The 49,620-nt window shown below is 69.3% G+C and carries 44 protein-coding genes; 26 read left to right on the forward strand and 18 right to left on the reverse strand.

Translation table 11 applies throughout. The annotated features are described in order from the left end of the window. Nucleotides 1-119 precede the first annotated feature (119 nt). A complete protein-coding gene (locus BQ8420_RS11475; RefSeq protein WP_087098200.1) occupies nt 120-617 on the forward strand; it encodes a TspO/MBR family protein in 498 nt (165 codons plus the stop codon). A gap of 142 nt (nt 618-759) precedes the next feature. On the opposite strand, the gene BQ8420_RS11480 is transcribed toward BQ8420_RS11475, so the two are convergent. Further along, entirely contained in the window at nt 760-1,980 is a 1,221-nt protein-coding gene (locus BQ8420_RS11480; RefSeq protein WP_087098202.1) for an ABC transporter ATP-binding protein, read from the reverse strand. Between the two features lie 610 nt (nt 1,981-2,590). Between BQ8420_RS11480 and lnt the strand changes: the two genes are divergently transcribed. After that, nucleotides 2,591-4,234, forward strand: a complete 1,644-nt coding sequence (gene lnt / locus BQ8420_RS11485) for an apolipoprotein N-acyltransferase (protein WP_087098204.1) — start codon at nt 2,591-2,593, stop codon at nt 4,232-4,234. 113 nt (nt 4,235-4,347) lie between these two features. Continuing rightward, nucleotides 4,348-4,905: an FxsA family protein gene (locus BQ8420_RS11490; RefSeq protein ID WP_087098206.1), complete on the forward strand. Its 558-nt coding sequence runs from the start codon at nt 4,348-4,350 to the stop codon at nt 4,903-4,905. Between the two features lie 182 nt (nt 4,906-5,087). Here BQ8420_RS11490 and BQ8420_RS11495 read toward each other — a convergent pair whose 3' ends face one another. Further along, nucleotides 5,088-5,576: a nucleoside deaminase gene (locus BQ8420_RS11495; RefSeq protein ID WP_087098208.1), complete on the reverse strand. Its 489-nt coding sequence runs from the start codon at nt 5,574-5,576 to the stop codon at nt 5,088-5,090. A 56-nt stretch (nt 5,577-5,632) separates the two neighbouring features. Between BQ8420_RS11495 and BQ8420_RS11500 the strand changes: the two genes are divergently transcribed. Further along, nucleotides 5,633-6,115: a GNAT family N-acetyltransferase gene (locus tag BQ8420_RS11500; protein WP_087098210.1), complete on the forward strand. Its 483-nt coding sequence runs from the start codon at nt 5,633-5,635 to the stop codon at nt 6,113-6,115. Between the two features lie 44 nt (nt 6,116-6,159). Here the strand turns inward: BQ8420_RS11500 and BQ8420_RS11505 are convergent, their stop codons facing one another. Both BQ8420_RS11505 and BQ8420_RS11510 read right to left on the reverse strand, forming a co-directional pair. Further along, entirely contained in the window at nt 6,160-6,732 is a 573-nt protein-coding gene (locus BQ8420_RS11505) for an NUDIX domain-containing protein (protein ID WP_087098212.1), read from the reverse strand. 143 nt (nt 6,733-6,875) lie between these two features. Next, a complete protein-coding gene (locus BQ8420_RS11510; protein WP_087098214.1) occupies nt 6,876-9,437 on the reverse strand; it encodes an HAD-IC family P-type ATPase in 2,562 nt (853 codons plus the stop codon). Nucleotides 9,438-9,707: 270 nt separating this feature from the next. Here BQ8420_RS11510 and BQ8420_RS11515 point away from each other — a divergent pair, with 270 nt between their 5' ends. Continuing rightward, complete coding sequence (locus BQ8420_RS11515; RefSeq protein ID WP_087098216.1) at nt 9,708-10,538, forward strand: NRDE family protein; 831 nt, start codon at nt 9,708-9,710, stop codon at nt 10,536-10,538. 45 nt (nt 10,539-10,583) lie between these two features. On the opposite strand, the gene BQ8420_RS33015 is transcribed toward BQ8420_RS11515, so the two are convergent. Further along, nucleotides 10,584-10,709, reverse strand: coding sequence for a hypothetical protein (locus BQ8420_RS33015; RefSeq protein ID WP_255404864.1), 126 nt, complete (start codon nt 10,707-10,709; stop codon nt 10,584-10,586). 227 nt (nt 10,710-10,936) lie between these two features. Here BQ8420_RS33015 and BQ8420_RS11520 point away from each other — a divergent pair, with 227 nt between their 5' ends. The 3 genes from BQ8420_RS11520 (at nt 10,937) to mshC (ending at nt 12,957) form a co-directional block, all read left to right on the forward strand. Beyond that, nucleotides 10,937-11,251 carry a hypothetical protein gene (locus BQ8420_RS11520; protein WP_087098218.1) on the forward strand — a complete coding sequence of 105 codons (315 nt, stop codon included), beginning with the start codon at nt 10,937-10,939 and terminating at the stop codon, nt 11,249-11,251. 192 nt (nt 11,252-11,443) lie between these two features. Then, nucleotides 11,444-11,635 (forward strand): hypothetical protein, encoded by a 192-nt coding sequence (locus tag BQ8420_RS11525; RefSeq protein ID WP_087098220.1) that lies wholly within the window; start codon nt 11,444-11,446, stop codon nt 11,633-11,635. Nucleotides 11,636-11,733: 98 nt separating this feature from the next. Further along, nucleotides 11,734-12,957 (forward strand): cysteine--1-D-myo-inosityl 2-amino-2-deoxy-alpha-D-glucopyranoside ligase, encoded by a 1,224-nt coding sequence (mshC, locus tag BQ8420_RS11530; RefSeq protein ID WP_087098222.1) that lies wholly within the window; start codon nt 11,734-11,736, stop codon nt 12,955-12,957. A 57-nt stretch (nt 12,958-13,014) separates the two neighbouring features. On the opposite strand, the gene BQ8420_RS11535 is transcribed toward mshC, so the two are convergent. Beyond that, complete coding sequence (locus tag BQ8420_RS11535; protein ID WP_087098224.1) at nt 13,015-13,554, reverse strand: nitroreductase family deazaflavin-dependent oxidoreductase; 540 nt, start codon at nt 13,552-13,554, stop codon at nt 13,015-13,017. A gap of 217 nt (nt 13,555-13,771) precedes the next feature. Here BQ8420_RS11535 and BQ8420_RS11540 point away from each other — a divergent pair, with 217 nt between their 5' ends. Next, entirely contained in the window at nt 13,772-14,197 is a 426-nt protein-coding gene (locus BQ8420_RS11540) for an ABATE domain-containing protein (RefSeq protein WP_087098226.1), read from the forward strand. Nucleotides 14,198-14,580: 383 nt separating this feature from the next. Here BQ8420_RS11540 and BQ8420_RS11545 read toward each other — a convergent pair whose 3' ends face one another. Both BQ8420_RS11545 and BQ8420_RS11550 read right to left on the reverse strand, forming a co-directional pair. Continuing rightward, complete coding sequence (locus BQ8420_RS11545; protein ID WP_087098228.1) at nt 14,581-15,732, reverse strand: glycosyltransferase family 4 protein; 1,152 nt, start codon at nt 15,730-15,732, stop codon at nt 14,581-14,583. A gap of 252 nt (nt 15,733-15,984) precedes the next feature. After that, nucleotides 15,985-16,824, reverse strand: coding sequence for a PAC2 family protein (locus BQ8420_RS11550; protein ID WP_087098230.1), 840 nt, complete (start codon nt 16,822-16,824; stop codon nt 15,985-15,987). A gap of 281 nt (nt 16,825-17,105) precedes the next feature. On the opposite strand from BQ8420_RS11550, the gene metH reads away from it, so the two are divergent. From metH to BQ8420_RS11585, 7 genes are all read left to right on the forward strand, one after another. Further along, complete coding sequence (gene metH, locus BQ8420_RS11555) at nt 17,106-20,579, forward strand: methionine synthase (protein ID WP_087098232.1); 3,474 nt, start codon at nt 17,106-17,108, stop codon at nt 20,577-20,579. Between the two features lie 89 nt (nt 20,580-20,668). Beyond that, entirely contained in the window at nt 20,669-21,385 is a 717-nt protein-coding gene (locus BQ8420_RS11560) for an HAD family phosphatase (RefSeq protein ID WP_200815900.1), read from the forward strand. Between the two features lie 149 nt (nt 21,386-21,534). After that, a complete protein-coding gene (locus BQ8420_RS11565; protein WP_200815901.1) occupies nt 21,535-22,044 on the forward strand; it encodes a cellulose synthase in 510 nt (169 codons plus the stop codon). 606 nt (nt 22,045-22,650) lie between these two features. Continuing rightward, nucleotides 22,651-23,688: an ABC transporter permease gene (locus tag BQ8420_RS11570; RefSeq protein ID WP_087098236.1), complete on the forward strand. Its 1,038-nt coding sequence runs from the start codon at nt 22,651-22,653 to the stop codon at nt 23,686-23,688. Nucleotides 23,689-23,785: 97 nt separating this feature from the next. Next, nucleotides 23,786-25,531 (forward strand): ABC transporter substrate-binding protein, encoded by a 1,746-nt coding sequence (locus BQ8420_RS11575; protein WP_087098238.1) that lies wholly within the window; start codon nt 23,786-23,788, stop codon nt 25,529-25,531. Between the two features lie 95 nt (nt 25,532-25,626). Continuing rightward, a complete protein-coding gene (locus BQ8420_RS11580; RefSeq protein WP_087098239.1) occupies nt 25,627-26,640 on the forward strand; it encodes an ABC transporter permease in 1,014 nt (337 codons plus the stop codon). A 48-nt stretch (nt 26,641-26,688) separates the two neighbouring features. After that, entirely contained in the window at nt 26,689-28,464 is a 1,776-nt protein-coding gene (locus BQ8420_RS11585; RefSeq protein ID WP_087098241.1) for an ABC transporter ATP-binding protein, read from the forward strand. Between the two features lie 85 nt (nt 28,465-28,549). On the opposite strand, the gene BQ8420_RS11590 is transcribed toward BQ8420_RS11585, so the two are convergent. Continuing rightward, a complete protein-coding gene (locus BQ8420_RS11590) occupies nt 28,550-29,212 on the reverse strand; it encodes a response regulator transcription factor (protein ID WP_087098243.1) in 663 nt (220 codons plus the stop codon). Further along, the gene (locus tag BQ8420_RS11595; RefSeq protein WP_235006092.1) at nt 29,194-30,540 is read right to left on the reverse strand and encodes a sensor domain-containing protein; all 1,347 of its coding nucleotides are present in this window, start codon (nt 30,538-30,540) and stop codon (nt 29,194-29,196) included. The genes BQ8420_RS11590 and BQ8420_RS11595 overlap by 19 nt, the downstream gene beginning before the upstream one ends. Before the next feature lie 161 nt (nt 30,541-30,701). Here BQ8420_RS11595 and rpmG point away from each other — a divergent pair, with 161 nt between their 5' ends. The 3 genes from rpmG (at nt 30,702) to BQ8420_RS11610 (ending at nt 33,678) form a co-directional block, all read left to right on the forward strand. Then, entirely contained in the window at nt 30,702-30,866 is a 165-nt protein-coding gene (gene rpmG / locus BQ8420_RS11600; RefSeq protein ID WP_087098247.1) for a 50S ribosomal protein L33, read from the forward strand. A 27-nt stretch (nt 30,867-30,893) separates the two neighbouring features. Next, nucleotides 30,894-31,139: a type B 50S ribosomal protein L31 gene (locus tag BQ8420_RS11605; RefSeq protein WP_087098249.1), complete on the forward strand. Its 246-nt coding sequence runs from the start codon at nt 30,894-30,896 to the stop codon at nt 31,137-31,139. Nucleotides 31,140-31,278: 139 nt separating this feature from the next. Next, nucleotides 31,279-33,678, forward strand: coding sequence for a lysylphosphatidylglycerol synthase transmembrane domain-containing protein (locus BQ8420_RS11610; protein ID WP_087098251.1), 2,400 nt, complete (start codon nt 31,279-31,281; stop codon nt 33,676-33,678). Nucleotides 33,679-33,680: 2 nt separating this feature from the next. Here the strand turns inward: BQ8420_RS11610 and BQ8420_RS11615 are convergent, their stop codons facing one another. Next, nucleotides 33,681-34,829: a serine/threonine-protein kinase gene (locus BQ8420_RS11615; protein ID WP_087098252.1), complete on the reverse strand. Its 1,149-nt coding sequence runs from the start codon at nt 34,827-34,829 to the stop codon at nt 33,681-33,683. 174 nt (nt 34,830-35,003) lie between these two features. On the opposite strand from BQ8420_RS11615, the gene BQ8420_RS11620 reads away from it, so the two are divergent. Continuing rightward, nucleotides 35,004-35,756 (forward strand): MerR family transcriptional regulator, encoded by a 753-nt coding sequence (locus tag BQ8420_RS11620; RefSeq protein WP_087098256.1) that lies wholly within the window; start codon nt 35,004-35,006, stop codon nt 35,754-35,756. A gap of 58 nt (nt 35,757-35,814) precedes the next feature. Here BQ8420_RS11620 and BQ8420_RS11625 read toward each other — a convergent pair whose 3' ends face one another. Continuing rightward, entirely contained in the window at nt 35,815-37,611 is a 1,797-nt protein-coding gene (locus tag BQ8420_RS11625) for an acyl-CoA dehydrogenase (protein WP_087098258.1), read from the reverse strand. Between the two features lie 142 nt (nt 37,612-37,753). Between BQ8420_RS11625 and aroQ the strand changes: the two genes are divergently transcribed. Continuing rightward, nucleotides 37,754-38,209, forward strand: a complete 456-nt coding sequence (gene aroQ, locus BQ8420_RS11630; protein ID WP_087098260.1) for a type II 3-dehydroquinate dehydratase — start codon at nt 37,754-37,756, stop codon at nt 38,207-38,209. Between the two features lie 68 nt (nt 38,210-38,277). On the opposite strand, the gene BQ8420_RS11635 is transcribed toward aroQ, so the two are convergent. Beyond that, on the reverse strand, nt 38,278-38,913 hold the full coding sequence (locus tag BQ8420_RS11635; protein ID WP_087098262.1) for a histidine phosphatase family protein: 636 nt from the start codon (nt 38,911-38,913) through the stop codon (nt 38,278-38,280). A gap of 167 nt (nt 38,914-39,080) precedes the next feature. On the opposite strand from BQ8420_RS11635, the gene BQ8420_RS11640 reads away from it, so the two are divergent. Then, nucleotides 39,081-40,280 carry an aromatic acid exporter family protein gene (locus tag BQ8420_RS11640; protein WP_087098264.1) on the forward strand — a complete coding sequence of 400 codons (1,200 nt, stop codon included), beginning with the start codon at nt 39,081-39,083 and terminating at the stop codon, nt 40,278-40,280. A 35-nt stretch (nt 40,281-40,315) separates the two neighbouring features. On the opposite strand, the gene BQ8420_RS11645 is transcribed toward BQ8420_RS11640, so the two are convergent. Then, nucleotides 40,316-42,601 (reverse strand): FdhF/YdeP family oxidoreductase, encoded by a 2,286-nt coding sequence (locus BQ8420_RS11645; RefSeq protein ID WP_087098266.1) that lies wholly within the window; start codon nt 42,599-42,601, stop codon nt 40,316-40,318. A 151-nt stretch (nt 42,602-42,752) separates the two neighbouring features. Here BQ8420_RS11645 and BQ8420_RS11650 point away from each other — a divergent pair, with 151 nt between their 5' ends. The 3 genes from BQ8420_RS11650 (at nt 42,753) to BQ8420_RS33020 (ending at nt 45,408) form a co-directional block, all read left to right on the forward strand. Next, complete coding sequence (locus tag BQ8420_RS11650; RefSeq protein ID WP_087098268.1) at nt 42,753-43,688, forward strand: LysR family transcriptional regulator; 936 nt, start codon at nt 42,753-42,755, stop codon at nt 43,686-43,688. Between the two features lie 206 nt (nt 43,689-43,894). Beyond that, a complete protein-coding gene (locus BQ8420_RS11655) occupies nt 43,895-45,247 on the forward strand; it encodes an OFA family MFS transporter (protein WP_087098270.1) in 1,353 nt (450 codons plus the stop codon). 29 nt (nt 45,248-45,276) lie between these two features. After that, entirely contained in the window at nt 45,277-45,408 is a 132-nt protein-coding gene (locus BQ8420_RS33020) for a hypothetical protein (protein ID WP_255404865.1), read from the forward strand. 24 nt (nt 45,409-45,432) lie between these two features. Here BQ8420_RS33020 and BQ8420_RS11660 read toward each other — a convergent pair whose 3' ends face one another. Then, nucleotides 45,433-46,011, reverse strand: a complete 579-nt coding sequence (locus BQ8420_RS11660; protein WP_087098272.1) for a hypothetical protein — start codon at nt 46,009-46,011, stop codon at nt 45,433-45,435. Between the two features lie 169 nt (nt 46,012-46,180). Between BQ8420_RS11660 and BQ8420_RS11665 the strand changes: the two genes are divergently transcribed. Beyond that, on the forward strand, nt 46,181-46,648 hold the full coding sequence (locus tag BQ8420_RS11665; protein ID WP_087098274.1) for a hypothetical protein: 468 nt from the start codon (nt 46,181-46,183) through the stop codon (nt 46,646-46,648). Nucleotides 46,649-46,659: 11 nt separating this feature from the next. Here BQ8420_RS11665 and BQ8420_RS11670 read toward each other — a convergent pair whose 3' ends face one another. The 3 genes from BQ8420_RS11670 to BQ8420_RS11680 all read right to left on the reverse strand — a co-directional run bounded on the left by BQ8420_RS11670 (nt 46,660) and on the right by BQ8420_RS11680 (nt 49,271). Further along, the gene (locus tag BQ8420_RS11670) at nt 46,660-47,142 is read right to left on the reverse strand and encodes a YbaK/EbsC family protein (protein WP_087098276.1); all 483 of its coding nucleotides are present in this window, start codon (nt 47,140-47,142) and stop codon (nt 46,660-46,662) included. Nucleotides 47,143-47,213: 71 nt separating this feature from the next. Further along, the gene (locus BQ8420_RS11675) at nt 47,214-47,888 is read right to left on the reverse strand and encodes a YdcF family protein (protein ID WP_087098278.1); all 675 of its coding nucleotides are present in this window, start codon (nt 47,886-47,888) and stop codon (nt 47,214-47,216) included. A 69-nt stretch (nt 47,889-47,957) separates the two neighbouring features. Continuing rightward, nucleotides 47,958-49,271, reverse strand: coding sequence for a YeeE/YedE family protein (locus BQ8420_RS11680; RefSeq protein WP_235006093.1), 1,314 nt, complete (start codon nt 49,269-49,271; stop codon nt 47,958-47,960). Nucleotides 49,272-49,620: the final 349 nt, after the last annotated feature.

The raw sequence follows: 49,620 nt of genomic DNA on the forward strand, positions 1-49,620 counted from the left end.
CCCCCCCCCCCCCCCCCCCCCCCCCCCCCCCCCCCCCCCCCCCCCCCCCCCCCCGACTCCGGGGGAAGTCCACACGAGAATGATCGAGGAAGGTCGCCCCCCGCTTCGGGAAGGAACCCATGGAGCGCAAGACCCCGTCGGAGCCCACCACTACAGGATCCGTGGTGGCAGCCGCCTGTTTCGCCGCCGCGGTGCTGGCCACCGCACTGGTCGGAGGCGCGGCCGCAGCCGAATCCGGTGACATCTACGCCACTCTGGAACTCCCGGCCTGGGCTCCGCCCTCATGGCTGTTCAGCCCGGTGTGGATCGGGCTCTACGTCCTGATCGCCGTCGCGGGTTGGCTGGTGTGGCGGGCGGCCGGCGCCGACGGATCGGCGGTCTTCCTCACCCTGTACGCCACCCAACTGTTGCTGAACGCCGCTTGGACCCCGCTGTTCTTCGGGTTCGGTCTGATCGGCCTGGCACTGGTCGACATCTCGCTGTTGGCTGTGGTGGTGGCCCTCACCGCCTGGGCCGCGCGGCGGCACAGCACGGTGGCGGTGTGGCTGTTCGTCCCCTACCTGGTGTGGGTCCTGTTCGCCGCCGCGCTCACCCTCGCCATCCGACTGCTCAACTAGCGCTGGGTCGGCCCGTCGAGGGCGACGGGTGGGCCGAAGCGCCGGCGGAGGCCCTGAAAAGCACTACGGCCGGTGCCCCCGGAGGATCGGGGCACCGGCCGTGCACTCGTGTCTTCCGTGCCGTTCATCGGCACGGGTGGTCTCAGACGTTGTCGGGGTGCCCGATGGCCAGACCGCTGACCTGGTCGAAGAAGTGCAGCTGGCTGACGTCGACCGACAGGCTGATGACGCTGCCCGGCTTGACCTTGCTGCGCGGGCTCACACGGGCGGTGAACTGCGAGCGGTTGTCGCCCAGGGGCAGGGCGGCCTCGGCGCTGTCCTCGTCGTCGCCGGCGGCGTCCTTGGCCAGGGCGGTGGCGTCCTCGTGGCGCACCGGCGGGGCGTCGATACCGAAGATCACGTTGATCTCGGTGCCCAGCTCCTCGGTGACGTTCGCGGTGACCTCCAGGCGCGGGGCGTCGTTGCTCTCGAACTCGGCATCGCTGAAGTCCGAGGGACGGATGCCCAGGATCAGCGACCGGCCCAGGTACTCCTTCAGGCCCGGGCGGGCCTCCATGAGCGATTCGGAGACGGGCAGCTTGTGGTCGGCGAACACCAGCGCCGCGCCTTCGCCGTCACGCTCGAACTCGGCGTTGACGAAGTTCATCGAGGGGGAACCGATGAAGCCCGCCACGAACAGGTTGACGGGGGAGTCGAACAGACGCTTGGGGGTGTCGACCTGCTGGAGCCGGCCGTCGCGCAGCACCGCGACCCGGTCGCCGAGGGTCATCGCCTCGATCTGGTCGTGGGTGACGTACACGGTGGTGACACCGAGGCGCTCGTGGAGCTGGTTGAGGGAGGCGCGCATCTGCACGCGCAGCTTCGCGTCCAGGTTGGACAGCGGCTCGTCCATGAGGAAGGCGCGCGGCTCGCGCACGATGGCGCGACCCATGGCCACACGCTGGCGCTGACCACCGGAGAGGGCGCCCGGCTTGCGCTTGAGGTAGGGCTCCAGGCCGAGCATCTCGGCGGCGTCGGCGACACGGCGGGCGATCTCGGTCTTGGCGACCTTGCGCAGCTTCAGACCGAAGGCGAGGTTCTGCTCGACGCTCATGTGCGGGTAGAGCGCGTAGTTCTGGAAGACCATCGCGATGTCGCGGTCCTTCGGCGGGCGGTCGTTGACGATCTCGTCGCCGATGACCAGGGTGCCGGCGGAGATCTCCTCCAGGCCGGCGATCATGCGCAGCGCGGTGGACTTACCGCAACCGGAGGGGCCGACGAGCACCATGAACTCGCCGTCCTCGATCCGAAGGTTCAGGTCGTCGACGGCCTTGACGTCGCCGCCGTAGATCTTGTCCATGCCCTCAAGGACGATCTCCGCCATGGCATTCTCCTGCTCGGTGTGGCGTATCCAATGGTGCGGGGATCACGTGGCCGTTGACCCCCCGTGCCGGCCCGATGTTCGAAGTTGATCGAAGCGGGCCCTTTTGTTGATCACATCAGACAGGATCATGATCGGAATGTCTATAGGAAGCGTGGTTTCGATCCGATTGCGGTCATGTTCACACCATCCATGGTCCGCTGGCGTGTCGGCCCCAGGTGCGTTAGCCTGTCCGACGGTTCATCACTTACTCCCCCTCCCGTCACTCGAAACGGCGACCACGACACGGTGGCCGGCTTGAGACAACAGGTCGGGGAGTCTGGGTAACCTAACGACCAGTCCAGCACTGGACGGACCGGTTGTGCGGCCCCCGCTCGTCCGATTGGACGCTGCACCACGCGCCAGGTGCGGTTGGGATCGGATGAGGGCGGTGCATCGCGACCGGGCGGGGGGTTGGACCCGGAAAAGGCCCGAACATCCAGTAGACAACGGTCTTCCGAGCTCGCCGCCGACGGGACGGAGCCGGTCCGAAGGGTGGCTCGGGCCTTTTTCGCGTCCCCCCCAATATGCTGACCGCAGACCCTCGACGGCCAGCGGAAAGCGAGCACCCCACGTGGTTGCCGAGCAAACGGGATCGGGCACCGCCCCGAACCCCGACAGATCCTCACCGGACACCATCGCTCCGGAGAAGAGGACGGAGGCGACCACATGGTCCCCCCTGTCCCCGGGGTACCGCTGGGGACGTCTGGACCCGCTCTGGCGGGCCCTGGCCGCCGGAGGTTCCGGTCTGGCCCAACTCCTGGCGCTCCCGCCCTACGGCCTGTGGTGGCTCGGGCCGCTCAGCGCCGCTCTGCTCCTGCTCGCGGTCGGTGGCACGCGACCTCGTCGCGCCGCCTGGCTGGGACTCCTGGCCGGCGCCACCCTCATGGTCCCGCTGGTGAGCTGGCAGGACATCTTCGGTACCGACGTGTGGCTGGCCATCGCCGGCGCCGAGACCCTCTACTTCCTCCCCATGGCCATCGGTCTGGCCGTCGTCGCCCGACTGCCCTACTGGCCGCTGTGGACCGCCGCCCTGTGGGTGGCCCAGGAGGCCGTACGCGCCCGCTGGCCCCTCGGCGGCTTCCCTTGGGGCAAGCTCGCCTTCGCCCAGCCCGACACACCCTTCGTCGGCTACGCCGCCCTGGGCTCCTCGCCCCTGGTGACCTTCGCCGTCGCCCTCACCGGCGCCATGCTCGTGTGGACCGTCCTGCGCGCCGTGGTGGCTCGCGGCCGTGCCCGTGTCCTGCTGCCCGCCTTGGGGCTGGCCACGAGTGCGGTGATCGTCCTGGGCGGCCTGGTGGCCCCCGCCATCGGCCGTCCCGCTCCCGCCGACACCGTCAACGTCGGAATGGTCCAGGGCAACGTCCCCAATGTCGGTGAGATGTCCATCCTGGGCGAGCGCATGCAGGTACTGCGCAACCACGCCGACGGCGTCCACGAACTCGCCGACTCGGTCCGAGCCGGTGAGTACCCCGAACCCGACATGGTGGTGCTGCCGGAGAACGCCAGCGACATCGACCCCTTCCGCGACCCGGAGGCCGCCGAAATCATCGACGAGGCCGCCACCGACGTCGGCGTCCCCCTGCTGTGGGGCATGAGCCGCTTCAACGACGACGGCACCCGCCACGTGCAGAGCGTGGTGTGGGACGAGGAGACCGGGCCCGGCGAGCACTACGACAAGCGCTACCTCGTCCCGTTCGGCGAGTACGTCCCCTACCGCGACTTCTTCACACAGTTCGTCTCCCGGCTGGATCAGGTGAGCTCCGACGCCGTCCCCGGCGACGAACCCGGCGCCCTGGACATCGCCGGTACGACCCTGGCCGTGGGCATCTGCTTCGACGTGGCCTTCGATCCGCCCGTGCGCGACTCCGTGGCCGCCGGGGGTCAGATCATCGTGATCCCCACCAACAACGCCAACTACAACTTCACCGGCCAGACCGACCAGCAGTTGGCCATAACGCAACTGCGCGCCGTCGAACACGGCCGGCACGCCGTGGTGGTCTCCACCAGCGGTGTCAGCGCCATGATCGCACCGGACGGCACCGTGGACTACCGCTCGCCCGAGGCCGAGCCCGACATCCACGTCGCCGAACTCACCGCCATGGACGGGCCCACCGTCGCCACCCGCCTCGGAGCGCTCCCCGAAGCGCTCCTGTCCGCTCTGGGTCTGGGCGCCGTCATCGCCGCCACGGTGATCGCCCGCCGCGCCCGGTCCTGAACGTCCCACGGTGATGGGGACCCCGATCCGGGGAACCATTCACCCCGGGGGAACGTTCTTCTGGACAGGGAGACCAACGATCCCGGACCACGACCCTTGAGGATGGTTTCGCGATGCCGCTGCTGACGGTGCTGGCGTTGATGGCCCTGCCGTTTCTGGAAGTCTGGCTGATGATCGTCGTCGGTGGCCAGATCGGTGTGCCGTGGACCCTGGCCGCGCTGGTCTCGCTGATGATCCTGGGCGTGGCCGTGCTGCGCCACACCGGTCGCGCCTTCCGCGAGGTCGTCCAACAGGCCGACGAGGCCATGCGCACCGGGGAGCAGCCGCGCAAGGGGCTGCTGGACCCCCTCATGCTCATGGCCGGTGGAATCCTGCTCGTCGTCCCGGGCTTCCTCACCGCCGCCCTGGGCATCCTGATGGTCACCCCGGTGACCCGCCCGGCCCTGCGCTGGGTGTTCGCCGGCTGGGCCAGGCGTCGGATGGCCAAGACACAGGAGCGGATGCAGGAGGAGTTCGCCGCCCGAGGCGTCAACGTCCCCGGGCAGGGCGGCCCCTTCGGTCCGAACTTCACCCCGGGCGGGCCTTCGGGGAGGCCCGACCCGGGCACCGAGCGTCCGGCCCAGGGCGGTCGCGTCATCAAGGGCCACTTCGAGCCCGACGACAAGGACTGAACCCGCCCCACGAACCACCGAGGCCCGCCGCGGAACACCCACGGCGGGCCTCGTCATGTACTTCTTCGCCCTCCCATGGCATCGGTCCGCACCGGAACCGGGCAGCCTCCCCGAAGAGACCACGAGAGGCAGGGAACGGTGCGTCCACCCCACCCGAGAGGAGCGGGGGAGCGCGGCCGTTCTCACTCGGGTCGGATCCGACCGTGGAAGCGGCCCTGTAGGGTGCGGACCCGGTCGGCGAGGGACTCCACGGGACCGTCCACGGGCACTCCCGGGGCGACCTCGGTCACCGGCAGCGGGCGCACCGGACCGATGGGCAGGGCCCACTCCGTCAGCCACCCCGTCAGCTGTGCGGACGAACTCGCGTACACGATCCGGCCCAGCCCCACCCAGGCGTGCGCCGCCGAGCACATCGGGCAGTGCTCCCCGGACGTGTACACGGTCGCCGCCGCGCTCTCCTCGGGGGTCAGGTTCCGTGCCGCCCACCGGGCGATCGCGAACTCCGGGTGCTGCGTTCGGTCGCCCCCGGCGACGTGGTTGTGGTCCTCGAACAACACCTCGCCGGCGGCCGACACCAGGACGGAACCGAAGGGCTCGTCTCCCTTGTCCAGCGCCTCGGCGGCCAGTTCCACCGCGCGCTCCAGATGCCGCAGGTCGGTCTCGTTCACCATGTACGCCCCCGGAAAACCTCGTTGTCGGTGGATGCGAGCGAAGTTAGGTTGCTCGCATGGACATCAGCATCCGACCGTACAGCGCCGACGACCGCGAGGCCGTCGTGGCCCTCTCCCTGCGCGCCTGGGGGCCCGGTCACACCTCCATGGCCCAGGTTCTGGGGGAATCGCTCTACGGCAGACTCGTCGGTGACTGGCGCGCGACCCAGAGCCGGGACGTCCGGGCCGACCTGGACTCCGAGGAGGTCGGCGTGTGGGTGGCCGTGGTCCAGGACCGGGTCGCCGGGTTCGTCACCGTCAAACTCGACCACCAGGAGCGGTCCGGGGAGATCCACATGCTCGGGGTCGACCCCGAGCGGCAGGGCCGGGGCGTGGGGTCGGCCCTGACCGACTTCGCCACCGAGCACATGCGGGGCGAGGGCATGACGGTCGCGATGGTCGAGACCGGTGGCGACCACGGACACGCGGCGGCGCGCGCCACCTACGCCAAGGCCGGTTTCACCCCGTTGCCCATCGTCCGCTACTTCAAGAACATCTGATCGCGGCCGGCGGCCACCCCAGGGTGGCCGCCGGGGCCTCGGGGTCAGACTCCGACGGTCTCGCGGTCGGTGGCCAGGGCCTGGGAGATCTTCGCCGCCAGACGGGCCGAGGGCACATCGGTGTGCGGACGCCAGGCCAGGTCACCGAAGGCGCCCGAACCGGCCGGGACCGTCGCTGCGGTCGCCCGGTACAGGTACCGGAAGGTGAAGTGCCGGTGCCCGGGGCCGACGAGATCGTGAGAGCCCGGCACCGGGTTCAGGTCCAGGTCGAGCGGTAGGACGTCAGAGGCCTCCTCCACCTGATCGGCGGCCAGACCCGTCGCCTCCGCCAACCGTGCCCGCGCGGCCTCGTGCAGGGCCTCGTCGGTCTCGGTGATGGGGCCTCCCGGCAACACCCACGTCCCCCGGGTGTCCTCCCGTACCATCAGCACCCGCCAGCACGGGTCCAGGACCACGGCGCCCGCGGTCACGTGCCCGACACCGAACCCCTGGGGTGAGCCCGTCTCGTGGCCCTCGGCCAGAGATCTCATCAGGGGGGCGGCCGTGTCGACCTCCTTGGGGAAACGCTCCAGATAACCGTCCAGCACGGCGCGGATATGTGTGTTCGGGATGCTCAAAGTCGCTCCAGTCCTTCCATGCGCGTGGCGCGTCCAGGATGGCGGCTGGAGCGGTGGGTGAACAGTTCCCACGCTGATCAAAGGCCAGGTCAGGCATGGAAAAGGGCCCGCGACCGAACGGTCACGGGCCCTCGAAGCGATGGTCAGGAAGCCGGAGTGCGTTCCCGCGCGGCCTCGTCCTCCGCCGCGGCCTTCGCGTCGGCCGCGGCCTGAGACCTCACCATCATCCGATCGTCCACCACCCGGATCACCGTGATCGCCACGATCGCCACCCCGGCCACGGCCAACCCGGTGAGGACCTTGGCGGGGTCGCTCACGTCCAGATCGAAGAACCACCGGCCCCACGGCGTCACCATGGCCAACGTCAACAACCCCACCATGGAGCCGACCAGCGCGACCTTCCACCACACGTAGGGCTTGGCCACCAACAGCAGCACCCACAGCGTCGTCGCGCACAACGTGATCACCACGGCGGTGCGGTCGGAGGGATCGGGCACCGTGCGGCCGCCCAACACCAACAGGTACGTCGTCACCGCCGCGAACCCCGCCACCATCCCCGACGGGATCGCCAGGCGCAGCGTACGCAGCACGAATCCCGGTCGGACGATGTCGGTGTTGGGCGCCAAGGCAAGGAAGAACGAGGGGATACCGAACGTCACCGCGTTGATCAGGGTGGCGTGCCGGGGGAAGAAGGGGTAGGCCACCGCCAACAGACCCACGATGATCGCCAACGTCATCGTGTACACCGTCTTGGTCAGGAACAGGCTCGCCACCCGTTCGATGTTGCCGATCACTCGACGCCCCTCGGCCACCACCTTCGGCAGCACCGCGAACCGGTCGTCCAACAACACCAGTTGGGCCACCGAACGCGACGCCGGGCTGCCCGCGCCCATCGCCACCCCGATGTCGGCCTCCTTGAGCGCGAGCACGTCGTTGACGCCGTCACCGGTCATGGCCACCGTGTGCCCGCGGTCGCGCAGTCCGCGCACCATGTCCCGCTTGCGTTCTGGGCTCACCCGACCGAACGACGAAGCGGCCTCCACCTCGCGCGAGAGCGCCTCGGCGTCCTCGGGAAGGTCCCGCGCGTCCACCGGATGCTCGGCCCCCGGCAAGGAGAGTTCACGGCCAACGGCGCCCACAGAGGCGGCGTGGTCACCGGAGACGATCTTGACGTCCACACCCTGGTCGGCGAAGTAGTCCAGCGTCGGCCCGGCGTCCGCGCGCACCCGCTGATCCAGGATCACGAGAGCCACCGACCGCACGGTGCCCGGGGCGAGGTCGTCGTCGACCCGCACCGAGGCCCGGGCCAGCAGCAGCACCCGAAGTCCCTGGGCGCCCAACCGGGCGGCCTCGGCCGCGGCGGGGGAGGCCGCCGGGGCCAGAACGTCGGCCGCGCCCAGCACCCAGTGCTCCTCCCCGGCGGGGGTGAGCAGGCTCGCGCCGCTCCACTTGCGCGCGGAGGAGAACGGGGCCAGCGCCGTCACGGTCCACCCCGGGGCCGGCCGCCCCTGGGCGGTGAGGCCTTCGGCGATCGCGGCCATGCTGGGGTTGGGATCGGGGTCGGTGTCCGCCAGCGCCGCCAACACGAGGGTGGGAGCCGAACCGGACGGGCCGTCGGCCTCGGGGGCGCCGCCGCCCAGGTCGCGGATCTCGGCCAGCTTCATCCCGACCTCGGTCAACGTGCCCGTCTTGTCGGTGCACACCACGTCGACCCGGGCCAGCCCTTCGACCGCGGGCAGTTCCTGCACCAGACACTTGTGTCGACCCAGCCGGATCACACCGACGGCGAACGCGATGCTGGTGAGCAGGATGAGCCCCTCGGGGATCATGGACACCAACGCCGCCACCATGCTGCGCAGGGCGTCGGCCAGCGGTCCGGAGATCCCACCGCTGACGGGTTCGGCGTCCAGGGTGACGTGACCGCCCATGAACAGCTGGCTGTAGATCAGCAGGGCGCCGATCGGGAACAGCGCGAAGGTGATCCACCGCAGGATCAGGTCGATCCCCGAACGCAGCTCCGAATGCACCAGGGAGAACCGGCTCGCCTCCTCGGCCAGCCGCACGGCGTAGGCGTGGCGCCCCACCTTGGTCGCCCGGAACCGGCCCGTGCCCGCCACCACGAAGCTGCCCGACATCACCGTGTCGCCCGGCTGCTTGAGCACCGGGTCGGCCTCACCGGTCAGCAGCGACTCGTCGACCTCCAGCCCACCGGCCCAGGTCACCTCGCCGTCCACGACGATCTGGTCGCCGACTCCGACCTCCAGGACCTCGTCGAGGACGATCTCCTGGGTGGACACGCGGATCGTCGCCCCGTCGCGGACCACCCGAGGGCGGGCGGCGTTGACGATGGCGAGCTTGTCCAGGGTCCGTTTGGCCCGCAGCTCCTGGACGATGCCGATGAACGTGTTGATCACGATGACCAGGGCGAACAGGCCGTCCTGAACGGGACCGATCACCGCGATGATGGCGAACAGCACCGCGATCATCGCGTTGATGCGGGTGAAGACGTTGCCGCGGATGATCTGGCCGACACTGCGGCCGGCCCGGACCGGAACGTCGTTGGTCCGCCCGGTGGCCACGCGTTCGGCGACCTCCTGACGGGAGAGTCCGGACTCCGGCGGTGGCCCGGTCAGGCCGGGGGAGGGCCCCGGGTCGGTCACCGTGGAGGCCGGGCCCCGGCCGGTCCGGTCTGCTTCTTCGGGCACGCGTGGCTCCTGGTCGGACAAGGAAGGAGGAAGGGACCGCGGCGGCGTCGTCTGGGGCGCCCCCGTCCCAACGGTCCCTCTGTCAACAAGAACAAGCCTGGAAGCACCCAGAGTAGAAGAGTCCGAGTGGGAAAGCGCTAAAGTCGACCACCCGATCCCGGGGGGACGCACTCCACCCGGATGAGGGGATCGCGTGCTACCGGAGCCGCGAGGGGATCACCAACGGAGGTTTCCAGGGCCGTCCTGGAACCGACGACCTCAGGGGGATGGATGTGCACCGTCATCGTCGGGTTCGACCCGGACGCCACCACGCCGTTGGTCGTGGCCGCGTTGCGGGACGAGATGCGGGCGCGCCCTTGGGACGGGCCCGACCACCACTGGCCCGAGCGTCCCACGCTGATCGGCGGTCGTGATCGGCTCGCCGGCGGGACCTGGCTGGCCGTCGATCCCACCGGGCCGCGGACGGCGGCGCTCCTCAACGGGTGGCCCTGGGACGGTCGCATGCCCTGGGAGGGCGCCTACCCGGCGAGCCGAGGCGACCTGCCGTTGCGCGCGCTCGCACGCCAGGCGCGTGACCCGAGGGGCGTGCGTGACCCGTTGGAGGGGGAGGACCCGACCCGGTACGCGCCCTTCCACCTGCTGAACGCCGACGCGCGTCAGGCGACGCTGCGCAGCTGGGACGGGCGTTGTCTGGACACCCGCTTGTTGCCCACGGGGGTGACCACGATCGTCAACACGGGGCTGGATCCGGCCGATCCGCGCGCCGCCCGGCACACGCCGGAGTTCGCTCGGGCCCGCCCCGATCCCGACCTTGCCGCACCCGACACCCCCGTTACGGACACGGGCGGGGAGGCCGTCCGGCGGATCTGGGGGGAATGGCCGGAGCTGATCACCGAGGCCGCCCACGCCAAGCCGAGGACACCCGGTGTGGGGCCGGACCAGGGCGACCCGTCGGGGCTCGTCGCCCACGCGGACCTGGGCGACGGCCAGGTATGGGGGACCGGATCGGTCACCCTGCTGGCCTTGGCCCGGGACGGGGTGCGGTACGCCTTCACCGACGATCCGGCGCGGCCGGAGGCCTGGCGGATGGTCCCGACCTGACATCGGGCACGTCCGCGGCGCGGACCCCGTCGGAGCTCCACCCGGTCAGAGGACCAGGAAGAACCCCGCCACCGTGACGGTCACGGTCACGAAAGCGATGATCGCGAGCAGGGCGTTGGACCGAAAACGCTGGTCATCGCCGGTCTTGAAGGGGGTGAAAGTGTCTTCCATGGCCGTATTATGCCCTATCCCAAGAAGACCGGTCACGTTCCGTCGCGGAACCACAGGTGACGCTTCGCAGGCCCGTGGTGGTCGACCGATCGCGGGACGTCATGCCCGGGTCGACGGGTAGGAGAATCTTTCTCGTAGAAGTTTTCCGAAAGCGCGTCATAGGTGAGGTGCGGGAGAGTCTCCTCTGAGACAGCAGTCAACGCCGATCACTTCTCGAGGAACAAGCCATGATGAGCGCCCGCCCCGTCTCCGCTTCCGCCCTGCGTCCCATGGGCGACCCCGCCGAACTGGTGGGACAGTGGGTTCGGGTGTACGACGACGGCACCGTCGGCCTGCTCCTGGCCGCCGACAACAGCTGCTGGAGCATGCGCACCCCCACCGGGATCCGCTCCGGGACGGGACGTCTGGCCGCCGAGCCGGTGACCGAGCGGTCTCGGGCCAAGCCGGTCCGCAGGCGACTGCGCGTGATGATGGACGACCCCGGGTTCCCGGCCTCGGAGGACCTCGACCTCCTCGACCTGCAACTGGCGGCCCACCCCTAGGGTTTCCAGGGTTTCGCCCCGGCCCGGGACCGCCCCCAGGCCGGCCCTGATTCCGGCCGCCGGGCGCGGGCGGCCGGAGGGGCTGTGAGCCATGACCTAAGGCTCGCGTAAACCGTCGGTGTGGACGAGGCGTCTTTCTGTGAGACGGTCCGAACGGCCGTCGCGGCGCGAGCCGACAGGTTGGGGGTGTCTATGGCCGACCGTGGTGGTCACTATCTGGAGTCGGGTGCGTACTGGTTGCTGTACGTCGTCTCCGTCAGCGGGGCACTGCTGCACTGGCGATTGGGGAACGAGGTCCTCGCCGCGGCCTGCGGCGCCACCGCCGTCCTGAGCGCTCTCCTCATCGGTCGCGGATCCTTTCCCTTCGCCGCCCATCCGCGGTGAGGGCCGAGGTATTCCCCTGTGGTCTGCGGTGATGATCACCCGCGGACCCACCCGATATCGGTGCTTTCGTCGCGGGCACGTGCGGATAGTCTGCCCTCATGCGTTCATGGTCTGTGCCTGACATCGTCCCTCTGCCGGGTACCGGCGGCCCCCTGCGTATCCACGACACCGCGAGCGGGCGGATACGGACGACCGCACCGGGTCCCACCGCGGGTGTGTACGCCTGCGGGATCACCCCCTACGACGCCGCTCATCTGGGCCATGCCTTCACGTACCTGACGTTCGACCTGGTCAACCGGGTCTGGCGGGACGCCGGGCACGACGTGAACTACGTCCAGAACACCACCGACATCGACGATCCGCTCCTGGAGCGCGCCGAGGCCACCGGAATGGACTGGCAGGACCTCGCCCACCGCGAGATCGACGTCTTCCGCGAGGACATGGCCGCTCTGTCGATCATTCCGCCGACCTCCTATGTCGGTGTGGTGGAATCGGTCGACCTCATCAGTGAACTCGCCGTGCGCATCCGGGAGAGCGGCGCCGCCTACGAAATCGACGGCGACCTGTACTTCTCCGTCGCGAAGGCGTCCGAGTTCGGTGAGATCGGCAACCTGGACCGCGCGGAGATGCTGGAGCTGTTCGGGCAGCGCGGCGGTGACCCGCAGCGCTCCGACAAGAAGGACCCCCTCGACTGGTTGCTGTGGAAGGCCGAGCGTCCCGGCGAACCCGCCTGGGACAGCCCGTTGGGCCGCGGCCGACCCGGTTGGCACATCGAGTGCAGCGCCATCGCCCTGGACCGGCTGGGCCCGGGCTTCGACATCAACGGCGGCGGCAACGACCTGATCTTCCCGCACCACGAGATGGGCGCGGCCGAGACCCGCTGCGTCACCGGCGGCCCCAACGCCCACAACCACCTGCACGTGGGCATGGTCGGCCTGAACGGCGAGAAGATGTCCAAGTCGTTGGGCAACCTCGTGTTCGTCTCCAAGCTGCGGAAGCAGGGCGTGGACCCGGCCGTCATCCGCCTGGCCATGCTCGGCCACCACTACCGCGCCGCGTGGGATTGGACCGATGTCGAACTGCCCGTCGCCACCGAACGCGCCGAGCGCTGGCGGTCCGCCTTCGCCCTGAGCGCGGCCCCCGACGCCGCCCCCGTGCTCGCCGCGGTGCGTGCCGCCTTGGCCGAAGACCTGGACTCGCCGTCGGCCCTGGCCGCGGTGGACACCTGGGCCACCGCCGCACTGACCGAGGGAGGCACCGACACCGGCGCCCCCGCTTTGGTGCGCGCCACCGTCGACACCCTCCTGGGCGTCAAGCTCTGATCCGGTCCGTGCCCGCCGCCACGGCGGGCACGGGGACTCGGTCTCGGCCGCTGGACCTCAGGACGCGGAGTCGCTCGGAAAACGTGGCCCCGGGGGCTGCTCGGGCAGCAACCGCACCACCGGGACGCCGTGGTGGTGGTCGGCGCTCAGCCGTTCGTACAGGTGCGGGTCCCCGTCGACGTCGTGCCCCAGGGCCCGCATGAGCGCATCGACCGCCTCCGGGTGCTTCTGCGCCTGGTGCGTCAGCACCCGACCCGACTCCCGTGCCGGCAGCGGCACCGCGGTGCCGCGCCGTCGTTCCCGCCCCACCTGGAACAACACCCGCGGCTCGCGCAGGATGTTGCGGAACCACTGCGCACGGTCCCCGAACCCCGAGGCCACCAGGATCGCCCCGGTCACGGTGTTGGTGTCCAGGACCTCCAAGACCGCCTGCCGGGGTTCGCCGGTGGTCCGGCCCCGGTGGGTGAGCAGGACGAAATGGTCGCCCAACAGGTCGCCCAGCCCGAGCCGGTACAGCCAGATCGGGGTGCGCAGTAGGGACCGCCCCAGAGGGGTGTCGGGTGGTGACGGCTCGTGCGCCGGTAGCGGATGGGTCATGGAACCTCCTGTGCCGGGGGTCGGAACGGCCCGATGGTAGTGAGGCGTGGACGTCGTGGCACGGATGCCACGCCGGCGGCGGGACCTCGCCGACGCTATGACGACAAGGATCCAAGTTCGATATGTGTGGGTCGGTGGTGGTTTGTCGTGTCCACCTGTGGCCACTGCCTGGCCAAAACGCCCCCAAAGGTCGGTCCTGCGTGATGGGATGTCGCGCATGACCACGACCACGACCAGCACCCCCACGCGGCCCAGCGCCGCGGCGGAACTCATCGCGGACTTCGTCTCCACTGGTGGCCGCCTCACCGACCGGGCCGACCTCGCCCGCTTCCTGCGCGAACACCGCCTGGTCACCGAGGGCGCCATCCCCATCACCCTCGCCGACCTGGAAGAGACCCTCACCCTGCGCGACGGGATCCGCGCCCTGCTCGACCGTGACACCACCCCCGACCCGGAGACCCTGGCCCGGGCGCAGAAGGTCCTGGACGGGCTGCGCGTCACCGTTCGCCTCGAACCCACCGAACACTCCGAGTCGCCGCTGGCCCCGGCCGTGGTCGACGAGGTCCGCCGCGGCCTGTCCCGCATCGCGGGGGCCTGGGCCACGGTCCTGGCCACCGACGAGTGGCGCCGCATGCGCCTCTAGACAGAGTTTTTCAGGGCCTCTGCCCACCCGTCGCCCGCCACCACCCTCAACGGGCGGCCTGGCGGCCGACGGTGCTCGCCCTCTTCGTCGCCCGCCACCACCCTCAACGGGCGGCCTGGCGGCCGACGGTGTTCGCCCTCTTCGTCGCCCGCCACCACCCTCAACGGGCGGCCTGGCGGCCGACGGTGTTCGCCCTCTTCGTCGCCCGCCACCACCCTCAACGGGCGGCCTGGCGGCCGACGGTGTTCGCCCTCTTCGTCGCCCGCCACCACCCTCAACGGGCGGCCTGGCGGCCGACGGCGTTCACCCTCTTCGGAGCCGAACGGGCACCGCCCCGTGGTGCGCAAGGCGGTGCCCTTCTGTCCCCGGTCGATGGTGCGGGCTCAGGCGCTGTGGTGTTCCAGGAAGGACTCCCAGCGGGGGATGATCGCGTCCAACTGGTAGCGGGAGGAGGCCTCCAGGGCGTGGGCGCCCATGTAGTGGCGCTCCTTGCGGTCCTCCACCAGGCGCAACAGTGACCGTCCCAACGCCTCGGTGTCCTGCGCCGGGACGAGCAACCCCGTGCGTCCGTGCTCGATGATCTCCCCGGGACCGTGCGGGCAGTCGAAGCTCACCACCGGCAGCCCCACGGAGAAGGCCTCCACGATGGTCATCCCGAAGCCCTCCACCTTGGAGCTGACCCCCAGGATCGACGCCTTGGACAGTTCCGCGGTCAGATCACGGGTCTGCCCCATGAGCGTGACGTTGTCCTGGACCCCGTGTTTGCGGGCGGCCTCCTCGATCTTGGCGGCCCTGTCCCCGCTTCCGTAGATGCGCAGGCTCCACTCGGGGTGCTCGGCGACCACCTGGCTGAACGCCTGGACCAGCTTCGGGTACTGCTTGACCGGGGACAGCCGTCCCGCGGCGGCGATCACGGGCTCATCCAGGGTGGACCGGGCCGGCTCGCCCGGATCCACGGCGTTGGGGATCACGGTGAGGAAGTCGCCGTCGCGCCGCAGTAGCCGACGGTAGGCGTCCCGGTCGGACTCGGTGAGCACGCTCAGCCCGTCCAGGTTCCGGTAGTACCGCTCGATCGCCTTGACCAGGTCTGGTTTGTGCTCGTTCAGGTTGAGGTGTTCCTGCCCGATGAGGCTCAGCCGCTTGGGCGCCCAAGCGGCCATCAGCAGGTTGATACCCGGACGGGTCCCGATCACCACGTCCGCGTCGGTGGTGCGCAGGAAACGGTGCAGACCGGCCACGGCTTCGGGAGTGTAGTTCTGGTTCCGGTTCAGTTCGGACTCGGGAACGACCGAACGCACACGCCGGGTCCAGCGTCGACGGGCGAAGGAACCGAGGGTCGGTTCCTCGGTGGTGTGATCGTGCAGGGGCCACAGCCGTACCCCGTCGGGCAGCGTGAAGAAAGGCGCCCGACGCCTGCGAGCCATGCTGACGATCTCGACCTCGTGCCGCTCGGACAGCCCGCGGGCGAGGTTGTACACGGTCCGTACCGTGCCGCCCATGGCATAGCCGTTGGCGATGACGAAGGCGATTCTCATCTGTGTTGTACCCCCCGTTCCCTCCCCGCGCGGAAGGAAGGGATGATCGGTCCGGCCAACCGGAGGCGGCGCCGTCGGGGCATGGCGGGTGAGGGGACGGTCCGTCGATCCCCCCGGCGCGACGGACACCCCACTCGCGTCACCTCCGGTCCGCGAGCCGTGTCTTCGGAACGTATCGTCTCGGGGCTAAAATATGCGTAACGGTGAGGCCGGGGCCGGCGTGTCGCCGCTCACCATCGGAGCGGGCCGGCCTCAGTCGTCGTCGCGGCGGCGCAGGTAGTGTTCGAACGCCTGAGCGATGGCGTCACCGGAGGCTTCGGGGAGCTCCACGGTGTCCTTCGCTTCCTCCAGGCCGCGCACGTAGGCGGCGATGTCCTCGTCCTCGGAGGTCAGGTCGTCGACCCCGGACTCCCACCTGACCGACTCCTCCGGCAGTTCGCCGAGCGGCACCTGAGCCCCGGTGAACTCCTGCACCCAGCCCAGCAACGCCATGGTCGCCTTCGGGCACGGGGGCTGGGCCACGTAGTGGGGGATGGCCGACCACAGCGACACGGTCTCGATGCCCGCGGTGCTGAAACCCTCGTGCACCACGCCCACGATGCCGGTGGGGCCGGAGTAGGTGGAGGCCTCCATGCCGTGGCGCTCGCCCAGCTGCTGCGGGGAGGACATGCCCGTCACGGGGACGGGGCGGGTGTGCGGGGCGTCGGCCAACAGCGAACCCAACAGCACCGCGCGCCGCACGCCCAGTTCACGGGCGATCGCCAACAGGTCGGCGGCGTAGGAACGCCATCGGACGTTGGGTTCGGGGCCGGTCACCAGGACCACGTCGCGGCGCGAGTCGGGTGGGCGGACCACACTCACCCGGGTGGTGGGCCACTCGACCTCGCTCAGCCGACCGTCGATCATGGACATGCGCGGCCGGGTGACCTGGAAGTCGTAGTAGTCGTCCGGGGCCAGGGCGCACAGTTCGCGGGCGTCCCATTGCTCGGACAGATGTTCCACGGCGAGGCTCGCAGCTTCGCCGGCGTCGTTCCACCCCTCGAACGCCGCCACCATCACAGGCTCGACGAGCTCTCGGTCGAGCTGGATCATGCACGGCCCCTTCCTGAACGTGGACGCGTCCCACCCTATGGGGTGGTGCCAGAACCGGGAAACTGATCCGCGGGCACCACGGGGCGTGCTCAGACGCCTGACTTTGGGACGCCTGTCTCACGTGGCGAAACAGTCGATGGGGTAGCCTCGGCACCAGCGACTGACCAGGACACCGATGTCCCAGGCCGCTTCCACTGTCGTGCGTCGTGGTCCCCGCCGGTGCCGTTCGTCACGAGCGACTCACCAGGGTTCCACGATGCCCCGAGATTAGAGTTGCCGATATGAGAGATCGACGGACATTCCGTGAAGCACTGTCCCAGCGCGTGGTCGTTGCGGACGGGGCGATGGGCACCATGTTGCAGGCGCACGATCTCGACCTCGACCAGTTCGAGGGGCACGAGGGTTGCAATGACATCCTGAACTTCACCCGGCCGGACATCATCCGGGAAACCCACGCCGCCTTCTTCGAGGTCGGGTCCGACTGCGTCGAGACCAACACCTTCTCCGCCAACTACGGCGGACTGATCGAGTACGGGATCCAGGACCGTACCTACGAGGTCGCCGAAGCGGGCGCCCGTATCGCCCGTGAGACCGCCGACGAGTACTCCACCGCCGACCAGCCCCGCTACGTGCTGGGTTCCGTCGGCCCCGGAACACGACTGCCGACCCTGGGACACAACCCCTACGCGCTGCTGCGCGACTACTACGAACAGGCCGGGCGAGGCCTCATCGACGGTGGCGCGGACGCCATCCTCATCGAGACCTGCCAGGACCTGTTGCAGGTCAAGGCCGCGGTGGTGGGCGCCAAACGGGCCCGCAAGGCCCTGGGCAAGGACATCCCGATCATCGCCCAGGTCAGCATCGAGACCAGCGGCACCATGCTCATGGGTTCGGAGATCGGTGCCGCGCTGACCTCACTGGAACCACTGGGCATCGACGTCATCGGGCTCAACTGCTCCACCGGCCCGGCCGAGATGAGCGAGCACCTGCGCTATCTGTCCCACCACTCCGCCATCCCCATCTCCTGCATGCCCAATGCCGGCCTACCGGAGCTGGGGCCCAACGGGGCGGTCTACAACCTCTCGCCGGAGGCGCTGACCGACGCCCACGACACCTTCACCTCCGAGTTCGGTCTCAGCCTGGTCGGTGGCTGCTGCGGTACCACCCCCGAGCACCTGCGCCAGGTAGTGGAGCGGGTCCAGGGCCGCGGTATCAAGAACCGCAAGCCCTTGGTGGAACCCTCGGTCTCCTCGCTCTACCAGAGCGTCCCCTTCCGCCAGGACGCCAGCTACCTGGCCGTGGGCGAGCGCACCAACGCCAACGGTTCCAAGAAGTTCCGCGAGGCCATGCTGGCCGAGGACTGGGACCAGTGCGTGGAGTCGGCCCGCGACCAGATCCGCGACGGCGCCCACATCCTCGACCTCAACATCGACTACGTGGGTCGTGACGGCGTCGCCGACATGCGTGAGCTCGCCTCCCGCTTCGCCACCGCCTCCACCCTGCCGCTCATGCTCGACTCCACCGAGCCGCCGGTCCTGGAGGCAGGGCTGGAGGCTCTGGGCGGTCGCGCGGTGATCAACTCCGTCAACTACGAGGACGGCGAGGGTCCCGGTACCCGTTTCGACCGCATCATGGCGCTGGCCTCCGAGCACGGCGCCGCCGTGGTCGGCCTGTGCATCGACGAGGAGGGTCAGGCCCGCACCTCCGAGCACAAGGTGCGGGTGGCCACGCGCCTCATCGAACAGCTCACCGGCGAGTGGGGGATGCGCACCGGTGACATCGTCATCGACTGCCTCACCTTCCCCATCACCACAGGGCAGGAGGAGACCCGTCGGGACGGGATCGAGACCCTCGACGCCATCCGTGAGCTCAAGCGTCGCTACCCGGATGTGCAGACGACCCTGGGGCTGTCCAACCTGTCCTTCGGCGTCAACCCGGCGGCCCGCATCGTGCTGAACTCGGCGTTCCTGCACGAGGCGGTCCAGGCGGGGCTGGACTCGGCGATCGTGCACGCCTCCAAGATCCTCCCGATCAACCAGATCCCGGAGGACCAGCTCAAGGTCGCCCTCGACATGATCTACGACCGGCGCGAGGGCGACTACGACCCGCTGTCGATCTTCATCGACATGTTCACCGGGGTGGACGCCAAGTCGATGAGGGCCTCCCGGGCCGAGGAGCTGGCCGCGCTGCCGTTGTGGGAGCGCCTGGAACGTCGCATCATCGACGGCGAGCTCACCGGCATCGAGGCCGACCTGGACGAGGCGCTGACCGAGCGTCCCGCCCTCGCCATCGTCAACGACACCCTCCTGTCGGGCATGAAGACCGTCGGTGAGCTGTTCGGCTCCGGCCAGATGCAGCTGCCGTTCGTCCTCAAGTCCGCCGAGGTCATGAAGTCGGCCGTGGCTCACCTCGAACCGCACATGGAGAAGACCGACGACGACGGCAAGGGCCGCATCGTGCTCGCCACCGTCAAGGGCGACGTCCACGACATCGGCAAGAACCTCGTCGACATCATCCTGTCCAACAACGGCTACGAGGTCGTCAACCTCGGCATCAAGCAGCCCGTGACGGCGATCCTGGAGGCCGCCGAGGAGAAGCGGGCCGATGTCATCGGGATGTCGGGTCTGCTCGTCAAGTCCACGGTGGTGATGAAGGAGAACCTGGAGGAAATGAACTCCCGGGGGATGTCGGAGAACTTCCCCGTGCTGCTGGGCGGTGCCGCGCTCACCCGTTCCTACGTCGAGCAGGACCTGGCCGAGATGTTCGGCGGTGAGGTCCGCTACGCCAAGGACGCCTTCGAGGGTCTGCGTCTGATGGACACCATCATGGCGGTCAAGCGTGGGGAGGAGGGTGCCAAGCTCCCCGAACTGCGACAGCGCAGGGTCAAGCGGGGCGCCACCCTCAAGGTGACCGAACCCGAGGACATGCCCGCTCGAAGCGACGTGTCGACCACCAACAGGGTGCCCGAGCCGCCGTTCTGGGGCGACCGCATCAGCAAGGGCATCCCGCTGGCCGACTACGCCTCCTTCGTCGACGAGCGTGCCATCTTCATGGGCCAATGGGGCCTCAAGGCCTCCCGCGGTGGCAACGGCCCCACCTACGAGGAGTTGGTGGAGACCGAGGGCCGGCCGCGCATGCGGATGTGGCTGGACCGCATGCAGACCGAGGGCCTGCTGGAGGCCGCGGTCGTGCACGGGCACTATCCTTGCTACAGCGAGGGTGATGACCTGGTCGTGCTCGACGAGGACGGGGTCACCGAACGCACCCGCTTCACGTTCCCGCGTCAGCGTCGTGACCGGCACCTGTGCCTGTCGGACTTCTTCCGGCCCAAGGAGTCGGGGGAGTTGGACGTGGTGTCCTTCCAGGTGGTGACGGTCGGCTCGGCGATCAGCCGGGCCACCGCGGAGCTGTTCGAGAAGAACGCCTACCGCGACTACCTGGAGCTGCACGGCTTGTCGGTGCAGCTGACCGAGGCGCTGGCCGAGTACTGGCACACCCGGGTCCGCGCGGAGCTGGGCTTCGCGGGGGAGGACCCGGCCGAGCTGGACGCCTTCTTCAAGCTCGGTTACCGGGGCGCCCGGTTCTCCCTGGGTTACGGGGCCTGCCCCTCCCTGGAGGACCGCGCCAAGATCACCAAGCTGCTGGAGCCGGAGCGGGTGGGGGTGACGTTGTCCGAGGAGTACCAGCTTGTTCCCGAACAGGCCACCGACGCGATCGTCATTCATCACCCCGAGGCGACATACTTCAACGTCTGACCGGATCAAGGTGAGGCCCCACCGGCGCTCCGGCGTCGGTGGGGCCTTTTCCCATGCCGGGTCCGACGGCCACGAGTCGAGATGAGTCAATGAGTACTGTGAGTTCCGAACCCTCCGAGACCACCCGTGACGGCTCCGCCCTGGAGTCCGGCCGCCGCCTGCAAGCGGTCCTGCTGGACATGGACGGCACCCTTATCGAGAGCGAACACCTGTGGAACGAGTCGGAGGCGGAGCTCGTCGCCGAACTGGGCGGGGTGTGGACCGAGAAGGACCACCTCGCCAACGTGGGTAACGCGGCCGGCCCGGTGGGGCGCTACATCATCGAGCTGACCGGGGCCGACCTCACCCCGAGACAGGTCGCCGACCGGCTCTACGACCGCTTCCGCGTCAAGCTGGAACAGGGCGCGGAGCTGCGGCCCGGCGCCAAGGAACTGGTGACCATGCTGTCGCGGGCGGGGGTGCCCGTGGCGTTGGTGACCTCCACCGAACGAGAGCTGGTGGCCACCGCCATCGGCGGGATCGGCCTGGAGAGCTTCGACGATTCGGTGGCCGGTGACGAGGTGGAGGCCAACAAGCCGCACCCCGACCCCTACCTCAGGGCGGCACGTCGCCTGGGTGTGGACCCGAGACGTTGCGTGGCCGTGGAGGACTCGGTGGTGGGGATGACCTCGGCGGCCGACGCCGGGTGCGTCACCATCGCGATCCCGAACCACATCGAGATCCCGCCCCGCGAGGGCGTGGTGTTCCGCGACAGTCTGGTCGGGGTCGACCTGGAGTGGCTGGAGTCGTTGGTCGCCGACCGCTGACACTCCCGGGCCGTGGACGCTCGTGGGGCGCCGGGTAGCGTGGGGGTTCGGGGAGAAGTCGTGCCCGTGCACACCGTGCCCCCGGTGGGTGACCCGCCCTAGGGGAAGAGCCGGATGTGTGCTCGGGCGTGGGATGGGAGACTGGTCGTATGCCTGAGACACTGACTTTGACGTCCGGCCTCACCCTGGGAGCCGCCCTCGCCGCGGTGGGCCTGATCATCACGTTCTTCGTGTGGCGACGCAAGGGCCTGGCCTTCGGGTTGCGCGGCCTGGCCTGGTCGATGCTCCCGCTGGTGGCGGCTCTGCTCGGCCTGATGAACGTCCTCATGCAGTTCGTGCTCGGGCTCTTCGGCGTACTGGCCGGTCTGGTGTTCAACCCGATCGTGTGGGCCGGTGTGGCGCTGGTGCCGCTGATGGTGATCCTGTACGTGGCCTCGGGGTTCATGAAGGCGCGGGGGATCGGTGTGAAGCAGCCCGGAGGCAAGGCCGCGGCCCCTGAGGGCGGGGACGCGCCCGCGGAGGGCCAGGGAGCTCCCGCCGCGGGGCCGGCGACGCCCGCGGCCGGTCAGGTCAAGGCGCCCCAGCAGAAGAAGTCCGGCGGCGGCGACGAGAACTTCGACGACATCGAGGCGTTGCTGCGCAAGCACGGCATCGAGTGACGTGTGATCCGGCGCACCCCGGGAGGGGGTGAGCGCCGGTCGTACCGACGTGACGACGGCGGTTTCGCTTCGGCGGGACCGCCGTTGCCCGTTCGTTGTCCCTTACTTTTCGAATCCGCCCGATTACGCGCGGATTCATAGCATCTCGCATAGTACGTCGCTATCAGTTCCCTTCTTCGTGCTCCTCCTCGTATGGTGTGGGGGTTCGCGATGACGCATCGCCCCTGATCAGACCCTGTTGTCTGATGGATCACACTTTGCGTGCTTTAGTCTCTGTGTAGGTTCATTGTTAGGTTTGGTTACGATTGAGCCACATGAGCTTGGTTTGGACGGCGGGCTCGTCGTAGGCGAGTAAATTGGTCGTTGTGTAACATCCAGGGCAAAACGGTCCACTAGGTGTCCAAGATCACGAAGTGATCCAGGACCCGTGGTCCCGCGCCGACGGGGAGGGTCATCCTCCCGCTCCGCCGGGCGCGAAGCCCAACCAGCCAGTGTCGAGAACCGACCGGCCCCACCTTGAGACCTCGCAGGGTCGATCCCCCGTGCGGTTCATGTGTGGGTTCTGTCCTCTCGGTCAGAAGCGCAAGAGTGGAGAGTGGTGGCCCGATGAGTGCGCCCTCGCAAGTCCCTGAGTCGGCAGAAGACGCCGACACCGCGGACGTCGCAGCGGCGGCCACCCAAGGTCGCAGCGACGCCGAAAACCGGTCCCTGAAGCAGATCGCCTGGCAGCGCCTGCGCCGCGACAAGGTCGCCATGATCTCCGGCATCGTCGTGGTGCTGCTCATCCTGGCGGCGATCTTCGCGCCGCTGTTGGCCAAGTGGTTCGGACATCCGCCCACCCAGTTCCACCAGGACCTGATCGAGCCCAGCCGGCGGCTGCCCTACCTCGACCCCGCCGACCCCGACGCGGGCGTGGACCGTTGGGGCGGGATCAGCGGCGACCACCTGCTCGGTGTGGAGCCCACCACCGGCCGCGACCTGTTCAGCCGGATCCTGTACGGCGCCCAGATCTCCCTGCTGGTGGCCTTCCTGGCCACCCTGGTCTGCGTCGCCATCGGCACCATCCTCGGCATCATCGCCGGTTACGTGGGCGGCTGGGTCGACACCCTCATCAGCCGCACCATGGACATCTTCCTGGCCTTCCCGCTGATGCTGTTCGCCATCGCCCTGGTCGGTGTCATCCCCGACGGAGTCCTGGGGCTGACCGGTAACGGGCTCAGGATCGGCGTCATCGTCTTCATCATCGGCTTCTTCAACTGGCCCTACATCGCGCGCATCGTCCGCGGACAGACCCTCGCCCTGCGCGAGCGGGAGTTCGTGGAGGCCGCCAAGAGCCTGGGCGCAGGCAACCGGCACATTCTCCTCAAGGAGATCCTGCCCAACCTGATCACGCCGATCATCGTCTACGCCACGCTCCTGATCCCCACGAACATCCTGTTCGAGGCGGCCCTGAGCTTCCTGGGCGTCGGTATCAACCCGCCCACCCCCAGCTGGGGAAAGATGCTCTCCGAAGCGGTGCCCTTCTTCCGTGAGGCGCCCTACTTCATCGTCTTCCCGGGCCTGGCCATCTTCATCACCGTGCTCGCGTTCAACCTGTTCGGTGACGGCTTGCGCGACGCCTTCGACCCCAAAACCTCGGACTGACCTCGTTCGTGCGGGGCGGCCACCGTCACCCCGCACGGACGTGGATCAACCCGCGGGTCCAACCATCCCCACACCAGGTTCCCAGAGAGGCAGTTCCTTGAGGAAACGCACCTTTGGCTTCGTCGCGCTCGGCGCGGCGGCCACCCTCCTGCTGTCCGCTTGTGGCGGCTCCGCCACCGGCGGCGGCGCCGAGTCGGAGAACGAGTTCGATCAGGGTTCGACCCAGATCGTCAACCCGTCCGACAAGACCGGTGGCACCCTGCGGTACGCCATCGAGGCGGACTTCGACTCCGCCGACCCGGGCAACACCTACTACGGGTGGAGCTGGAACTTCCAGCGTTACTACGCTCGTACGCTGCTCTCCTTCACCCCCGAGCCGGGTGAGGCCGCGACCGAGCTGATGCCCGACCTGGCCAAGGAGATGCCGGAGCCCAACGACGACTTCACCGAGTGGACCGTCGAGATCCAGGAGGGCCTCAAGTACGAGGACGGCTCCGAGATCGTGGCCGAGGACATCAAGTACGCCATCGCGCGCTCCAACTTCAACGGTGGAACGCTCACTCTGGGCCCGCAGTACTTCGCCGAGCACCTGGACCAGGACGACCACAACGTCTATGAGGGCTCGGACCCGCTCGCGGGCTTCGACTCCATCGAGACCCCGGACGACCACACCCTGGTCTTCCACCTCAAGAAGTCCTTCTCCGAGTTCCCGAACGTCCTGACCCAGCTCCAGACCGCCCCCGTGCCGGTCGAGGCCGACCAGGGCGAGCTCTACCAGGAGAACGTGCTCTCCTCGGGCCCGTACAAGTTCGACGGGAAGTACCAGCCCGGCGTCCAGCTGCACCTGGAGCGCAACGAGCACTGGGACCCCGACTCCGACCCGGTGCGCCCGGCCCTGCCGGACCGCGTCGAGCTCGAGATCGGCGTCGCCCAGGACGAGATCGACCAGCGACTGGTCAACGGCGAGGTCGACGTCGACGCTCGCGGCACCGGTGTGGGCCCGGCCATGCGCTCCACCCTGCTCGACGACGAGGCCGTTCAGGGCAACCTGGACAACCCGTACACCGGCGCCCTGCGCTACATGAACATCCACACCCCGATCATCGAGGACGTGGCCTGCCGCCAGGCCATCATGTACGCGGTCGACCGCGACAGCATGTGGCGCGCCTGGGGTGGCGAGCCCGGTGGTGACATCGCCACCAACCTGCTGCCGCCGGCGATCCCGGGTTCCAACCCGGAGTCGAACCTGTACCCGTCCGAGGACGGCAAGGGTGACGTCGAGGCCGCTCAGGCCAAGCTGGACTCCTGCGGCGAGGAGGACGGCTTCAGCACCACGCTCGCCGTCCGTGCCGAGAACGACAACGAGGTGCAGACCGCCGAGTCCGTCAAGGAGGCTCTGGCCCGCGTCAACATCGACGTGAACATCGAGTCCTACCCCACGGCCGACTTCTTCGGTCAGTACGCCGGCTCGCAGGACTTCGTCCGTGAGAACGACATCGGCCTGAGCCTCTCCGGCTGGGGTCCGGACTGGCCCAGCGGTTACGGCTTCGCCTCCAAGATCACCCATGGCAACGCGATCATGGAGACCGGTAACTTCAACACCTCCGAGCTCGACGACCCCGAGGTCAACGGTCTCTGGGACGAGGCCCTCCTCACCGAGGACCCGGAAGAGCGCGCAGCCATCTACGAGCAGATCGACACCCTCGTCATGGAGAACGCCGCCATCCTGCCGGTGGTCTTCGACAAGTCGCTGATCTACCGCTCGGACGAGCTGACCAACGCCTTCTACCAGCCCGCGTTCATGATGTACGACCTGATGCCGTTGGGCGTCGACCGGGACTAGCAGTCCTGACTACCAGCCTGAACTAGTACGAAAAGGCAGGTGAGAGCGGCGGGGCACCCGAGGTGATCCCTGGGGTGCCCCGTCCGCCGACTGCGATGCTGAACTATATTCTTCGCCGCCTTGGGGCGGGTCTTCTGCTTCTTGTCGTCGTTACCGCGGTGACCTTCTGGATCTTCTACGTCCTGCCCAGGTGGGCGGGCGTCACCCCGCAGGGCATGGCGGCGATGTACGTGGGCAAGGCGCCCACCCCGGAGGCCATCCAAGCCACCGTGGACCGCCTTGGCCTCGACCAGCCGATCGCGGTCCAGTTCGTGGAGTTCCTGCGCAATCTGATCTTCGGCCAGGAGTTCACCTTCGGCCGTCAGACCGTCGAGTGCGCGGCCCCCTGCCTGGGCTACTCCTTCAGCACCAACTCTCCGGTGCTGCCCCAGATCCTCGACCGTCTCCCGGTGACCCTGTCCCTGGGCTTGGGCGCGGCGGTCATCTGGGTCGTCGGCGGTGTCTCCGTCGGTGTCCTCTCCGCGGTCAAGAAGGGCAGCATCTTCGACCGTCTGGCCATGGGAACCGCCCTCATCGGCGTCTCCCTGCCCATCTACTTCACCGGTCTGCTGGCCCTGTCCTTCCTGGTCCACCAGTGGGGTCTGTTCCCGGTGTCGCGCTACGTCCCCTTCGGCGAGGACCCCGTCAGCTGGTTCCAGGTCATGATTCTGCCCTGGGTCACCCTGGCGTTCCTGCACGCGGCCCAGTACGCCCGTCAGACCCGCGCGGGCATGCTGGAGACCCTGGGTGAGGACTACATCCGCACCGCGCGGGCCAAGGGGTTGAGCGAGCGCAAGGTGATCTTCAAGCACGCCCTGCGTCCCACCCTGACCCCGATCCTCACCATTCTGGGTCTGGACATCGGAATGGTCCTGGGCGGAGCGATCCTCACCGAGAAGGTGTTCTCGCTGAACGGTGTGGGCGCCTACGCGATCGACTCGATCGTCTCCAAGGACCTGCCCGTGATCCTGGGCGTCACCCTCTTGGGCGCCGTGTTCATCGTCGTGTGCAACCTGATCGTCGACCTCCTGTACCCGGTCATCGACCCGCGGGTGCGGATCACCGCGTGAGACGTGTCAGCGTGAACACCAGATCAGCTCTATCGAAGGAAAAGTGACATGGCCTCGACCGGATCGGCTGCCTCCGACGCAGTCGTGCGCGTGGACGACCTGCGGGTGACGTTCCCGACGATGGACGGCGACGTCCACGCAGTCAAGGGATTGTCCTTCGAGGTCCCGGCCGGTGGCGCCCTGGGCATCGTGGGCGAGTCGGGTTCGGGCAAGAGCGTGACCTCGATGGCCCTGATGGGTTTGCACCGGGGCTCCCGCGCCGAGATCACCGGTGCCATCGAGGTGGCCGGGCAGAACGTGGTGACCGCGAGCGACAAGAAGCTGCGGCAGATGCGCGGCAACGACATCGCGATGGTCTTCCAGGACCCGATGCAGTCGCTGCACCCGCAGTACACCATCGGCAACCAGCTCATCGAGGCCTACCAGGTCCACCACCCCAAGGCCGCCAAGAGCAAGGCGCGCAAGCGCGCCGTGGACGCCCTGGGCCGGGTCGGCATCCCCGAGCCGGAGAAGCGGATCAACGCCTACCCGCACGAGTTCTCCGGCGGTATGCGTCAGCGCGTGGTCATCGCCATGGGCCTGATGTGCGACCCCAAGGTGTTGCTGGCGGACGAGCCCACCACGGCCCTGGACGTCACGGTCCAGGCCCAGGTCCTGGACCTTCTCGACGAGCTGCGCCGTGACCTGAACATGGCGCTCATCCTGGTCTCCCACGACCTGGCCGTGGTGGCCGGTTCGGTGGACGAGGTCGTGGTGATGCGCCACGGTCGGGTCGTCGAGCGCGGTGACGTGCGCGACGTCCTTTCCAAGCCCGAGCACCCCTACACCCGGGCGCTGCTGGACGCGGTGCCGCGCGTGGAGGTCTCCCGGGCCCAGCGCCGGGCCCAGGACCGTGCCGACCGCGTCGCTCGGGACAAGTGCGAGGGCGTGGTCACCAAGCCCGGTGACTTCAAGGCCTTCACCCCCGCCACCGGTGAGGGCGAACCGCTGCTGAGCGTGCGCGACATCGCCCAGAGCTTCAAGGTCCGCGGTGGCATGTGGGGACGGGCCACCGACTTCTGGGCGGTCAAGGGTGTGGGCTTCGACCTGTACAAGGGAGAGACGCTCGGCATCGTGGGCGAGTCCGGCTCGGGCAAGAGCACGGTCTCGCGCATGATCATGCGTCTGCTGGAGCCCTCGAAGGGGTCGATCCACTTCGAGGGCAAGGACATCACCCACATGCGCGAGCGTGAGCTGCGACCGCTCCGCCGCGACGTGCAGATGGTGTTCCAGAACCCCTACTCCTCGCTGAACCCGCGTCTGACCATCGGTGAGAGCATCGGCACCGCGCTCAAGGTGCAGGGCGAGCGCGACGGCAAGAAGATCCGTACCCAGGTGCAGGACCTGTTGGAGCGGGTGGGTCTGGAACCCAACCACTACAACCGGTTCCCGCACGCCTTCTCCGGTGGTCAGCGTCAACGCATCGCCATCGCCCGCGCGTTGATCCTCAAGCCCAAGCTCATCATCTGTGACGAGCCGGTCTCGGCGCTGGACGTGTCCACGCAGGACCAGGTGCTGCGGCTGCTCTCGGAGCTGCAGGACGACTTCGGTCTGACCTACATCTTCGTGGCCCACGACCTGGCGGTCGTGCGTCAGGTCAGCGACCGTGTGGCGGTCATGCGCAAGGGCGAGGTCGTGGAGATGGGCGACAGCGACTCGGTGTACGAGAACCCGCAGAGCGACTACACCAAGCAGTTGCTCACCGCCGCTCCGGTCCTGGACCCGGACGAGGCCCGACGTCTGCGCGCCGAGCGTTTCGCCGAGCGCGACGGTGCCGCCGCTTAGCGGCGACGGCGAAGACGGCGCGATCCTCGGGGGGCGGTCACGGACATGATCCGTGGCCGCCCCCTTCGCGTGGGCGCGGGCCGCCTCAGCCCGGTTGTTCGCGCAGGTAGGTCAGGACCGCCATGACCCGACGGTCCACGTCCGTCCCCTCGGGCGGCAGGTCGAGCTTGGCGAGGATGTTGGTGATGTGCTTGCCCACGGTGGTCTCGGACACCACCAGCTCCTGGGCGATCCGGGCGTTGGAGTCGCCTTGGGCCAGCGACGCCAGCACTTCGAGTTCGCGTTCGGACAGCCGCTCCAACGGGGTGCTGCGCCGTCTCACCAGGCGCCGCACGACCTCGGGGTCGATGATCGTGCCTCCGGCGTGCACCCGGCGCAGCACGTCCGCGAACTCGGCGACGTCCGCGACCCGCTCCTTGAGCACGTATCCGACCCCGCGCCCCTCACGGGAGTCCAGCAGGTCGGCCGCGTAACCGGCCTCCACGTACTGGCTGAGCGCCACCACCGGCAGAGCGGGGTGCTCCCGGCGCAGCTCCACGGCGGCGCGCAGTCCTTCGTCGGTGAAGCCGGGCGGCATCCGGATGTCGGTGACCACCAGGTCGGGGGTGTGCTCGGCGACCATCGCCTTGAGCGACTCGGCGTCGCCGACCGCCGCGACGACCTCGAAACCGAATCTGTGCAGCAGGCCGGACAGGCCTTCCCGCAGCAGCGCGCCGTCCTCGGCCAGGACTACTCGAATGGGGGGCACGGGAACTCCGCTCTCAACCTCGTGGGGCCGCCCGGGGGGCTGGACAACCAGATCCTGCCACCGACGACGGCGACCCGGTCGGCGAGTCCGGTCAACCCGGTGCCGCCCTCGGGGTCGGCGCCGCCCCGGCCGTCGTCGATGGTCTCCAACACCAGGGTGTCCCCCTCCAAGCGGGTGTTCAGCCGGACCTCGGTGGCCTCGGCGTGTTTGGCGACGTTGGTGAGTGACTCGGCGGCCACGTAGTACGCGGCGCTCTCCAGGTGCGGGGGCGGCCTGCGCGGCAGGTCGACGCGGACTCGGGAGGGAACGGGGGAGCGGTCGGCCAGTTCGGGCAGGGCCGCGGCCAACCCACGGTCGCTGAGCACCTTGGGGTGGATGCCGTGCACGATCTCGCGCAGTGATCCGATGATCTCCTTGGCCTGCCCGTGGACCTGGATCAGGGCGCGTTCCATTCCGCTGCCCGCCGGCGCGTCCATCCTGGCCAGGTCCAGGCGCATCGCCAGGGAGATCAGTTGTTGCTGAGCGCCGTCGTGCAGGTCGCGTTCGATGCGTCGACGTTCGGTCTCGAAGGCGTCCACCAGGCGGGCACGCGAACGGGTGACCTCGACCAGTTCCGAACGCAGCTCCTCGGTCTCCCCGCGTCCGCTGAGCAGGGTCCTGGCGACCATGGCGTGCACGCCCGCCGCCGGGGTGCACACGTAGGGGGTGATCAGCAACAGGAGTATCCCGGGCGCCACCAGGGGCAGGGCGGTGAGCGGGTCGTCGAAGTGCCACCACCCGAGGGCGACGGTCTCCCCGAACAGGGGGATGAGCGGGCTGACGACCAGGAACGCGCCCATGACGGGGAAGAGGAACAGCAGCGACCAGGTCAGGCCGTCCAACAGCAGGACCAGCAGGAGCAGGTAGCCGAATTCGCGCCAGGTGGCGGCCTCGGTGTAGCGGACCCGCATCCGTTGCCACAGGCCGGGACCGGTGGCCCGGTGCCCGTGGTCGATCGGTGGGTGGACCAGACGTAGTCGCCATCGTTCGACCGGTGCGACCAACAGGGCGACGAAGGGGCCGCCGAGCAGCAATAGGACCGCCCCGAACAGCGACAGGGCGGCCAGGGTCCAGGCCCCTTGTGGTTCGCCCAGGGCCAGCGCCTCCAGACGTTCGCCGAGCAGGATCAACGGCATCCCGAAGGGGAACAGCACCAACGCGGCCAGAGGTGCCGTCACCAACGTGCCGACCAGGTGACCCAGACTCCGCCACGGCCAGGACGACCACAGGAAGCCCCTGCTCCGCATGGCTTCCAGGGCGGTGCGGGGCAGCGGTGACGGTGTACTCACCCCGACAAGCTACGGGACCACCGGTGCCGGGTGAAGCGGGCACGACCCACCTCCGACTACAGGCACGCCCTACCGGGTGGTCCGTTCCAGGGCGTGGCACGAGTTGGGAATGAAAACGGTTATCATTTGGTTGACGGAGATCGAGCCCCGAGGAGGCGCACATGGCACGCAACGACGCACGGCCCATCATCAAGCTCAAGTCCACCGAGGGCACCGGGACCACCTACGTGACCCGCAAGAGCCGCCGCAATACCCCGGACCGCTTGGTCCTGCGCAAGTACGACCCCAAGCTGCGCCGTCACGTCGAGTTCCGCGAGGAACGCTGACCCGGCCCACGCGAAAGAGAGACCCGCATGAAACACGGAATGCACCCCGAATACCGACCCGTCGTCTTCCGGGACAAGGGCGCCGACCTCGCCTTCCTCACCCGGTCCACCGTGACCGGTGAGAAGACCATCGAATGGGAGGACGGCAACACCTACCCGCTCGTCGACGTCGAGATCTCCAGCGCCAGTCACCCCTTCTACACCGGCAACGCCCGCGTGGTGGACACCGCCGGACGGGTGGAGCGCTTCCAGCGCCGCTACGGACGCGGATGATCCGACACCCCGCGCTCATCGGGGCCCGGTCCGCCGACCGGGCCCCGACGCACGCGCGCCTTCGCCCGCACGCCGGGCCATGGGCGAAACACCCCCACCCCTGAACACCGCACCGCCGGGAGTCGGGCAGGCTTGAGGGGTGACCACATCCCCGACCGATACCTCGGCCGCCACCCCCGGCCGCCTCACCGCCCGCGCCCCGCGCAGACCCGTCGACCTGCTCATCGGGTTCGCCGGGCTGCTCCTGATCTTCGCGGTCCTGATCCTGGTCAGCGACGCCATGGCCGAGGGCGGGCCCACCGACGACGCCTCCCAGCTGCGCGCGGTGATCCCGCCCGGGCTGCTCTTCACCGTCGCGGTGAGCGCCAATCTCCTGCTGCTCGTCCTGGTCTGCTACGTCGTCCTGCGCACCCTGATCACCTGGGGCGTGCGCGACCTGCTGCGCCCGATCGTCGCGGCGGTGTCCGCCTACGGCATGGCCTCCTGGGTCAACGCGCAGCTGAAGACCGCCACCATCGGCGCCGCGCCGCTGCCCGGACTGCCCGATGAGGTCCTCACCGCCACCACCCTCGGTTACGTGGCCGCGGGAATCGCCTTCACCCGCACCATGCCCGCCGGGCAGCCCCGGGTCCGCTCCCTGCTGTGGGGCACCAACACCGTGGTCGCCGTCACCTCGGTCACGGCGGGCGTCAGCAGTATCCTCGCCGTCCTCTTCACCGTCCTCGTCGGCCTGACCTTCGCGTCCCTGGCCCGCTACGCGGTCGGCAGGAGGGTCCCGCCTCCCGCCACCGGCCGCGCCCTCGACGAACTCGACCGCTTCGGCCTGACCGCCGACCGGATCCTCTCCGACGGCACCGACGAGGACGGGGACCCCCGCTTCCTGGCCGACCTCGCCGACGGCCGCCGCGTGGAACTCACCGTCCTCGGATCCGAGAACACCAGGGGGTTCTGGAGACGCCTGCGCGACCTGCTCCTCCTGCGCGGCCCGGTCGCCCCGCGCATCCTCTACGGGGTCCGCAGACGCGCCGAACACACCGCCCTGATGAGCGCGGCCGTCCGCGACGCGGGGGTCCCGGCCCCCCGGATCCTGGCTCTGGGCGAACTCTCCCCGGGCACCGTGCTGCTGGCCCGCGAACGCTCGCATATCCGCGGCCTGGACACCCTCGAACCCGAACAGGTCACCGACACCCTCCTCGCCGACCTGTGGGAGATCCTGGGCGCACTGCACCGACGCCGCGTCGCCCACGGCGACCTCCACGGGGCCACGGTCGGTGTCCGCGACGACGGCTCCGAGGGCCCACCGACCGCCGTCCTGACCGGGTTCGACCACGGCTCGGTGGCCGCGGCCCAACTGCGCACCTCCCTGGACACCGCCGCCATGCTCACCCTGCTGGCACTGCGCGTGGGCGTGGAACGCGCCGTCGCCTCGGCGGTGCGCGCCTTGGGCGTGGAGACCACCGCGGCCGTACTACCGCTGTTGCAACCCCCCGGTCTGCCGCACCGGCTGCGCTCCGAACTGCGCCGCGCCGACCGGGCGCTGCTGGGTCGGCTCCGCGCCCACTTGGCCGCGTTGGCCCCCGAGGCCCCCGCCGAGCCCGCTCGTCTGGAACGGATGCGGCCGCGCACCATCGTCAGCGTCGTGGTCGTCACCGTCGTCGGGCTGGTCCTCGTCTACCAGCTCGCCGGCGTCGATCTGGCCACCATCCGCCACGCCGACCCACTGTGGGCCCTGGCCGCGTTCGCCATGGCCACCTCCTGCATGATCGCCGCCGCCATGGTGCTGGTCGGGTTCGTGCCCGCGCCGCTGCCCTGGTGGCGCACCGTCCTGGCGCAGTACGCGGCCTCGTTCGTGCGGATCGCCGCCCCCGCCGGGTTGGGGTCGATCGCGATCAACAGCCGGTTCGTCATCAAGGCGGGCGTGCCCACTTCCCTGGCGCTGTCCGCGGTCGGCCTCACCCAGTTGGTGGGCTTCCTGATCCACGTCCCCCTGCTGCTGGTCTGCGCCTACCTCACCGGTACCTCCTACTGGACGGGCTTCTCCCCTTCACCGACCGTCGCCGTCATCAGTGTCCTGGGCACCGCCATGGTGGCCGCGGTCCTGCTGCACCCTCGTATGCGCCGGGCCGTGGCCGAACGCCTGCGCCCCTACCTGAGCGGGGTCCTGCCCCGTCTACTGGACATGCTCCAACGCCCGATGAGTCTGTTGCTCGGGGTCGGCGGCACCCTGCTGCTCACCGTCGCCTTCGTGCTGTGCCTGCACTTCTCCGTCCTGGCGTTCGCGGGCCCCGAGGTCCAGGTGAGCCTGGTCGCCGTCGCCGTGGTGTTCCTGGCCGGCAACGCCATCGGATCGGCCGCGCCCACCCCGGGCGGCCTGGGAGCGGTGGAGGTCGCGCTCATCGGCGGACTCACCGCGGTGGCGGGGGTTCCGGCCGCGGTGGCACTGCCCGCGGTGCTGCTGTTCCGAGTGCTGACGTTCTGGTTCCCGGTCCTGCCCGGTTGGTTGGCCTTCAGCCACCTCCAGCGCCACGAGGCCATCTGAGCTCAGGTCAGCAGCAGGACGCCCAGGAACAGCAGGAGGCCCACCAGGACGACGATGGTGACCTGGTAGCGATGCCGGATCGCTCCCTCGGACAAGGTCGGATGAGGGGGCGCGTGGAGCAGGGTGGCCTGTGGCTCGGTCGGTTCGGGGTGTTGCGGGGCGGTGGCCTCGACCAGTCCGGCCCCGGTCGCCCCGACGATCGGCTCGGGTTCGGAAGGAACGTCGACGGTCTCGGGCACACCCAGGTGCCGGGGCGGCCAGGCGCGTTCCAAGGCCTGATCGGTGCACCGCCGCACCACCTGGACCGGGGTCGGCCGCAGCGCGGGATCGTGCGCCCAGCAGTCCCGGATCAGCGCGATCAGGTCCGTGGGCAGCCCGGACAGGATCTCCAGGGGCGGTGGCGAGATCAGCCTCATGAGGATGCGCGGCTCGGAGGGACCGTCGAAGGGGCAGTGGCCGGTGGCCGCCTGAGCCAGGGTGGTCCCCAACGCGAACATGTCGGAGGCCGGGAAGAGCGCCGACCCCTCCGCCTGTTCGGGCGACATGTACGGCAGTGTGCCGAACACGTGTCCGGTGCCGGTCATCGTGCTCCCCTCGGTGGGGCGGGCGATGCCGAAGTCGATCACCCGGGGCCCGTCCGGCGCCAGGATGATGTTGCTCGGTTTGATGTCGCGGTGGATGAGGTCCCGGGTATGGATGGTGTGCAGGGCCTCGGCGAGAAGGGCGGCCAACGCGCGCAGGGACGCGGGGTCGAGCGGTCCGCGTTCGGCCAGCGCGTCCTTCAACGACGGCCCCGGGATGTGTTCGTAGGCGATCCACGGCCGTTCCGAGTGGGGGTCGCTGTCGACCACCTCGGCGGTGTACCGTCCGCCCACCCGCGAGGCGAGCTGGGCCTCACGGGCGAAGCGCGCCCGGTAGTCGGTGCCGTCCAACCGGTCGTCCTCCACCAGGGCCGAGCGCACCACCTTGACCACCACGTGGGTACCGTCGTCGGCCCGAGCCAGGTACACCTGACCCATGCCTCCGGTACCGAGCCGGTGGGTCAGTGGGTAAGGGCCGATCCGGTCGGGATCATAGGGCGTCAAGGGCAGCACATCATGTCCTTCCTTGAGGACGTCACCCTCACGGTGTTCCCTTTTGGGGGCGTTCATCCCTTCCTGGTGGTGATCGTTCGGGATCCTTGCAACATCATTGCCGAAAAATTCGACTCCGATGGCGACTTCTTCGCAACCTCTTCCGGCCCGGGGCGGGACTTGCGGTTGACGCGGCGTCAACGCCTACGGTCGTGCCGAGGCCGGACGGACCGGCCCGACGAAGGGAACCCGATGTCCTGGTCGATGGCGGAGGTCTGTCGCGGCAGCGGCGTGACCTCCCGGACCCTGCGCCATTACCACCACGTCGGCCTCCTGGAACCCGAGAGCGTGGGGTCCGGAGGACAACGCCACTACGGCGACCGTGAACTGCGCAGGCTCCAACGGATCCTGGTCATGCGCGAACTGGGGTTGGGGCTGGGCGACATTCGCCGCGCCCTGGACTCCGAACGCGACGAGGTCGCCGCGCTGCGGCGCCACCTGACCGACCTGGAGGCCGAACACGACCGGTTGGGTTCCCTCATCGAGACCGTGCGTCGCACCGTCGACGCCCTGGAAGGCGATGCAATGACCACCATTCGACCCGAGGAGCTCTTCGAGGGCTTCGACGTCGCCCACTACGACGACCGCGCACGCACACAGTGGCCGGAGCAGTGGGAGGAGGCCGGCGCCGCCGGTCGCGACCTGACCCCCGAGGAGGGGGAGCGGATGCGCGCCGAGACCGCGGCGCAGCTGGAGCGCATGGCCGCCCACCTGCGGGCGGGGCGCCCCGTCGATGACCCGACCGTGCGCGCGGAGGTCGCCGCCCACTACGAGGGTGTGTGCCGCATGTGGACCCCGGACGCCGGCGCGTTCGCCCAACTCGGGCGGGTCTACGCCGAGCCGGGCCCGTGGCGGGAGGTGTACGAGAGGGTGGCGCCCGGTCTGGCCGACTACCAGTGCGAGGCCATGGCGGACTACGCCCGCCACGTCCTGGACGTTCCCTGACCCGGCCGGAAGCGCGGTAGGCGGTCCCGGGGTGGGATACCCCGGGACCGCGGCGTGCTCAGAGGACGTCGGGGGACACGTCCAGGACGGTGCGGTCGCGGGAGGCGACCAGGTCGAACCAGGGCCCCGTCTCAGGCAGCTCGTGCCGGAAGAAGTAGGCGGCCGCGGCCCGCTTACCCTCGTAGAAGCCACCCTCCCGACCGTGCGCGGCGACCAGCTGCTCCAACCAGAGCCAGGCGACCACGACGTGCCCCACGGCCTCCAGATAGGGGGTCGCGTTGGCCAGCGCCACCGCCGGGTCGCCCTCGGCCCACGCCGCGGTGGCGGTCTCCGCGGTGCGCGCCAGGGCGGCCTCCAACAGTTCGGCGTATTCGGCCTCGACCCCGCCCAGCCCCCGGGCGGCGGACACGGTGGCGCTCGCGGTCTCCACCAACAGCGCCAACCGGGAACCGCCGTCGGCCACGACCTTGCGACCCAACAGGTCCAGTGCCTGGATGCCGTGGGTGCCCTCGTGGATGGCGTTGAGCCGGTTGTCCCGGTAGTGCTGCTCCACGTCGTACTCGCGGGTGTAGCCGTAGCCGCCGTGGACCTGGATGGCCAGGCTGTTGGCCTCCAGGCACCACTGGGAGGGCCAGCTCTTGACGATGGGGGTGAGCACGTCCAGCAGCAGCCCCGCCTCGCGCACCCGTTCGGGCGACTCGGCGCTGAGCTTGTCGTCCATCAGACGGGCGCAGTACAGCACCAGGGCCAGGGCCCCCTCCACGTAGCTCTTCTGCGCCAGCAGCATCCGCCGTACGTCGGTGTGCTCGATGATGGGGACCTGTGGCTCACGAGGGTCCTTCGCGCCCAGGGGGCGGCCCTGGAGGCGTTCGCGGGCGTAGGTCAGCGACTTCAGGTAACCGGTGTAGCCGACCGCCATCGCGCCGGCGCCCACCCCGATCCTGGCGCCGTCCATCATGTGGAACATGTAGCGCAGCCCCTGGTGGGGCTCGCCCACCAGATAGCCGACCGCGCCGGGCTCACCGCCCGGAGTGTGCTTGCCCTCGCCGAAGTTGAGCAGGGCGTTGACGGTGCCCCGGTAGCCCATCTTGTGGTTGAGGCCGGCCGGGACGACGTCGTTGCGCTCACCCGGGGTGCCGTCCTCGTTCACCAGGTGCTTGGGCACGATGAACAGCGAGATGCCCTTGACCCCGGGCGGGCCACCGGGGATCTTCGCCAGGACCAGGTGGACGATGTTCTCGGTCAGTTCGTGGTCGCCCGCGGAGATCCACATCTTGTTGCCGAAGAGGCGGTAGGCGCCGTCGCCGGCGGGTTCGGCGCGGGTGGTGATGTCCGACAGTGAGCTGCCGGCCTGGGGCTCGGACAGACACATGGTGCCGGTGTAGCGGCCCTCCACCATGGGGCGCACGAACGTCTCGATCTGTTCGGGGGTGCCGTATTCCACGAGCAGGGCCGCGTTGCCCGAGGTGAGGAACGGGTAGGCGGAGGTGCCCAGGTTGGCGGCCTGGAAGTAGGCGTTGCAGGCACTGGAGACGACGCGGGGGATCTGGTCGCCGCCCACGGAGGCGTCCATGGCGATGGAGGACAGGCCGGTCTCGGCGTAGACCTCCAAGGCCGTCTTGACCTCGGGGTCGACGTGGACGCGCTCGCCGTCGAAGTGGGGTTCTCGGGAGTCGTTGGTCTTGTTGTGCGGGGCGAAGTGGTCGGTGGCCACGCGTTCGGCCAGTTCCAGGGCGCCGTCGAAGGTCTCCCTGGAATGATCGGCGTACCGGGGGCGTCGGGTCAGGGCCTCGACGTCGAGCCACTCGTAGAGCAGGAACCGCAGGTCGCGCGCGGACAGCAGGGTGGACGCCATGGGATGCCTCCAAAGTGAGAACCGACTGGTCGGTATGGTACCCGCCGCCGAGAACCCCACGCGCGCTCGGGGCCGCCCCGTGGAGACGGTCTACGCTGTTCCCAGCGAACACGCGATACCGGACACGACCAGGAAGACTCCGATGCCCGAGAACACGTCCACCGTCCTGCTGCTCAACGGCCCCAACCTCAACCTGCTGGGCACCCGCGACCCCGGGCAGTACGGAACCACCACCCTGGCCGAGGTCGAGGAACGGGTGATGGCCCTGGGCAAGGAGCTGGGGGTGGAGGTGGTCTGCGCGCAGAGCAACAGCGAAGGCGGCATGGTCGACCACGTCCACTCCGCCCGGCACTACGCCGGAGTCGTGATGAACCCCGGTGCCTACGCCCACTACAGCATCGCCCTGCGCGACGCGATCGACGCCGTCGAGGCGCCCGTCGTCGAGGTGCACATTTCCAACGTCTACGCCCGCGAGGAGTTCCGGCACACCTCGGTCACCGCGCCGGTGGTCGCCGGCTACGTGGCCGGGTGCGGGATCATGGGCTACGAGCTGGGGCTGCGGGCCGTTCTGGCCCGCGCCGCCGAGCGGCGCGCCTGACCGCACCCGACCACATTCGATCTCTGGGACCGACTGGTCGGTATGCCACGGGTGTGAAAAGACCCGGCTCAGCGGTAGGTCATCAGCTCCGGGCCGCCCTGCTCCAGGTGGGCGTGGTCGTTGAACGAGAGCAACTGCGTACCGCCGCGCCCGTGCGCCACCTTGCTCACCGAACCGTTCACCGTCACCCGGTTCATCATCACGAACGCCGAGTCCGGCGCGTTCATCAGCGTCGAGCAGGCCGCGCCGACCACCCCGCCGGAGGTGAACACCAGAGCGGTCCGTCCGCGCTCCAGGCCCGCGGCCACGTCGGCCAGCGCCGCTCGCACCCCGTCGCGAAAGTGCGGGAACGAACCCGGACCCGCGCCCTCGTCGGTGGTCCAGGAGGTCAGACAGGCGTCCAACCGTTGTTGCAAGGACCCCGACTCGATCGGGAAGCGACTCAACAGGTCCAGGTGGTCGTACTCGTTCCACCGCTCATCGACGGTGGGCGCGACGTCGATCCCGGCCTCGGCCAGGACCGTGGCGGCGGTCTGACGCTGGCGCAGCAGTGACCCGGTCACCACCGCGCCCACCGAGAGGCCGCGCCGCTTGAGCTCGGCTCCCAGCAACCGCGACTGCTCGTACCCGGTGGGGCTCAGCTGGTCGTAGTCGTCGGCCTCGGGGGAGGCCTTTCCATGGCGGATGAGGTAGATCGTCGGCATGGGGTCAATGTACGGGGACGCTCCCACGCGTGCGCCCACCGGGGCCGAGGTCTCTCCCGCCCGAGCCCCGGCCCGCGCATGGCGTTGACACACTTCGACCACTCCGGCCGGTAGAAAAGAAAGGCCGGTCCCTCCGGACCTCCGGCGTCCCGCACGACGAGGAGATCATGGGAGCACTGTTCAGCGGAGGTGCCTCCGCACGGAGACTGATCCGGAACGCCGTCGGCGAGGTGCGCAAACGCCTGTCCTCCTACGTGTCCCAGATCCTGCTGGCGGTCATCGGCGCCGCCCTGGCCTGGGCCATCGCCGGGGGACTGATCCAGGACCACAGACCCTTCTTCGCGCCCATCGCCGCGGTCATCGCGCTCAACGCCGCGGGCAGCGAACGAGGGGTCAACGCGGTCCGGATGCTGGCCGGTGTCTTCATCGGCATCCTCGCCGGGGAGTTCTCGCTGTTGCTCACCGACCGAGGTGTGCTCGCCCTGACGGTGGGCACCGGACTGGCCATGATCGTGGCCGCCGCGATCACCTCCGAACGCGCCGTCGTCGGACAGGCGGCCGCCAGCGCCATCCTCACCACGATCTTCGTCGGCGCGGGAAGCCCGGGCATCGACCGACTCGTCGACGCGCTCATCGGTGCGGGGGTGGCCCTGCTCCTGAGCCAACTGCTCTTCCCCGCCCGCCTGGTGGCGATGATGCGGCGCATCGAGGAAGAGGCCCTGAGCGAGATGGCCCGCATGCTCGACGAGGTGGGTCTGTCCCTGACCTCCGAGGGAGACGACGCCAGCGCCCAGGTGGTCAACCGTCTCGGTGACCTGAGCAGACCCATGGCCGACCTCAGCAAGGCCCGTGAGGCGAGCCTGACCACGATCCGGCTCTCCACCATCCGCTGGGGCGACCCAGGGCCCGTTCTCGACGAGGACGAGGTCATCGAACGGCTCATCCTGCTCGGCGAGAGCTGCCTGTTCCTCGCCCGCACCACCGTCGCCATGGACAGCGAGGAACGCCGCGAACTCGCCCCCATCGTGCGGGGCATGGCCGATGTCCTCAGCACCCTCGCCGACGACCTCAGCAGCCGGGACGCCAGGGAACAGGCCGTGAACCACGCACTGACAGCGGCGCGCGGCTACGGTGCGGGCACCCCCGACGACGACCCCGTCACCCAGGCCACCCACCTGGCCGTGGAGATGGTCGCCACCGACATCATGGTGTTCGCCGGGATCCGCTTCGAGGAGGTCGAGGACGTCCTGATGGGCGAGCTGGAGGACCCCACCATTCCGGCACCGGCCCAGGAACCCTGGCTACCGTGGCTGCGCTGGCGGCCCAGCCCTCCCAATATCCGGTTCGGTCGGTTCCGCGGTCGCTGACGACCGCGGAACCGAGCCGGAGCCGCGAGCACTCCCTAGTTGCGGACGGGGGAGGGTTCGAAGCGCACCACCACCGACTTGGACGTGGGCGTGTTGCTCACGTCGGCGGTGGAGTCCAACGGCACCAGCACGTTGGTCTCCGGGTAGTAGGCGGCCGCGCTGCCCAGCGCGGTGGGGTAGTGCACCACCCGGAAGTGCGGAGCGCGCCGCTCGCGTCCGTCCGACCACTCGCCCACGATGTCGGTGTAGGCGCCGTCGGCCAACCCCAGCTCACGGGCGTCCGCCGGGTTGACCAGTACCACCCGGCGCCCGTTCTGGATGCCCCGGTACCGGTCGTCCAACCCGTAGACGGTGGTGTTGTACTGGTCGTGCGAGCGCAGCGTCTGCAACAGCAGCCGACCCTCGGGGACCCGGGGAGCGTAGGTGCCGTTCGCCGTGAAGTTGGCCAGCCCCGTCGCCGTCGGGAACCTCCGGTCGTCCCGGGGCGCGTTCGGCAGCTCGAAGCCGCCCCGGCGCCGTGCCTTGGCGTTGAAGTCCTCGAACCCCGGCACCACCCGGGACACGTGGTCGCGGATCCGGTCGTACTCGGCCATCGCATCCCAGTCGACCGGGCCGTCGGGGAACATCCGTCGGCCCAGGGCGCGGACGATGTCCACCTCCGACCACATGTGCTCCGACAACGGTGCGAGCACACCGTGCGAGGCGTGCACCTGCCCCATGGAGTTCTCCACGGTGATCCACCGGGCCCGGCCCTCGTGCACGTCCCGGTCGCTGCGGGCCAACGCCGGCAGGATGAGCGCCCGTGTACCGGTGACCACGTGCGAACGGTTCAGCTTGGTGGACACGTGCACGGTCAGGCCCACCCTGCGCATCGCCTCCTCGGTCACCTCGGTGTCGGGGGAGGCGGACACGAAATTGCCGCCCATGGCGAAGAAGACGCCCACCTCGCCGCGGCCCATCGCCCGGATCGCGTTGACCGTGTCGTGCCCGTGCTCACGAGGCGGTTCGAAGTCGAACTCCACGCCCAACGCGTCCAGGAACGACTCGGGGGGCTTCTCGAAGATGCCCATGGTGCGGTCGCCCTGCACGTTGGAGTGACCGCGCACCGGGCACACACCCGCGCCCGGTCGGCCCACGTTGCCGCGCAGCAGCAGGAAGTTGACCACCTCGCGGATGGTCGGCACCGAGTGCTTGTGCTGGGTCAGACCCATCGCCCAGCAGACCACGACCTTCTGGGAGGAGGTCACCATGGTGACCAGCTCCTCGATCAGGGACCGGGACAGCCCGGAGTCGCGTTCGGTGCGTTCCCAGAACTCGGCCTCGGGCTCCTTCAACAGGGCCTCGGCGAACTCCTCGAACCCGTGCGTGAACTCCCGCGCGAACTCGTGGTCCAGGACGTCCTCGCCGCGCCGGTCGGCCTCCAACAGCAACCGGTTGACCGCGCTGAACAGCGCCAGGTCACCGCCCAGGCTGACCTGCATGAAAAGGTCGGTGAGCTCGGTTCCTCGGCCCACCAGGCCACGCGCGTTCTGCGGGTTGCGGAACGTCTTCATGCCCGCCTCCGGCAGCGGGTTGACCGTGACGATCCGCGCCCCCGAACGCTTGGCCTTCTCCAAGGCCGACAGCATCCGCGGGTGGTTGGTGCCCGGGTTCTGTCCGGCCACGATGATCAGGTCCGCCTCGTGGATGTCATCCAGGGACACGGTGCCCTTGCCCACGCCCAGCGTCTCGGTGAGCGCCGACCCGGACGACTCGTGACACATGTTCGAGCAGTCCGGCATGTTGTTGGTGCCCAGTTGCCGGGCGAACAGCTGGTAGGCGAACGCCGCCTCGTTGCTGGTGCGCCCCGAGGTGTAGAACTCCGCGCCGTCGGGGGAGTCCAACCCTCGCAGCTCTTCGGCGATCAGATCCAGGGCGGCCTCCCACGAGATCGACTCGTAGTGGGTGCCGCCCTCGGGCAGGTACACCGGCCCGGTCAACCGACCCTGCTGCCCCAACCAGTAGCCGGAGCGTTCGGCCAGTTCACCGATCGGGTGCCTGGCGAAGAAGTCCGCGCCCGCCTCACGGCGGGTGGCCTCCTCGGCGACCGCCTTGGCGCCGTTCTCGCAGAACTCCGCGGTGTGCCGTTTGTCCGGGTCCGGCCAGGCGCAGCCCGGGCAGTCGAATCCGCGCTTCTGGTTCACGGCGAGCATCGCCGGGAGTCCGCGCATCACACCGGCCTGTTCGCCTACGTGACGCACGCTGCTGAGCACCGCGGGGATCCCCGCGGCGCTTTCCTTGGGTGATCCGACCTCCGGCGCGTCCTGCGCGGGGTCGGGCATCTGCGAATCGTGGTGTCTCACGCCCCCATTCTTCCATCGAGAGGTCCCGAGCGCAGGAGGCGGGTGTGTTCGCATACCCCAAAAGAAGAGATCACTATCAAGCGATTGATCGTTCTTGTTGAGGGGACCTTCGTCCCTGTACGCTCGGGCGATGTTGTTGAGCCGGCTGAAGTACTTGACCGCGCTGGCCAAGGAACGCCATTTCGCCCGGGCCGCTCAGGCCTGCCACGTCTCCCAGCCCGCCCTGTCCTCCGCCATCCGCAAGCTGGAGGTCGAGTTCCGCGTCCCCATCGTCAAGCGGAGCAACCGGTTCATAGGGTTCACCCACGAGGGCGAACAGATCGTCACCTGGGCCCAACGGGTCATCGCCGAACACGACACCCTGCTGGAGAGCGTGCGCAACGGGCGGGAGGGGCTCAGCGGACGATTGCGCATCGGGGCCATCCCCACCACGCTCAGCTCCCTGTCCCTGATCACCCGTGGGCTGTGCGACCTCCACCCCCAGGTCACCCTGTCGATCGTCTCGATGACCTCCACCGAGATCGAACAGGCCCTGGCCGACTTCCAGATCGACGTCGGCGTCACCTACATCGACAACGAACCCCTCGACCACGTGCGCCGAAGACACCTCTACCGGGAGCACTACGTCCTGCTCACCGCCGAGGACGGGCCTTTGGGACACCGGGCCAGCATCAGTTGGGCCGAGGCGGCCGAGGTGCCGCTGTGCCTGCTCACCCCGGACATGCAGAACCGTCGCATCATCGATGGGGCCTTCCGACGAGCCGGCGCCCGACCGGTGCCCCGGGTCGAGACCAACTCGGTCAGCGCGCTGTGCTCCCACGTCCGTGGCAGCCAGTGGTCGGCCGTGATGCCGCAGGCATGGTTGTACCTGCACGCCATACCCGAGGGCATGCGCGCCATCCCCCTGGTGCGGCCCGAGATCGGCCAGGAGATCGGCCTGGTCGTCGCCGACCGCGACCCCGAACCGGTGCTCGCCCGCGCCCTGTTCGACAGCGTCGCCGGTGTCGATCTGGAGGAACACCTGGCCCGCCGCGACCCGGCCGGAGGGGCGGCGTTGACCGGCTGAACTCCTGGATCCCCGAGACCGCCGGGACTTCTTCCGGCGCACGCTCTTCGATAAGCCCTTCTTATCGCGTGAAAGAAAATTCGTATTTGATTCCGGTCACACCCGGTGTGACGATGTTCCATGCTTGTTTCCGGTGTTGCGGAAGTGACGTGGAAAAGACCCGTATTCCGCGCGGAAAACAATCCTGAGGATCGCGAGGATGGTTCGTGCTGTCGTTTTTGGACCGTGAGAAGAGTGTCGCCCCGCCCGGCTACAGCCGGTGGTTCATCCCACCCGCCGCGCTCGCCGTACACCTGTCCATCGGTCAGGTCTACGCCTTCAGCGTCTTCAAGACGCCGTTGGTGGAGCGGTTCGACACGTCCCTGACCGCCATCGGCGTGGTCTTCAGCATCTCCATCGTGATGCTGGGCCTGTCGGCGGCCTTCGGTGGCAAGTGGGTCGAACGCAACGGCCCCCGCAAGGCGATGTTCGTCTCCGGTGTGTGCTGGGGCGTCGGTTTCCTCGTGGGGGCGCTCGGTGTGGCCACCGGCCAACTGTGGTTGCTCTACCTGGGCTACGGAGTCATCGGCGGGATCGGCCTCGGCATCGGTTACATCTCGCCGGTGTCCACCCTCATCAAGTGGTTCCCCGACCGTCCCGGCATGGCCACGGGGATGGCCATCATGGGCTTCGGCGGTGGCGCGCTCATCGCCTCACCGCTGTCCGCCGCGCTGTTGGACCGCTTCGCCGACACCCCGGCCGACGCGATCGTCCCCGCCTTCCTCACCCTGGGCGCCATCTACTTCGTCGCCATGATGCTCGGCGCGATGACCGTCAAGGTGCCGCCGACCGGTTGGCGGCCCGAGGGATGGGAGCCCCCGCCGGCGCCCATCGGAAGCGTCCTCGCCACCGAGGGCGTCAGCGTGGAGCGGGCCTTCCGCACCCGCCAGTTCTGGCTGCTGTGGATCGTGCTGTTCTGCAACGTCACCGCGGGGATCGCCATCCTCGAACAGGCCGCCCCCATGATCCAGGACTTCTTCGCCGACGTCGGTCCGGCCGAGGCCGCCGGTTACGTGGGCGTGCTGTCGCTGTGCAACATGTTGGGCCGCTTCGTGTGGTCCTCCACCTCCGACGCCCTGGGCCGCAAGCGCACCTACATCGGTTACCTGGGCATCGGCTGCGTCCTCTACCTGCTCATCGCGGTTGCCGGAACCGGTTCCGTGGTGCTCTTCGTCGCCGTCACCGGGATCATCCTCTCCTTCTACGGCGGCGGGTTCTCCACCATTCCCGCCTACCTGAAGGACCTGTTCGGTTCCTTCAACGTCGGCGCCATCCACGGTCGACTGCTCACCGCCTGGTCGTGCGCGGGCATCGCCGGTCCGCTCATCGTCAACGTGATCGCCGACCACCAGCTCGCCGCGGGTCGCACGGGCGCCGACCTGTACACGCTGTCGCTGTACCTGATGGTGGTCGTGATGGCGGTCGGGTTCGCCGCGAACATGCTGGTCCGCCCGCTCACCGAACGTCAGCTCGAAGAGGACGTGTCCGGCCGGCGGGCGACGTCCGGACAGTCGGCGTGAGTCCGGTCCCGCAACACGAGGAGAAGCAGATGCAACAGAAGAGCTCCGGTAACGTCCCCGCCAAGGCCGCCGCCATCTTCCTGTGGGTGGCCGTGATCATCGCCCTGGGCTACGGGGTGACGCAGACGTCCCTCCAGGCCGCCACCTTGTTCACCGGTTAGGAACGACCCGAGACGGCACCCGGCTCAGTCCACCTCGCCCGCGAAGGTCACCGGCGGGTACAGCGGAACGAAGTCCTGGTCATGGAATTCCACCGTGTACTGGAGTCGGGTGTCGTCCTCCTCCGCCCAGCAGTCCTCGTCCCAGGAGCCGCTCTGGCCCGGCTCCAGGCTCTCGGGTGGTTTGACGTCCGAGCCCAGGGCGGGCGCACCCGACTCCCGGGGCGGATCGCCCACCTCGCAGGTGCGCGTCAGTGCGCCGGTCTGCACCGGATCGGTGCTCTCGTTGGAGACCTCCACCCGCCAGGACACGTACGGCAGGTCTTCCTCTTCGCCGGTGACCGGGTCGACCCCGCCCTCCTCCACCTCGCGCCGGAAGTCGCTCAGACCGATGGTGAACCCGTCCCCGAACTCGTGGGTCTCGTCCAGGTCCACGGTCACCGGTTCGAAGGTGGGGGTGGGCTGTGGGGTCTGTTGTTCGGTGGGTTCGGGTTCTGCCACGGGTGGACCCATCGTGGTCCCATGGGCGAACCACCCGGCGCCGAAGCCGACGATCAGCGCGGCCACGGTGGCGGCGACGGTGGTGATCCAACCGGTTCTGGTCATGTTCAGGGGGTCCTTCCCGGGGCCGAGCGCCCACCCGGCATCATCGGTGACCGTATCGCACCAGGGGGTGACCGCATGGTCGTGGCCTACCCCGGATACGCGATCGGACGTACCCGAAAGCGACCTGGAGCCGACGCGGTCCCGCACCCGCGCGGCACACGATGGCCGTATGAACGTACGTGATCGCCCCGCGCCGGGTCTGTCCTTCCCGATCCTGGTCCTCCTGGCGTTGATCGCCGCGCCCCGTGTGGTCCTGCACGATCTCGGCGTCATCGAGGAAGGCACCTTCGTCAACGCCCTCTTCGTGTTCGTGCCGCCCCTGGTGTGGATCGTCGTGGTCCTGTGGCGTCGCTTGCCCCACCCCTTCCTCACCCTCCTGGTGGTGGGGGTCCTGTACGGGGTGATGCTGATGCTCGGGCACCAGCTTCTGTGGACCGCCGCCCACGAGGGCGCCCCGCCCACGCTCGGCGGCAACCTCGCGGATCTGTCCCCGGGCGTCCAACAGGGCATCATCCGTGTCTTCGCGGCCTTGAGCAGCCTGGTCACCGGCACCGTCGTGGGTGCCCTCTGTGGGCTGGTCGCCTGGGCGGCGAGCAAGGCCCTCCCGAAACCGGCGACCATGCGACCGGGTACGTAGCCCGGTCGCCGTCAGCCGACGGCGACCTCGGTGCCGCCGGTGATCTCGACCAGTTCGGTGTGGGTGAGTGGGAAGACGGTGTTCGGAGTGCCGCCCGCGGCCCACACCGTCGGATAGTCGGCCAGGGCGGGGTCCACCACGGTCTCCACCGGGGCCGGATGGGCGACGGGGGCGACCCCGCCGATGGCCTGACCGGTGGCGGCGCGTACCTCCTCCGGCTTGGCTCGGCGGATCCTCCCCTTGCCGAGACGTCGGGCGAGCAGGTCCACGTCCACCCGGTGTCGTCCGCTGGTCATCACCAGTAGGGGTGCTTCGTCGGCCATGAACACCAGGCTGTTGGCGATCGCGCCGACCTCGCAACCCAGGGCCTCCGCGGCCTCGGCCGCCGTGCGCGTGGAGGCGGGCAGCTCCCGCACCCGCCCGGTCAGACCCAGCCCGTCCAGAACCTTCGCCACCCGGCGACTGCGCTCGGGCAACGCTTCGACCTCGTCCATGGGGGAACCTCTCGTTGTCGACGTGGGCCGCAGGCTATCGCCCACCGGGGGAGTGGATCACCGAGTCACCGTCAGGTGTCGGGAAGGAGGTGGCGGTCGAAGCCGGCGGCGACGAGCCCGTGGAAGGCCTCCCGGACGTCCTCGGGGACCGATTGGGGGACGGCGAAGCCGCGCGCCGGGTACTCCATGACCCGCTGCAGGTCGCCGACCATGGTGTCCAGGACCAGACGGTCATCGCCCACGGTGGGCAGATAGGCGTCGAAGTCGAGCGGGGCCGAGGCGCACAGCGCTTCCACCTCGGGCCACTGCTTGAGCACGGTGGCGTGGGCCCGGCGTTCCATGTACGGCTTGCACACGAACATCACCGTGGCCGGCGCGATCCCCGCACGATCCAGCAGCGCGCGGGCCAGACGGAGGTTCTCGCCGGTGTTGGTCGCCTCGGTCTCCATGAGGACCGCCGACTCCGGCACCCCCAGTTCGACGACGCGCTCGCGGTAGTGCACGGCCTCGCCACGAGGGAACCGGGCCAGCGTCGTGGGGCTGTTGGCACCGGTGATGACCATCCGGTCGAACAAATCCCGTCGGTACAGTTCGGCGGCCCGGTCGGCCACGCCGATGTCGTGGCTGCCCAGCACCACCGCCACGTCACATCGGCGGGGCTCCTCGCCCAGACGTTGGTGGTCGTAGACCACCCTCGCCCACCGCCGCACCTGTTCGGTCAGGTCCACCCGCTTCTCCTCCACCATGGTCGCACCTTAGACCAGCACGGGCCCCACCGAACGAACGGTGGAGCCCGTGCCATGAGTGCGGGGTCCTCAGCAGACGCTGTCGCTCGGCTTGGGCACGCCCAGCCCGAACAGGGAGCGGGCGCGCAGGCCCGCCCAGGTGCCCGCCAGGGCGAAGACCGCCCACAGCCAGCCGTGCAGGCTGCCCGAGGAGATGCCGGCCAGGTAGGCCCCGATGTTGCAGCCGCCCGCCAGCCGCGCGCCGATGCCCATCAGGACACCGCCGGCCAGGCCCGCCGCGACCAGGTTCCAGCTCAGACCGGTGTGCACCTTCCAGGTGCCCGCCGCCGCTGCCGCCGCCGCGGCGCCCAGGATGATGCCGATGTTGGTGAGGCTGTTCTTGTCCTGAAGGACCGGGCCGGCCAGCTGCTCGGCCTGGCCGGGTTGGGTCCAGAACGCCCAGTTCTCGGGCTGTAGGCCCACCAGTTGGAGCGCCTTGGCGCCCCACAGGTTGAACGCCGAGGTGATGCCCCACGGGCCGCCGGAGACCAGCAGTACGGCGGAGCCCAGCATGGCCAGGAGCAGGGCGCCGGCGATCAGCGGCCAGCTGCCGCGCAGGACGCGGGCCCACCCCTGGGCCGACGGCGGTGCGCCCACGGGCGGGGGAACCCGACGGTTCTGCACCACACGGGAGATGACGACCATCGCCACCAGCGCGGCGATGGTGATCGCCCACGAACCGCCCCAGCCCACATGGTCGGACAGCAGCACCGGGGGCACCGAGGGCAGGTCGGCCACCAGCGGCCAGGCCGCCGAGTAGATGACCGAACCCACGATGAACCCGAACAGGGTGATGAGGATGGCGGACTGGCCGGACCCGACCGCGAACAGGGTGCCCGAGGCGCACGCGCCGCCGAGCTGCATGCCGATTCCGAACAGGAACGCGCCCGCGAACAGCGCGATGCCGATCGGTCCGGCCGACGGTCCCGGTTCGTTCCCGAACAGGCCGGTCCCGGTCCCGATGACCAGTGCGAACAGGGTGGCGGTGGTACCGAGCAGGACCGCGTGGGCGCGCAGTCCCGTGCCGTTGCCCACGGCCAGGAGCTGGCGCCAGGCCGAGGTGAACCCGAATCGGGAGTGGAAGAGCGTGAAGCCCAGGCCCAGGCCCAGCACCAACAGGGTGGCGGGCATGGCGCCGTGCTCGGACCACACGAACGCGGCCAGCCCGAGCGCGCCGATCAGGGCGACGGCCAGCGGCCACCAGCGCACCGGTTCGGCCTCGGGCGCCCGGGGCGGTGGAACGGACAGGGTGGGGCGCCACCTCAGGGATAGGGCGGGTGAGGACTCGACCGGACGGTCGACCTCATCGGTCTTTCCTACCGGAGTGGTGGGTGTCGTGGTCACGAAGAGACGTCCAAACATGACGGAGCCGCCTGCGGCTCGGCACGGGTCGAACAGGGAACACGGCGGGACCGTGCGGGAAACCGGGAGGTGGCCGGTGCCGCGTCGGCGCGGGGAAGAGGGAGTTCGGGTCAGCGCACGACGGAACGGCACCGGCGGCGACAGAGGCCGTCATCGGTGCTCGTCACGGACATGGAGATGAGCGCCATGCACAGGAAGCGGGCGGGACCGAACATGGGAGTGAGTGTAGGACATGCACCCGAATGAGGTCACATCGCCCGGGGGTGACGGATGTCCGGTTCGGTGCGACGGCGTCCGCGGGTCAGTGGTGGGGCGGGGGAGCGTCCGGGGG

It is taken from the genome of Nocardiopsis sp. JB363, assembly GCF_900143625.1.
Taxonomy (GTDB): Bacteria; Actinomycetota; Actinomycetes; order Streptosporangiales; family Streptosporangiaceae; genus Nocardiopsis.

Bases quoted from the DNA above. Each gene is read 5' to 3' on its own strand.
- BQ8420_RS11475 (WP_087098200.1), top strand. From the start codon at position 120: ATGGAGCGCAAGACCCCGTCGGAGCCCACCACTACAGGATCCGTGGTG.
- BQ8420_RS11480 (WP_087098202.1), bottom strand. From the start codon at position 1,980: ATGGCGGAGATCGTCCTTGAGGGCATGGACAAGATCTACGGCGGCGAC.
- BQ8420_RS11490 (WP_087098206.1), top strand. From the start codon at position 4,348: ATGCCGCTGCTGACGGTGCTGGCGTTGATGGCCCTGCCGTTTCTGGAA.
- BQ8420_RS11495 (WP_087098208.1), bottom strand. From the start codon at position 5,576: ATGGTGAACGAGACCGACCTGCGGCATCTGGAGCGCGCGGTGGAACTG.
- BQ8420_RS11500 (WP_087098210.1), top strand. From the start codon at position 5,633: ATGGACATCAGCATCCGACCGTACAGCGCCGACGACCGCGAGGCCGTC.
- BQ8420_RS11515 (WP_087098216.1), top strand. From the start codon at position 9,708: ATGTGCACCGTCATCGTCGGGTTCGACCCGGACGCCACCACGCCGTTG.
- BQ8420_RS33015 (WP_255404864.1), bottom strand. From the start codon at position 10,709: ATGGAAGACACTTTCACCCCCTTCAAGACCGGCGATGACCAGCGTTTT.
- BQ8420_RS11520 (WP_087098218.1), top strand. From the start codon at position 10,937: ATGATGAGCGCCCGCCCCGTCTCCGCTTCCGCCCTGCGTCCCATGGGC.
- BQ8420_RS11525 (WP_087098220.1), top strand. From the start codon at position 11,444: ATGGCCGACCGTGGTGGTCACTATCTGGAGTCGGGTGCGTACTGGTTG.
- mshC (WP_087098222.1), top strand. From the start codon at position 11,734: ATGCGTTCATGGTCTGTGCCTGACATCGTCCCTCTGCCGGGTACCGGC.
- BQ8420_RS11535 (WP_087098224.1), bottom strand. From the start codon at position 13,554: ATGACCCATCCGCTACCGGCGCACGAGCCGTCACCACCCGACACCCCT.
- BQ8420_RS11540 (WP_087098226.1), top strand. From the start codon at position 13,772: ATGACCACGACCACGACCAGCACCCCCACGCGGCCCAGCGCCGCGGCG.
- BQ8420_RS11545 (WP_087098228.1), bottom strand. From the start codon at position 15,732: ATGAGAATCGCCTTCGTCATCGCCAACGGCTATGCCATGGGCGGCACG.
- BQ8420_RS11550 (WP_087098230.1), bottom strand. From the start codon at position 16,824: ATGATCCAGCTCGACCGAGAGCTCGTCGAGCCTGTGATGGTGGCGGCG.
- metH (WP_087098232.1), top strand. From the start codon at position 17,106: ATGAGAGATCGACGGACATTCCGTGAAGCACTGTCCCAGCGCGTGGTC.
- BQ8420_RS11560 (WP_200815900.1), top strand. From the start codon at position 20,669: ATGAGTACTGTGAGTTCCGAACCCTCCGAGACCACCCGTGACGGCTCC.
- BQ8420_RS11565 (WP_200815901.1), top strand. From the start codon at position 21,535: ATGCCTGAGACACTGACTTTGACGTCCGGCCTCACCCTGGGAGCCGCC.
- BQ8420_RS11570 (WP_087098236.1), top strand. From the start codon at position 22,651: ATGAGTGCGCCCTCGCAAGTCCCTGAGTCGGCAGAAGACGCCGACACC.
- BQ8420_RS11580 (WP_087098239.1), top strand. From the start codon at position 25,627: ATGCTGAACTATATTCTTCGCCGCCTTGGGGCGGGTCTTCTGCTTCTT.
- BQ8420_RS11585 (WP_087098241.1), top strand. From the start codon at position 26,689: ATGGCCTCGACCGGATCGGCTGCCTCCGACGCAGTCGTGCGCGTGGAC.
- rpmG (WP_087098247.1), top strand. From the start codon at position 30,702: ATGGCACGCAACGACGCACGGCCCATCATCAAGCTCAAGTCCACCGAG.
- BQ8420_RS11605 (WP_087098249.1), top strand. From the start codon at position 30,894: ATGAAACACGGAATGCACCCCGAATACCGACCCGTCGTCTTCCGGGAC.
- BQ8420_RS11615 (WP_087098252.1), bottom strand. From the start codon at position 34,829: ATGAACGCCCCCAAAAGGGAACACCGTGAGGGTGACGTCCTCAAGGAA.
- BQ8420_RS11620 (WP_087098256.1), top strand. From the start codon at position 35,004: ATGTCCTGGTCGATGGCGGAGGTCTGTCGCGGCAGCGGCGTGACCTCC.
- BQ8420_RS11625 (WP_087098258.1), bottom strand. From the start codon at position 37,611: ATGGCGTCCACCCTGCTGTCCGCGCGCGACCTGCGGTTCCTGCTCTAC.
- aroQ (WP_087098260.1), top strand. From the start codon at position 37,754: ATGCCCGAGAACACGTCCACCGTCCTGCTGCTCAACGGCCCCAACCTC.
- BQ8420_RS11635 (WP_087098262.1), bottom strand. From the start codon at position 38,913: ATGCCGACGATCTACCTCATCCGCCATGGAAAGGCCTCCCCCGAGGCC.
- BQ8420_RS11640 (WP_087098264.1), top strand. From the start codon at position 39,081: ATGGGAGCACTGTTCAGCGGAGGTGCCTCCGCACGGAGACTGATCCGG.
- BQ8420_RS11645 (WP_087098266.1), bottom strand. From the start codon at position 42,601: ATGCCCGACCCCGCGCAGGACGCGCCGGAGGTCGGATCACCCAAGGAA.
- BQ8420_RS11650 (WP_087098268.1), top strand. From the start codon at position 42,753: ATGTTGTTGAGCCGGCTGAAGTACTTGACCGCGCTGGCCAAGGAACGC.
- BQ8420_RS33020 (WP_255404865.1), top strand. From the start codon at position 45,277: ATGCAACAGAAGAGCTCCGGTAACGTCCCCGCCAAGGCCGCCGCCATC.
- BQ8420_RS11660 (WP_087098272.1), bottom strand. From the start codon at position 46,011: ATGACCAGAACCGGTTGGATCACCACCGTCGCCGCCACCGTGGCCGCG.
- BQ8420_RS11665 (WP_087098274.1), top strand. From the start codon at position 46,181: ATGAACGTACGTGATCGCCCCGCGCCGGGTCTGTCCTTCCCGATCCTG.
- BQ8420_RS11670 (WP_087098276.1), bottom strand. From the start codon at position 47,142: ATGGACGAGGTCGAAGCGTTGCCCGAGCGCAGTCGCCGGGTGGCGAAG.
- BQ8420_RS11675 (WP_087098278.1), bottom strand. From the start codon at position 47,888: ATGGTGGAGGAGAAGCGGGTGGACCTGACCGAACAGGTGCGGCGGTGG.